The sequence below is a fragment of the Bradyrhizobium sp. GCM10028915 genome, assembly GCF_042666195.1.
Classification (GTDB): Bacteria; Pseudomonadota; Alphaproteobacteria; order Rhizobiales; family Xanthobacteraceae; genus Bradyrhizobium; species Bradyrhizobium canariense_D.
The window spans coordinates 1102826-1159713 of the sequence record NZ_JBHTFN010000044.1; the positions used below are offsets into that span (position 1 = coordinate 1102826).

Annotated in this window: 52 protein-coding genes (2 of these 52 running past the window's edge); 10 read left to right on the forward strand and 42 right to left on the reverse strand. The window is 64.1% G+C overall.

Annotated elements, in window-relative coordinates; genetic code table 11:
• From frr to ACFQX9_RS25530, 9 genes are all read right to left on the reverse strand, one after another.
• Positions 1 to 498, reverse strand: partial view of a ribosome recycling factor gene (frr, locus tag ACFQX9_RS25490; protein WP_007603628.1) — the 5' portion only. 66 nt of this gene lie to the left of the window's left edge; 498 of the gene's 564 nt are visible here — the first part of the coding sequence; it begins with the start codon at positions 496 to 498; the stop codon falls past the left edge of the window.
• 65 nt (positions 499 to 563) lie between these two features.
• A complete protein-coding gene (pyrH, locus tag ACFQX9_RS25495; protein ID WP_018455040.1) occupies positions 564 to 1280 on the reverse strand; it encodes a UMP kinase in 717 nt (238 codons plus the stop codon).
• 60 nt (positions 1281 to 1340) lie between these two features.
• Positions 1341 to 2264, reverse strand: a complete 924-nt coding sequence (gene tsf / locus ACFQX9_RS25500) for a translation elongation factor Ts (RefSeq protein ID WP_018455041.1) — start codon at positions 2262 to 2264, stop codon at positions 1341 to 1343.
• Positions 2265 to 2395: 131 nt separating this feature from the next.
• On the reverse strand, positions 2396 to 3385 hold the full coding sequence (locus tag ACFQX9_RS25505; protein WP_007603625.1) for a 30S ribosomal protein S2: 990 nt from the start codon (positions 3383 to 3385) through the stop codon (positions 2396 to 2398).
• A 219-nt stretch (positions 3386 to 3604) separates the two neighbouring features.
• Positions 3605 to 6100, reverse strand: coding sequence for a caspase family protein (locus tag ACFQX9_RS25510; protein WP_377791000.1), 2496 nt, complete (start codon positions 6098 to 6100; stop codon positions 3605 to 3607).
• A gap of 190 nt (positions 6101 to 6290) precedes the next feature.
• Entirely contained in the window at positions 6291 to 7031 is a 741-nt protein-coding gene (locus tag ACFQX9_RS25515; protein WP_085353578.1) for a carbonic anhydrase, read from the reverse strand.
• A gap of 112 nt (positions 7032 to 7143) precedes the next feature.
• Positions 7144 to 7662 (reverse strand): hypothetical protein, encoded by a 519-nt coding sequence (locus ACFQX9_RS25520; protein WP_027518200.1) that lies wholly within the window; start codon positions 7660 to 7662, stop codon positions 7144 to 7146.
• A gap of 114 nt (positions 7663 to 7776) precedes the next feature.
• The gene (gene dnaE, locus ACFQX9_RS25525) at positions 7777 to 11274 is read right to left on the reverse strand and encodes a DNA polymerase III subunit alpha (RefSeq protein ID WP_377791001.1); all 3498 of its coding nucleotides are present in this window, start codon (positions 11272 to 11274) and stop codon (positions 7777 to 7779) included.
• 455 nt (positions 11275 to 11729) lie between these two features.
• Positions 11730 to 12449 carry an outer membrane protein gene (locus ACFQX9_RS25530; protein ID WP_085353290.1) on the reverse strand — a complete coding sequence of 240 codons (720 nt, stop codon included), beginning with the start codon at positions 12447 to 12449 and terminating at the stop codon, positions 11730 to 11732.
• Between the two features lie 252 nt (positions 12450 to 12701).
• Here ACFQX9_RS25530 and ACFQX9_RS25535 point away from each other — a divergent pair, with 252 nt between their 5' ends.
• Together ACFQX9_RS25535 and ACFQX9_RS25540 are read left to right on the forward strand one after the other, a co-directional pair.
• A complete protein-coding gene (locus ACFQX9_RS25535; RefSeq protein ID WP_018455047.1) occupies positions 12702 to 13022 on the forward strand; it encodes a DUF3551 domain-containing protein in 321 nt (106 codons plus the stop codon).
• A gap of 1 nt (position 13023) precedes the next feature.
• Positions 13024 to 13272 (forward strand): DUF3551 domain-containing protein, encoded by a 249-nt coding sequence (locus ACFQX9_RS25540; protein WP_018455048.1) that lies wholly within the window; start codon positions 13024 to 13026, stop codon positions 13270 to 13272.
• Positions 13273 to 13419: 147 nt separating this feature from the next.
• On the opposite strand, the gene map is transcribed toward ACFQX9_RS25540, so the two are convergent.
• Positions 13420 to 14169, reverse strand: coding sequence for a type I methionyl aminopeptidase (map, locus tag ACFQX9_RS25545; protein WP_377791003.1), 750 nt, complete (start codon positions 14167 to 14169; stop codon positions 13420 to 13422).
• 78 nt (positions 14170 to 14247) lie between these two features.
• The gene (locus ACFQX9_RS25550) at positions 14248 to 17397 is read right to left on the reverse strand and encodes a GAF domain-containing protein (RefSeq protein ID WP_377791004.1); all 3150 of its coding nucleotides are present in this window, start codon (positions 17395 to 17397) and stop codon (positions 14248 to 14250) included.
• 601 nt (positions 17398 to 17998) lie between these two features.
• On the opposite strand from ACFQX9_RS25550, the gene ACFQX9_RS25555 reads away from it, so the two are divergent.
• Positions 17999 to 18985: a hypothetical protein gene (locus tag ACFQX9_RS25555; RefSeq protein ID WP_247395001.1), complete on the forward strand. Its 987-nt coding sequence runs from the start codon at positions 17999 to 18001 to the stop codon at positions 18983 to 18985.
• A gap of 35 nt (positions 18986 to 19020) precedes the next feature.
• On the opposite strand, the gene ACFQX9_RS25560 is transcribed toward ACFQX9_RS25555, so the two are convergent.
• Entirely contained in the window at positions 19021 to 19659 is a 639-nt protein-coding gene (locus tag ACFQX9_RS25560; protein ID WP_085353295.1) for an HD domain-containing protein, read from the reverse strand.
• A 90-nt stretch (positions 19660 to 19749) separates the two neighbouring features.
• Positions 19750 to 20211, reverse strand: coding sequence for a carboxymuconolactone decarboxylase family protein (locus tag ACFQX9_RS25565; protein WP_085353296.1), 462 nt, complete (start codon positions 20209 to 20211; stop codon positions 19750 to 19752).
• 137 nt (positions 20212 to 20348) lie between these two features.
• Between ACFQX9_RS25565 and ACFQX9_RS25570 the strand changes: the two genes are divergently transcribed.
• Positions 20349 to 21767: a PLP-dependent aminotransferase family protein gene (locus ACFQX9_RS25570; protein WP_377791005.1), complete on the forward strand. Its 1419-nt coding sequence runs from the start codon at positions 20349 to 20351 to the stop codon at positions 21765 to 21767.
• A 27-nt stretch (positions 21768 to 21794) separates the two neighbouring features.
• On the opposite strand, the gene ACFQX9_RS25575 is transcribed toward ACFQX9_RS25570, so the two are convergent.
• The gene (locus ACFQX9_RS25575; RefSeq protein WP_018455054.1) at positions 21795 to 22568 is read right to left on the reverse strand and encodes a helix-turn-helix transcriptional regulator; all 774 of its coding nucleotides are present in this window, start codon (positions 22566 to 22568) and stop codon (positions 21795 to 21797) included.
• A 107-nt stretch (positions 22569 to 22675) separates the two neighbouring features.
• Here ACFQX9_RS25575 and ACFQX9_RS25580 point away from each other — a divergent pair, with 107 nt between their 5' ends.
• The gene (locus ACFQX9_RS25580; RefSeq protein WP_377791006.1) at positions 22676 to 23755 is read left to right on the forward strand and encodes a zinc-binding dehydrogenase; all 1080 of its coding nucleotides are present in this window, start codon (positions 22676 to 22678) and stop codon (positions 23753 to 23755) included.
• A 77-nt stretch (positions 23756 to 23832) separates the two neighbouring features.
• Here ACFQX9_RS25580 and ACFQX9_RS25585 read toward each other — a convergent pair whose 3' ends face one another.
• From ACFQX9_RS25585 to ACFQX9_RS25620, 8 genes are all read right to left on the reverse strand, one after another.
• The gene (locus tag ACFQX9_RS25585; RefSeq protein ID WP_018455056.1) at positions 23833 to 24534 is read right to left on the reverse strand and encodes an ABC transporter ATP-binding protein; all 702 of its coding nucleotides are present in this window, start codon (positions 24532 to 24534) and stop codon (positions 23833 to 23835) included.
• A gap of 7 nt (positions 24535 to 24541) precedes the next feature.
• Entirely contained in the window at positions 24542 to 25822 is a 1281-nt protein-coding gene (locus ACFQX9_RS25590; protein ID WP_018455057.1) for a lipoprotein-releasing ABC transporter permease subunit, read from the reverse strand.
• 90 nt (positions 25823 to 25912) lie between these two features.
• Positions 25913 to 27232, reverse strand: coding sequence for a proline--tRNA ligase (gene proS / locus ACFQX9_RS25595; RefSeq protein ID WP_085394834.1), 1320 nt, complete (start codon positions 27230 to 27232; stop codon positions 25913 to 25915).
• Between the two features lie 153 nt (positions 27233 to 27385).
• The gene (locus ACFQX9_RS25600; protein ID WP_377791007.1) at positions 27386 to 28948 is read right to left on the reverse strand and encodes a copper resistance CopC/CopD family protein; all 1563 of its coding nucleotides are present in this window, start codon (positions 28946 to 28948) and stop codon (positions 27386 to 27388) included.
• On the reverse strand, positions 28948 to 29463 hold the full coding sequence (locus ACFQX9_RS25605; RefSeq protein ID WP_231190891.1) for a YcnI family protein: 516 nt from the start codon (positions 29461 to 29463) through the stop codon (positions 28948 to 28950). The genes ACFQX9_RS25600 and ACFQX9_RS25605 overlap by 1 nt, the downstream gene beginning before the upstream one ends.
• Positions 29464 to 29489: 26 nt before the next feature.
• Positions 29490 to 30008, reverse strand: coding sequence for a copper chaperone PCu(A)C (locus tag ACFQX9_RS25610; protein ID WP_085384803.1), 519 nt, complete (start codon positions 30006 to 30008; stop codon positions 29490 to 29492).
• 139 nt (positions 30009 to 30147) lie between these two features.
• On the reverse strand, positions 30148 to 32355 hold the full coding sequence (locus tag ACFQX9_RS25615) for a TonB-dependent receptor family protein (protein ID WP_377791008.1): 2208 nt from the start codon (positions 32353 to 32355) through the stop codon (positions 30148 to 30150).
• Positions 32356 to 32439: 84 nt separating this feature from the next.
• A complete protein-coding gene (locus ACFQX9_RS25620; RefSeq protein ID WP_085353311.1) occupies positions 32440 to 32814 on the reverse strand; it encodes a DUF2946 family protein in 375 nt (124 codons plus the stop codon).
• 476 nt (positions 32815 to 33290) lie between these two features.
• Between ACFQX9_RS25620 and ACFQX9_RS25625 the strand changes: the two genes are divergently transcribed.
• The 4 genes from ACFQX9_RS25625 to ACFQX9_RS25640 all read left to right on the forward strand — a co-directional run bounded on the left by ACFQX9_RS25625 (position 33291) and on the right by ACFQX9_RS25640 (position 37409).
• Positions 33291 to 33695 (forward strand): globin, encoded by a 405-nt coding sequence (locus ACFQX9_RS25625; protein WP_085353314.1) that lies wholly within the window; start codon positions 33291 to 33293, stop codon positions 33693 to 33695.
• A gap of 141 nt (positions 33696 to 33836) precedes the next feature.
• Positions 33837 to 34859: a sugar ABC transporter substrate-binding protein gene (locus ACFQX9_RS25630; protein WP_377791009.1), complete on the forward strand. Its 1023-nt coding sequence runs from the start codon at positions 33837 to 33839 to the stop codon at positions 34857 to 34859.
• 6 nt (positions 34860 to 34865) lie between these two features.
• Positions 34866 to 36368 (forward strand): sugar ABC transporter ATP-binding protein, encoded by a 1503-nt coding sequence (locus ACFQX9_RS25635; RefSeq protein ID WP_377791010.1) that lies wholly within the window; start codon positions 34866 to 34868, stop codon positions 36366 to 36368.
• 12 nt (positions 36369 to 36380) lie between these two features.
• A complete protein-coding gene (locus ACFQX9_RS25640) occupies positions 36381 to 37409 on the forward strand; it encodes an ABC transporter permease (RefSeq protein ID WP_085353317.1) in 1029 nt (342 codons plus the stop codon).
• A 326-nt stretch (positions 37410 to 37735) separates the two neighbouring features.
• On the opposite strand, the gene ACFQX9_RS25645 is transcribed toward ACFQX9_RS25640, so the two are convergent.
• Both ACFQX9_RS25645 and ACFQX9_RS25650 read right to left on the reverse strand, forming a co-directional pair.
• Positions 37736 to 38440 carry an L-2-amino-thiazoline-4-carboxylic acid hydrolase gene (locus ACFQX9_RS25645; protein WP_085394839.1) on the reverse strand — a complete coding sequence of 235 codons (705 nt, stop codon included), beginning with the start codon at positions 38438 to 38440 and terminating at the stop codon, positions 37736 to 37738.
• A gap of 41 nt (positions 38441 to 38481) precedes the next feature.
• On the reverse strand, positions 38482 to 38874 hold the full coding sequence (locus ACFQX9_RS25650; protein WP_026232871.1) for a RidA family protein: 393 nt from the start codon (positions 38872 to 38874) through the stop codon (positions 38482 to 38484).
• A 129-nt stretch (positions 38875 to 39003) separates the two neighbouring features.
• Here ACFQX9_RS25650 and ACFQX9_RS25655 point away from each other — a divergent pair, with 129 nt between their 5' ends.
• A complete protein-coding gene (locus tag ACFQX9_RS25655) occupies positions 39004 to 39627 on the forward strand; it encodes a LysR family transcriptional regulator (RefSeq protein ID WP_377791011.1) in 624 nt (207 codons plus the stop codon).
• Here the strand turns inward: ACFQX9_RS25655 and ACFQX9_RS25660 are convergent.
• From ACFQX9_RS25660 to nuoH, 18 genes are all read right to left on the reverse strand, one after another.
• Positions 39542 to 40681, reverse strand: coding sequence for an ABC transporter ATP-binding protein (locus ACFQX9_RS25660; protein ID WP_377791012.1), 1140 nt, complete (start codon positions 40679 to 40681; stop codon positions 39542 to 39544). The genes ACFQX9_RS25655 and ACFQX9_RS25660 overlap by 86 nt on opposite strands.
• A complete protein-coding gene (locus tag ACFQX9_RS25665) occupies positions 40674 to 41654 on the reverse strand; it encodes an ABC transporter ATP-binding protein (RefSeq protein ID WP_018455073.1) in 981 nt (326 codons plus the stop codon). Before ACFQX9_RS25665 ends, ACFQX9_RS25660 begins: the two co-directional genes overlap by 8 nt.
• Positions 41651 to 42472 carry an ABC transporter permease gene (locus ACFQX9_RS25670; RefSeq protein WP_007603580.1) on the reverse strand — a complete coding sequence of 274 codons (822 nt, stop codon included), beginning with the start codon at positions 42470 to 42472 and terminating at the stop codon, positions 41651 to 41653. Before ACFQX9_RS25670 ends, ACFQX9_RS25665 begins: the two co-directional genes overlap by 4 nt.
• Positions 42469 to 43392, reverse strand: a complete 924-nt coding sequence (locus tag ACFQX9_RS25675) for an ABC transporter permease (RefSeq protein WP_018455074.1) — start codon at positions 43390 to 43392, stop codon at positions 42469 to 42471. The genes ACFQX9_RS25670 and ACFQX9_RS25675 overlap by 4 nt, the downstream gene beginning before the upstream one ends.
• Positions 43393 to 43452: 60 nt before the next feature.
• Positions 43453 to 45042, reverse strand: coding sequence for an ABC transporter substrate-binding protein (locus ACFQX9_RS25680; protein WP_085362137.1), 1590 nt, complete (start codon positions 45040 to 45042; stop codon positions 43453 to 43455).
• Positions 45043 to 45172: 130 nt separating this feature from the next.
• A complete protein-coding gene (gene mtnK / locus ACFQX9_RS25685) occupies positions 45173 to 46453 on the reverse strand; it encodes an S-methyl-5-thioribose kinase (protein WP_377791013.1) in 1281 nt (426 codons plus the stop codon).
• 35 nt (positions 46454 to 46488) lie between these two features.
• Positions 46489 to 46836 carry a hypothetical protein gene (locus ACFQX9_RS25690; protein ID WP_007603574.1) on the reverse strand — a complete coding sequence of 116 codons (348 nt, stop codon included), beginning with the start codon at positions 46834 to 46836 and terminating at the stop codon, positions 46489 to 46491.
• Between the two features lie 30 nt (positions 46837 to 46866).
• Positions 46867 to 47142: a DUF1467 family protein gene (locus ACFQX9_RS25695; protein WP_018455077.1), complete on the reverse strand. Its 276-nt coding sequence runs from the start codon at positions 47140 to 47142 to the stop codon at positions 46867 to 46869.
• 8 nt (positions 47143 to 47150) lie between these two features.
• Positions 47151 to 47555 carry a methylmalonyl-CoA epimerase gene (gene mce / locus ACFQX9_RS25700; RefSeq protein ID WP_018455078.1) on the reverse strand — a complete coding sequence of 135 codons (405 nt, stop codon included), beginning with the start codon at positions 47553 to 47555 and terminating at the stop codon, positions 47151 to 47153.
• Between the two features lie 12 nt (positions 47556 to 47567).
• Positions 47568 to 49238 carry a ribonuclease J gene (locus ACFQX9_RS25705; protein ID WP_018455079.1) on the reverse strand — a complete coding sequence of 557 codons (1671 nt, stop codon included), beginning with the start codon at positions 49236 to 49238 and terminating at the stop codon, positions 47568 to 47570.
• The gene (locus ACFQX9_RS25710; RefSeq protein WP_018455080.1) at positions 49238 to 50044 is read right to left on the reverse strand and encodes a biotin--[acetyl-CoA-carboxylase] ligase; all 807 of its coding nucleotides are present in this window, start codon (positions 50042 to 50044) and stop codon (positions 49238 to 49240) included. Before ACFQX9_RS25710 ends, ACFQX9_RS25705 begins: the two co-directional genes overlap by 1 nt.
• Position 50045: 1 nt before the next feature.
• A complete protein-coding gene (nuoN, locus tag ACFQX9_RS25715) occupies positions 50046 to 51482 on the reverse strand; it encodes an NADH-quinone oxidoreductase subunit NuoN (protein ID WP_018455081.1) in 1437 nt (478 codons plus the stop codon).
• A gap of 22 nt (positions 51483 to 51504) precedes the next feature.
• Positions 51505 to 53013 carry an NADH-quinone oxidoreductase subunit M gene (locus tag ACFQX9_RS25720; RefSeq protein WP_018455082.1) on the reverse strand — a complete coding sequence of 503 codons (1509 nt, stop codon included), beginning with the start codon at positions 53011 to 53013 and terminating at the stop codon, positions 51505 to 51507.
• Positions 53014 to 55113 carry an NADH-quinone oxidoreductase subunit L gene (gene nuoL, locus ACFQX9_RS25725; RefSeq protein ID WP_247298475.1) on the reverse strand — a complete coding sequence of 700 codons (2100 nt, stop codon included), beginning with the start codon at positions 55111 to 55113 and terminating at the stop codon, positions 53014 to 53016.
• A 61-nt stretch (positions 55114 to 55174) separates the two neighbouring features.
• A complete protein-coding gene (gene nuoK / locus ACFQX9_RS25730) occupies positions 55175 to 55483 on the reverse strand; it encodes an NADH-quinone oxidoreductase subunit NuoK (RefSeq protein ID WP_007603558.1) in 309 nt (102 codons plus the stop codon).
• A complete protein-coding gene (locus ACFQX9_RS25735; protein WP_018455084.1) occupies positions 55480 to 56118 on the reverse strand; it encodes an NADH-quinone oxidoreductase subunit J in 639 nt (212 codons plus the stop codon). Before ACFQX9_RS25735 ends, nuoK begins: the two co-directional genes overlap by 4 nt.
• A 9-nt stretch (positions 56119 to 56127) precedes the next feature.
• Entirely contained in the window at positions 56128 to 56616 is a 489-nt protein-coding gene (gene nuoI, locus ACFQX9_RS25740; RefSeq protein WP_026232873.1) for an NADH-quinone oxidoreductase subunit NuoI, read from the reverse strand.
• Positions 56617 to 56630: 14 nt separating this feature from the next.
• Positions 56631 to 56888 carry the 3' portion of an NADH-quinone oxidoreductase subunit NuoH gene (gene nuoH, locus ACFQX9_RS25745; RefSeq protein WP_018455085.1) on the reverse strand. It continues 810 nt past the right edge of the window, so 258 of the gene's 1068 nt are visible here — the last part of the coding sequence; its start codon lies beyond the right edge, outside the window — the gene reads right to left on this strand; the stop codon is at positions 56631 to 56633.

Genomic DNA, 56888 nt, shown 5'->3' on the forward strand with positions numbered 1-56888 from the left:
GGTCGCCTTCTGCACCTCGTCGGCGTGGCGCTTCTGATCGTCCTCGGACATCTCGTGATTCTTCTCGAGCTTCTTGAGAACGTCGAGACCGTCGCGGCGGACGTGGCGCGCGGCGACCTTGGCGGCTTCCGCGTATTTGTGCGCGACCTTGACGAGCTCCTTGCGACGCTCCTCATTGAGTTCGGGGATGCGCAGGCGCAGAACCTGGCCTTCAGTCGCCGGCGACAGGCCGAGATTGGAATCGACGATCGCCTTCTCCACCGCCTTGACCATCGACTTGTCCCAGACCTGCACCGAAATCAGGCGCGGCTCCGGCACGCTGACGGTGGCGAGCTGGTTCAGCGGCATGTGGCTGCCATAGGCGTCGACCTGCACCGGATCGAGCATCGAGGCGGAGGCGCGACCGGTGCGCAGGCCGCCAAGCTCGTGCTTGAGCGACTGGATCGCGCCCTGCATGCGGCGCTTGACTTCGTTGAGATCGAAATTGTCCGTGGCCATCCCGTTTCTCCTTCAAAATCCCGGCGACCTCTCCGCACCTTCTCTCAGGGTGCAACGACAAGCCGTCAGCCGGCGACAATGGTTCCGTGGCCGCCGCCACGCAGTACAGCGCCGATCGAGCCCGGCTCCGCGATCGAGAACACGATGATAGGCAGCGACGTCTCGCGGGCAAGCGCGAAGGCGGTCGCATCCATCACCTTGTAGCCGCCCTCGATCGCCTGCGAATGCGTCAGACGGTCGAATCGCGTCGCCGTCGGGTCTTTCTTCGGGTCGGCCGAGTAGACACCGTCGACATTGGTCGCCTTCAGAACCGCCTGGGCGCCGATCTCGGCTGCGCGCAGCACCGCGGTCGTGTCCGTGGTGAAGAACGGATTACCGGTTCCGCCGCCGAGCAGCACGATCCGGCCCTCGGCGAGGTATTTATGTGCCGCGGTGCGGGTGAAGAGCTCGGAAATCTCGGGCATGACGAAGGCCGACAGCGTGCGCGCAGGCGTGCCCTTGCGCTCGATCGTGGCCTCGAGCGCGAGGCAGTTCATCATCGTCGCGAGCATGCCCATGGTGTCACCGGTCGGGCGCGACACGCCGCGCGAGGAGACCTCGACGCCGCGAAAGAGATTGCCCCCGCCGATGACGACGGCGACTTCGGTGCCGAGGTGGCGAGCGGCGATCAGATCGTCGGCGACCCGGTCGATGGTCGGTTGATCGATGCCAAAACCCTGCGGTCCCGCGAGATATTCGCCGGACAGCTTGATCACGACGCGACGATAGACCGGATCAGTCATGAGCACTTTCCTTGTCCGGGCGCCGCTTCCGGCGGCACGCCGGAAGGAACGTTCCGGCGCTTACTTCTTGCCGCTGGCCGCCGCGACCTCGGCCGCGAAGTCGCTTTCCTGCTTCTCGATTCCCTCACCGAGAGCATAGCGCACAAAGCCCGCGATTTTCACCGCGCCGCCGACCTTGCCTTCGGCTTCCTTCACCGCCTGCGCCACCGACTTCCCGGTGTCGTGGATGAAGGCCTGCTCGAGCAGGCAAACTTCCTTGTAATAGGTCTTCAGGCCGGACTCGACGATCTTCTCGATCACGTTCTCGGGCTTGCCCTGCTGGCGATATTTGTCGGCGAGCACGTCCTTCTCGCGCTTGACGACCGCCGGATCGAGACCGGACGGATCCAGCGCCAGGGGGTTGGCGGCCGCGACATGCATCGCGATCTGGCGGCCAAGCGTTGCGAGCTCGTCGGCCTTGCCGGGGGATTCCAGTGCCACGATCACGCCCATCTTGCCGGCGCCCTCGACCACCGCGCCATGGACGTAGCTCGACACCACGCCCTGGCTGACCTCGAGCGAAGCTGCGCGGCGCAGCGTCATGTTCTCGCCGATGGTGGCGATTGCGTCATTGATCGCAGTTTCGATCGTGACGTCGCCGACCTTGGCGGCCTTGATCTTGTCGACATCGGCGCCGGTGTTGAATGCGACCTGGGCGATCATCTTGACGAGGCCCTGGAACTGGCCGTTGCGCGCGACGAAGTCAGTCTCGGAATTGACTTCGACCACGACGCCCTTGTTGCCCTTGGTGAGCGCGCCGATCAGACCCTCGGCGGCGACGCGGCCCGACTTCTTGGCGGCCTTCGACAGGCCCTTCTTGCGCAGCCAATCCTGCGCCGCTTCCATGTTGCCGTCGTTTTCGGTCAGCGCGGCCTTGCAGTCCATCATGCCTGCGCCGGTCGACTCGCGCAGGTCCTTGACCATCGCAGCTGTGATCGTTGCCATCGTTCAAAATCCTTTTTGCCTGCCGGTTTGCCGCGGCGCGGCCAGATCGCCTCGCCGCGGTCCATCTCAGGAATTCGCGTCAACTGAAATGGTGGCCGGAGCTTGTCCGGCCAACCCATCGCTCTTTTTGACTATTCCGCTTCCGCGGTCAGCGCCTTGGCCTTGGCCACCCAGGCGTCCGCGCGGCTCGGCAGGCCGACTTCTTCGCCGATCTTGTGCGCGGTATCGTGATCGAGCTCAGCCAGCTGCCAGAAGTGGAAGATGCCGAGATCGTTGAACTTCTTCTCGATCGCGCCCGACACGCCCGGGAGCTTCTTGAGGTCGTCGGACGTGCCGCGCGGGCCGGCAAGGCCTTGGAAGCCGCTCGTGGCGGGCAGCTCTTCTGCGACCGGCCGAACCGAAGCACCGACGTCGATTCCGGAATCGCCTTGGGCGCGTGAAATGCCGTCAATCGCTGCGCGCGCGATCAGATCGCAATAGAGCGCAATCGCGCGGCCGGCGTCGTCATTTCCCGGCACCACATAAGTGATGCCCTTCGGATCCGAATTGGTGTCGACGATCGCCGCGACCGGAATGTTGAGCCGCTGGGCTTCCTGGATCGCGATGTCTTCCTTGTTGGTGTCGATCACGAAGATCAGGTCGGGCAGACCGCCCATGTCCTTGATGCCGCCGAGCGAGCGGTCGAGCTTGTCGCGCTCGCGCTGAAGGGTCAGGCGCTCCTTCTTGGTGTAGGAGGAGGCATCGCCGCCGGCGAGCACGTCGTCGAGATGACGCAGGCGCTTGATCGAGCCCGAGATCGTCTTCCAGTTGGTCAGCGTGCCGCCGAGCCAGCGCGAATTGACGAAGTACTGAGCGCAGCGCTTGGCCGCGTCGGCAACGCCGTCCTGCGCCTGGCGCTTGGTGCCGACGAACAGGATGCGGCCGCCCTTGGCGACGGTGTCGCTGACCGCCTGCAAGGCGTTGTGCAGCAACGGCACGGTCTGCGCGAGGTCGACGATGTGGATGTTGTTGCGGGCGCCGAAAATGAACGGCGCCATTTTCGGATTCCAGCGGTGAGACTGGTGACCAAAGTGCACGCCGGCTTCGAGGAGCTGACGCATAGTGAAATCGGGTAGTGCCATCGTTCTAATTCTCCGGTTGGTTCCTCCGGAAGCATGTGAGCAGGACAGAGCGTTGTCGCCCCGGCTGCCACCGGACGGCCTTGTGAGCCATGCTTCCGTGTGAGATGGCGCGGTGTATAGCGCGATTTCGGCCAGAAGCAAGGAAATAAGGGCCTTTCGGGGCGGCTTTCGCCCGCAAGAGGCCCCCTTCCGTAAAGATCGCTCCGGCCTAGCCCCTGCCTAGCATCTGGGCTGGTTCGGCGGGCACTTCTTTGCCGCCGGCGGCGGAGCCGGAGGACGCGGTGGAGGTGCTGCCGGGCGCGGCGGCGGCGGTGGCGCGACGGCCATCCGGGGCGGCGGAGGTGGCGCCGGCCGGGCGACCGGCGGCGCGGGCCGCGCCATTGGCGGCGGCGCCGGTCGAGCAACCGCCACGGGTGGAGCCGCCCGTGGCGGTGGCGGCGGCGCAACACGCGGCGGAGGCGGAGGCGCCGGCCGCGCCACGGCCTGAGGCCGCGGTGGTGGCGCCGACGGCCGGGCAGCCTGGGCGGGAGCTGCGGTCGGCTGATGCTGCGGCCTGATCGGCTCCCGCGCCGCCGAGGGCGGCGGCGTGACCGGTCGTCCAACTGCGCCAGGAGGCGTGCGGGCAGCAGGCGGCGAACCAGCCGGCTCGCGGGTCGCGGACTTGCCATGGTCCCCAGGCCCGGTCCCGGTCCCGGGCGGGGCCTGGGCCACCGGCGGCTTCGGCGGTTGGCCGGGCACAGCGGCCGGGTTTGTCGCCGTGGGCGCAGTCGCCGGCGCGGCGGCGGTCGGCGCACCGGGATGACCCGGCGGCGTGGTGCCGGGAGCAGCAGTCGTCGGCGCTCCCGCAGGCCCTCCCGGATGGGTCGGCGGCGGTGTGCCGGGAGCAGTGGCCGTGGGCAGCCCGGGTCTGCCGCCCGGCAGTGGCCCGGCTCCCGCTGGCGGTACAGGTGGACCGCCATGGGTGCCGGGAACCGGCAGGGTGTTGGCTTGGGGCAGCTTGGCCGGTGGCGTGGCAAGCGGACTGGCAGGTGGAGTCGTAGGTGGCGTACCGGTCGGTGCGGCATTGGCCGGCCTGGCCGGAGGCATTCCTGGCCTCGCCGTCGGCTGCATCGTCGCGCTCGGCGGCATCGGCGCCTTGCCCTGCTGAATCAGGGCGGCGCGCTGCACGACCGCCTGCGGCATGGCGGGACCAGCCGGATTGGTGCGCCCGGCAATGGCTGGCGCGAGATTGCCCGCTCCGGCACCCGCACCCGCCGGCGGTGCCGGCGGCTGGTTGATCACCGTGTTGATGACCGTCCTGTTATGGATGTTCTGATAGATGATGTTGTTCGGGGGCGGTGCGACATAGACCGGCGGCCTGACGAACACAGGAATTGGCACGAACATCGGCTGCGGCAGCACGAACAGGCCGACCACCGGCATCGGCGGCGACAGCACGACGAAATCCGGCGGCGGCGGTGGCAGATAATAGACCGGCGGCGGCGGTGGCGGCGCAAAGCCAAAATCCGGATCGCTGAAATACAGCACGGGACGCTCGACATAGACCACCTCCTCCGGCGGCGGTGGCGGCACGTCGTAGTCGATCATCGCGAAGCTCGGCGGCGGCTCGGCCGGCGCGGTGAGAATCGCCAAGCGCCGGCGCGCATCCGCCGCATGCGGACCGCGCGGATAGCGACGCAGATACGACCAATAGGCCTCCGGCGTGTCGGTCCGATAGGTCCGCCGCCAGGTGATGGCCTCGCGGCGCGCCGCGACGATCACCATCACGCGCTTCGACAGCGGGTCGCCGGGATAGGCGGAGAGAAACTCTTCGTAGGCCGGCAGCGTGTCGCGCGTGAGCGCGGCGGCATAGGCATCCTGCACGCCGAGATCGCGGATCGGCTTGTTGCGCATCGCGGCGACTTGGTCGGGTGCGGCCTCAGGCGGCGGCGCGTCAGGTCCGCGCTCGAAGAACGAGAATTGCGCCGATATCTTCTGCTCGTTCCAGGGCACTTGCGCGCCCTTGCTGGCCTCGTTGACGCGCAGGCGAACGCGGTCGAACACCTCAGGCAGCGGTAGGCCGCCGGTGCGGATCATCTCCGCCAGCGACTGCGCATAGATGCCGTAAGGTCCAGGCTCCTCGGGCGCCACCGTGCCGGGCGCGGCGTTGAACGCGACCAGCATGTTGGCGTCGGGCTCGACCAGCGCAAGTCCGCTCGCGATCTGCTGGCCGCCCTCCACGAAGGGCTGCGCCCGCGCAGCGTCGAGCACGACGATGTTGGCCTTGAGCGGAACGGAGGCGAGCTGGCGGAGATAGTCGCCGATGCGCAGGCCTTCGGTCGGAATGTCGGTGTCGCGGGTGATGTTGGAATCGACCGGGATGAAGTAGTTCTCACCGGCAAGTTGCACGCCATAGCCGGCGAGGTAGACCATCGCGACGGTGCCCGGTCCGGAGGCCTGCGCCTTCTGGATGAAATCGCGAAAGCTCTTGCGCAGCGTGTCGCCGTCGAGATCGCGGGCGCCGACGACGTCGAAGCCCGCCGCCTGCAGCGTCTGCGCGATCAGGCCGGCATCGTTTGCCGTCGTCGCCAGCGGCGACTTGGCATAGGCGCCGTTGCCGACCACGAGCGCCATACGCTTTTCCTGCTGCTGTGCACGCGCCGGATCCGGCGCGCCCGCGGCAAGGACCGCGATTGGCAGGAGAAGGCAAATGAAGGCTCGGAGCGTCCCACGCATGACTTGCTTGCCCGTTTTGTTGTTGAGATGCCGCCACGCATCAGACGCGTGGCGAGCTGAATGACACTTGAACGAAAGGCTTCCAAATAACGAAGGCTTGGATTGAGGCGGCGGCATGGCGCCCGGCACCAACGCCAGGGCGCCTGCGTCAGCCTCGCGACAACGAACCGGCGCGAGCCGGTTCGTCTCGTCAGACCTGCGCGATCAGGTCGACCGTTCCCGTCGTGAGCCGATAGATGCCGCCGACGACCTTCAGCTTGCCCTGCTCCACGGCCGCATTGAGGATCGGCGCTGCCGACTTCAGCTTCGCGACGTTGTCGATGACGTTCTGCCGGATCGCCTTGTCGAGGACGTCCCCACCCTGCTGCATCGCAGCCTTCGCTGCAGGCGTGATCGCATCGACCAGCGATGGAATATGGCCCGGCGGCGGCTTGTTGTCCTTGATCGCCTTCAGCGTCGCATCGACCGCGCCGCAAGCGTCATGGCCGAGCACGAGGATCAGCGGCGCATTCAGCACGGCCACCGCGTATTCCATGCTGGCGATGGTTTCGGTGCCGGCAAAATTTCCGGCGACGCGGCAAACGAACAGATCGCCGCGGCCAGTGTCGAAGGCATATTCCGGCGCGATGCGCGAATCGGCACAGCTCAGTACGGCCGCGAACGGATTCTGTCCGCCGACCAACGCCTCGCGCTCGTGCTTGAAATCGTGCCGCCGCGACACGCCGTCGACATAGCGGGCATTGCCTTCCGTCAGGCGCTTCAATGATGCGTCGGGCGACAGCACGTTCTGCGGCTTGGGCGGCGCCTTGGTCTCTTTGGCGAAGGCTCTGCCGGTCAGGGCGAGGCCGAGCGCCGAGGCACCCAACAACATCGCGGATCGTCGCGACGGCGCGATCCTCTCATGTGGGGATTCATTGCACTTGTCGCACATGTCACGTTCCCTCCCGGCGCGATGGACGAACGGCCTCACGGCGATCATAGCCGCAACGCTGTGACGACACCACAAATGACGGTGCGGGCGGAGCTCGAATTTCGCGCGGAGGCTATTCTGCCAACCGAAGCTCTGCGATCGTCGTCCTGGCGGCCGGTTCATCCAAGGGCAGGAAATCCAGCGGTCCCTGATTTTTATAGCCGGACGTCATCGCAAGCGTGAGACCCCAGCCCAGCACCCCCGTGCTCGCATTCGCGATCATGGCGCTCTTGCGCTGACTGAAGCGCGCTACGAAGAACACGGTCTGGCCGGACTGAGCCGAAAAGTCCACGCGCGTGACGCCGAGCGCCGCCTCCTCTGCTACGAACTGGTGCTGGCCTGCCGGGCGATCGACATAGACATATGTCCCGGTCTTCAGACCCTTGATCGGCGTACCGTCGAGGGAAAATTCCCAGTCCGGATCGCCGATGCCGCCGAAGCCCTTCTCGCGAAACACGACGACGCGGGCCTGCCCGGCTTTCGGCGGACCCAGCTTTCGTACCGTCTCCGAATATCCAAGCCCGCTCCTCGCCGTCTCACAGCCGCACAGCAGTGCCGCAGCCACGAGCAATACCAGCCCACGCAATAGCATCACGCCCCCAAATTTTCCCCGAGTGCATGCTAACCGAAAACAGCGAAAGGTTGCAACAGGGCCGCCGCATGTCCCGCGCAAGACATACAGCCGCCTGCAACACCGTGCGCGTTGCTAGAGCTGCTGCACGTCCACCACACCGGCGACCGCCTTGATGGCGCCGGCGATCTGCGGCGAGACCTTGAAGCGGCCGGGCAGCTTCATCTCGACCTCGGTTTCGAGGTCGAGCATCATGACCAGCGAGACCTCGCCGTCGCCGTTGGAGCGGGGCGCGATGCCCGGACTGCCGACCTTCGGCGCGGCGCCGTTCGCCATGTCGGGGCCGGCGAGACGCTTGGCGATCGATTCCAGCGGCTTGGTGTCGCGCACGAAGATGCGCAGGCCCTTCTGCGTCTTGGCCGCGGCCTCGTCCAGCGGCTCGGCGTGCAGCACGCGCGCGCGGACGTCCTCGCCCTGGAGCTCGGCGCCGAGCTGGAGCAGCACCGCGGCGCCCGGTTCCAGGACGTCGCGATATTGCGCGAGGCCTTCGGAGAACAGCACCGCCTCAAAGTGACCCGTGGGATCAGAGAGCCCCATGATGCCCATCTTGTTGCCGGTCTTGGTCCGCCGCTCCATGCGCGACACCACGGTGGCCGCGACCTTGCCGGCGGTGGCGCCGGTCTTCACCGCGCGGGAGAACTCGGCCCAGGACTGCACGCGCAGCCGCTTCAGCACGGTGGCGTAATCGTCGAGCGGATGTCCCGACAGGAAGAAGCCGATCGCGTCATATTCGCGGCGCAGCCGCTCGGCCGGCAACCAGGGCTCGATCTGCGGCAGCATGATGGTCGGCGCGTCGGCCGAGCTGCCGAACATGTCGTTCTGGCCGATGGTTGCAGCTTCGTTCGCCCGCTGGCATGCGGCGAGAATCGAGTCGGCGCCGGCGAAGACCCGCGCCCTGTTCGGCTCCAGCGTGTCGAAGGCGCCCGCGGCGGCGAGGCTTTCGATGATGCGCTTGTTGATCGCGCGCGGCGACACCCGCGCGGCAAAGTCGGCGAGCGAGGTGAACAAGCCGTTTTTGGTCCGCTCCGCGACGATCTGCTCGACGGCCGCAATACCGACGCCCTTCAGCGCCGCGAGCGCGTAGTAGATGGTCTTGTCGCCGACTTCGAAAGTCGCGCCGGAACGGTTGACGTTGGGCGGTTCGACCTTGATGCCGAGGCGCTGCGCCTCGGCGCGGAATTCGGACAGCTTGTCGGTATTGTTGAGATCAAGCGTCATCGACGCGGCGATGAACTCCACCGGGTAATGCGCCTTCATGTAGGCGGTGTGGTAGGACACCAGCGCATAGGCCGCCGCGTGGCTCTTGTTGAAGCCGTAGTCGGCGAATTTCGCCAGCAGCTCGAAGATGGTATCGGCCTGCTCCTTCGGCACGCCGTTCTTCACTGCGCCTGCGACGAAGATCTCGCGCTGCTTCTCCATCTCGGCGCGGATCTTCTTGCCCATGGCGCGGCGCAGCAGGTCGGCGTCGCCAAGCGAATAGCCCGACATCACCTGCGCGATCTGCATCACCTGTTCCTGGTAGATGATGACGCCGAAGGTCTCCTTGAGAATCGGCTCCAGCACGGGGTGGAGATATTCCGGCTCCTCGTCGCCGTGCTTGCGCGCGCAATAGGTCGGGATGTTCGCCATCGGACCCGGTCGATAGAGCGCGACCAGCGCGATGATGTCCTCGAAACGGTCGGGGCGCATGTCGACCAGCGCGCGCCGCATGCCCTGGCTTTCAACCTGGAACACGCCGACCACCTCGCCGCGCGCCAGCATCTGGTAGCTTTCGGCATCGTCGATCGGCAGCGTCGCGAGATCGACGTGGATGTTGCGCGGCTTGAGCAGTTTGCACGCGACGTCGAGTACGGTCAGCGTTTTCAGGCCGAGGAAGTCGAACTTCACGAGGCCCGCGGGCTCGACCCATTTCATGTTGAACTGGGTCACCGGCATGTCGGATTTGGGATCGCGATACATCGGCACGAGTTCGCTCAGCGGGCGATCGCCGATCACGATGCCGGCCGCGTGCGTCGAGGCGTGACGGGTCAGGCCTTCGAGGCGCTGCGCGATGTCGAAGGCGCGCGCCACCACCGGATCCTCGTCGCGGAACGCCTGGAGTTTTGGCTCGCTCTCGATCGCGGCGGCCAGCGTCACCGGCGCGGCCGGATTCTGCGGCACGAGTTTTGTGAGCTTGTCGACCTGGCCATAGGGCATCTGCAGCACGCGGCCGACGTCGCGCAGCACGCCGCGCGCCTGCAGCGTCCCGAAGGTGATGATCTGCGCGACCTGGTCGCGACCGTAGCGCTCCTGGACGTACCTGATCACCTCGCCGCGGCGATCCTGGCAGAAGTCGATGTCGAAGTCCGGCATCGAGACGCGTTCCGGATTAAGGAAGCGCTCGAACAGCAGGCCGAACTTGATCGGGTCGAGGTCGGTGATGGTCAGCGCCCACGCCACCAGCGAGCCTGCGCCGGAGCCGCGGCCCGGCCCGACCGGGATGCCCTGGCCCTTTGCCCATTTGATGAAGTCGGAGACGATCAGAAAGTAGCCCGCGTATTTCATGCGCATGATGACGTCGAGCTCGAACGCAAGCCGCGCGTTGTAATCTTCTTCCGTCGTGCCTTGCGAGAGGCCGTGCACGCGCAGGCGGTTGGCGAGCCCCTCCTCCGCCTGCCGCTTCAATTCGGCCGCCTCGACTGCGGCGGCATCGGAGCTTGCGGCAGCGCCGACCGTGAAGAACGGCAGGATCGGCTTGCGCGTCATCGGCCGGAACGAGCAGCGCTCGGCGATCTCCACCGTCGAGGCCAGCGCCTCCGGAATGTCGGCGAACAGCACCGCCATCTCGGCGCGGGTCTTGAAGCGGTGATCGGGCGTGAGCTGCTCGCGCTCGGTCTCCGCGATCAGCCGCCCGCCGGCGATGCAGAGCAGCGCGTCATGGGCTTCATAATCGTCGGTCGTGGCGAAATACGGCTCGTTGGTCGCAACCAGCGGCAGGCCCTTGGTGTAGGCGATGTCAATCAGGCTGCTTTCGACCCGCCGCTCCTTCTCGATGTTGTGGCGCTGCAATTCGATGTAGAGACGGTCTCCGAACAGGCTGGCCAGACGCTCGCAGCGCGCCGCCGCGAGCTCGGTATAACCGCCGGCAAGCGCCAGCGAGATCGGTCCGTCCGGACCGCCCGTCAGCGCGATCAGACCTTCGGTCTCGCCTTCGAGCCAGTCGAACTTGATGTGGGGAGCATGAGTGTCGGGCGTCTCCAGGAACGCGCGCGAGTTCAGCCGCATCAGGCTGCGATAGCCGCGCTCCTGCGCGGCCAGCAGCACCACGCGCGAGGGCAGCAGCACGTTGCGCGCATTGGGATCCTGGTCCCCGAACTCGATCGCGATCTCGCAGCCCACGATCGGCTGGATACCGGAGCCCGCCATCTTGTCGGAGAACTCCAGCGCACCGAACATGTTGTCGGTGTCGGTCAACGCCAGCGCCGGCTGATGGTCTTTCTTCGCTAGCTCGGCGAGCTTGGCGATCTTGATCGAGCCCTTGAGCAGCGAATAGGCCGAGTGAACGTGAAGGTGGACAAATCCGGCGCTCGGCATGGTCGCGTGACGGCCTCTTGCAGATGAGATGGAGCGGTCACCGGCACCGGAGGCATCCTGCACTCGCCCGGCCGACTCGCCTCATAATGGTGGGGCGTCATGGTGCCAGAGTCCACGCCGGAGCGGCCGATCGGCCGCGTCGTCCTGCTTTTCCCCAACCTAGGCCCGCGCCTAGAGCTGCGGGAGCACCTGGGCCCAGATCGCAATCATCCCGACAAACAGCGCGATCGACGCCAACGCGGCGGCCTCTTCAACGAAAATCCTGAACATGGCTTACTCCATGGTGAGAACGTATGAAGAACATTGTTCTCATTTCGTTCTCAGGAGTCAAGCCATCTCGACCATCTCCAAACAGAATGGTTAACCCGCTGAATTTAAGCAACAAAAAAGCCCCGGCCGATGGCCGGGGCTTTCGCCAACCGCTCGAAGTCGAGCGATCGATAGCAGTCTTTTACTCAGTAACGGCCGAGGCTCGGGCCGCCGAACTTGTAGTTCAAGCGAACGAGGCCCATGTCGACGTCCTGGCGGATGCGATCGGTGCCAACCAGGCCTGCGAACGTGACGTTCTTGTCCTGCAGGAAGATGTGGTTGTACTCGACGCCAACCGACCAGTTCGGGGCGAAACCGTACTCGAGGCCGGCACCGATCGTGCCACCCCAACGGGTCTGATCGTTCGAGGACAGCAGCGCGCCGCCAAGGGTCGAGACTTCATACTTGCTGCCGGCGACAGCCGCACCGCCCTTGGCGTAAACGAGGACGTTGTTCCAGGCGTAGCCGATCTGACCGGTGATCAGACCGAACGAGTCGATCTTGGAGCGGTTGCGCGTCGCGAACAGCGCGCTGACGTTGTCGCCCGAGAAGTCAGCCCAGTTGCCCTGACCTTCGATGCCGAACACCCACTGGCCCGACTGCATGCGGTAGCCGATCTGGCCGCCGACCGTGCCGCCGGTCGCATCGTGCGAACCCTCGCGGCCACCGCCGACGAGATCCCAAGTCGAATGGGCGGAACCGCCGCCGCCGTTGACGCCGATGTAGAAGCCGCTCCAGTCGTAGATCGCGGCGACCATCGCCGGCGCCTTGGTGTAAGGCCGCGCAGCGAGGTCAGCAGCCACCGCCGGTGCGGTCGCGCCGAGCGCGACAAGGCTCACAGCAGCAAGCAACAGATTCTTGTTCATTTGATTCCCGTTCCAGTTTCGTCGTTAGGCCCCCGGGCCGTAGCGTCGTCATAGCAGCGCTCGACAGAATTGCTGTAACCTCGACGCCACAGTTCGCGCCAAAGGATCGCGCTTCATTAATGAAGATTTACCAGCGCGCGCGGGAAACCCTTTGAAACAAGAGTTTTCATGAGTTCCATTGTCGACTACACGACATACGCAGCATGCGCGCGTAACAACGTCGCGCGCACGTTCGCGTGATTGGAGAATCGAATGCGCAGACGAATTGCTCTCCCCATTGTCGCCACATTTTCGCTCGCCCTCGCCACATTTGGTTTCACGCTTAGCGCAAGCGTGCCTGCGCGCGCGTTCGGGACTCACCATGCCTTCTGCCTCACCGGCGATGAATGGCCGGGGCTGAGCAATTGCACGTTCGACACTTACGCGCAGTGCCAGGCGAGTTCGTCGGGCCGCGCGCTCACCTGCATCGCGAACCCGTATTTCGCAGGCCAGAGCGACGATCCCTACGCGTATCAGAACAGGCCGCGCGCGCAGGTGCCGGGTTATTCGCCCGGTTACTATTTGCCGCGCTGAGATGCGTCGCGCTCGCTTCGCGCTCCTCGCGATCGGCCTGCTGCTCGCCGGCGCGCCTGCGCACGCGCAGACCTACGATCCGAGCTATCCGGTCTGCATGCAGATCTACGGTCCCGTCGGCTATTTCGATTGCCGCTACACCTCTCTCGAGCAGTGCAGATTTTTAGCCCTCGGTCGGTCAGCGACGTGCGTGGCGAACCCGTATTTTGCGCAGAAGAAGCCCCCTCGCCACTCGCGGCGCGTCAATTAAATCGGGACTTCGATATGCGGCCCGCCTTGCGTTGAGCTTCCGACGCCACGCTCGGCAATCTGGTCGGCGAGACCGGCGCCGCCGCTGGCTCTGGATGATCGAACCCGTTCGGATGCTGCCCGAGATCCGGTGGCTTGAGGAGCCTCCTTAACCAGCCATCGTAACGATCAACGGTCCGCTTCGCGTGGCGATCACGGTGTGCTCGTATTGAACGGTCGGCGCCTCGGGGCTGCTGTAGAGCGTCCATGGATCATCGCCATCCTCTGCCCATTCCGCGCCAAGGGACAGGAACGGCTCGACGGTGAACACGAGGCCTTCGCTCATGATGCGGCGTTCGGAGCCGTCGGGCCACGTTGCGATCTCCGTCGGCTCCTCGTGGAGCGACAGGCCGACGCCGTGACTGGCAAGGTTCCTGACCAGGCTGTAACCGTTCTTCCGCGCAAAGGTCCCGATGGCCTGACCGATACCGGCAATCGGTTTGCCGGCTCCGACCTGCTGCAGGCCCGTCCACATCGCCCGCCGGCCGTCCCTGCAAAGACGTTCGACCGCGCGGGTTGCGGGTGGAACGGCGAATGAGGCTCCCGTATCCGCAAAGAAGCCGTTCTTCTCGGCTGACACGTCGATGTTCACGAGGTCCCCGCGCGCGATCCGCCGATCGCCGGGGATGCCATGAGCGATCTCCTCGTTCACGCTGATGCAGGTTGCGCCCGGAAAGTCGTAGGCCAGCTCCGGAGCCGAACGTGCACCGGCGGCCTCCAGCAGCGTTCGCCCGATCTGGTCGAGCTCGGAGGTGGACATGCCCGGCTCGAGCGCCTTTCCCATTGCCTCCAGGGTATTGGCGACAATGCGCCCGATCTCCTTCAGGCGCGCGAGGTCGTTGTCATCCGAGATTGTCATGTCATGCTCTTCCGAAAGCCGGGACATAGCCCTTGTGAAGGCAGCTTGCAAACGGAAGAGATCGTTTCCAAAACGCGTTCAGATCTCGTCGAGCAAGGTGCGGACTTTGGCAGCCAGGTCTTCGATAGCGAAGGGCTTGGGAAGCAGATGCTTGCCGGCATCGAGCACGCCATTGTGAACGATTGCATTGCGCGTGTAGCCGGTGGTGAACAGCACTTTCAGCGCCGGGTATCGTTTCGACAGCTCGGCCGCCAGCTCGGCGCCGGTCATGTCGGGCATGACGACATCCGTGAACAGCAGATCTGGAACGAAACCATTTTCGATCGTCCTGATCGCCTCTTTGGCGCTGGCTGCCTCGATGACGTTGTAGCCAAGTTCGCGCAGGCTTTCGGACGAAATGTTGCGGACGCGCTCGTCGTCTTCCACGACGAGAATGGTTTCGTTCTGATGGCTTGCACCGGCGGGTATTTCTTCCTGCGACAGAGCTGAGCCCGCCTCCTCGCCGGCGAAGCGTGGAAGGTAGATCTTCACGGTCGTGCCAACATCGACTTCCGAGTAAATTTTGACATGGCCGCCCGACTGCCGCACGAAACCGTAGACCTGACTGAGGCCGAGACCGGTGCCCCTGCCCACGACCTTGGTCGTGAAAAACGGATCGAACACCTTGCCCAGCACGTCGGCCGGAATTCCCGTGCCGTTGTCCGTCACGGCCACGAGAACGTACTGCCCGGGTGCGAGTGCATACTCGCGAGCATATTTTCGGTCTATCGAGACGTTGCTGGTTTCTACTGTCAGCCTGCCGCCCTTCGGCATGGCATCGCGCGCATTGACCGCGAGGTTGATCATCGCGCTTTCCAGCTGGGCCGGGTCTGCCTTGACCCGCCAGAGGCCAGCCGCCAGCACCGTCTCGAGGCGGATCAGCTCGCCCAGCGAGCGCTCGAGCAACTCGCTCATCCCGCCGACCATCTTGTTGATGTCCACGACCTCAGGCGCGAGCGGCTGTTGGCGCGAGAACGCGAGCAGCCTCTGCGTCAACGTGGCTGCGCGATTTGCACCGTCGATGGCGCCCTCGATGAAGCGGTCTATGCTGACCTCTCCCCTGCCGAGCCGCCGCTTGGCAAGATTCAGGCTGCCGAGAATCACGGCCAGCATATTGTTGAAGTCGTGGGCAATGCCGCCGGTCAACTGCCCGACGGCTTCCATCTTCTGGGATTGCCGCAATTGCTCTTCGGCCTTCATGCGCTCGGCAATTTCGTCGGCAACACGTTGCTCCAATCCGGCGTTGAGCGCCTCGAGCCGGGTCAAGAGCTGGGCGTTGTCGATAGCGGTGGCGGCATGGCCCGCAATACCAAGCAACGCGGACTCATGCTCGGCTTGGAATTTACCCGTCTCGGCGTGACCGAAGAAAAGTCCGCCGAAAACTTCGCCGGTGCGCGAGATCACAGGGACCGCCAGGTAGGATCGGACCGGAAGATGGCCCTCGGGCATGCCTTTCCGCGGCGCGTTCTTGCCATAGCGGGGGTCCCGCAGGATATCGTCGGACCTCACCACACCGGAGCCCTCGAAGGTCGGGCCAAAGACGGCTGTGTTACGCGGCATCGGAAAGTTTTCAAACGCGGATCGCGGCGCACCAGACAGCGAATACAGCATGTAGCTGCCGCCATCCGGCGCCAGAACGTTGTAGAAAAAGGCGCCGAATTGAGCACCGGTGAGTCCGACGCCGGCATCCGTCACGATCTGGACGATCTTGTCGAGGTCGCGTTCGCGAGAGACCGAGGCCCCGGTATCATTGAGTATTCTGAGATGACGCTCGGTTTTCTTTTGCGCGGTGATATCCAGAACCGTTCCGATGAACCGAACAGCTTGGCCGTTGGCAAAGATGGCTTGACCGGTCGCGGCGATCCAGCGTTCGACCCCATCCTGGATGCCAATGGTCCGGTATTCCATGTTGTAGTTTGCCGGCGCGTGCGGCGTCAGCGCCGCGGAGACGGCCTCGTGGGCGCGCTGCCTGTCCTCGGGATGAAGGCCCTTCAGGAACGCCCCTTCATAGCTGACTTCAGCGTCCGACGATAAACCGAACACCTCCTTGCAGCGGCTATCCCATCGAAGGACGTTGTTGACCGGGTCGTAGTCCCAGGTGCCGATACCAGCCGCCTTGTTTGCAAGCGTCAGTCGTTCGGCGGCCTCCCGCGCCGCCTGTTCCGATCGGACGCGCTCGATGTGGGCCCACGATCGCTCGGTCACTTCGGTGAGCAAGGCGAGTTCGCGCGGCGTCCACTGGTGCGGGCCCCGGTGATGGATCGCCATCAAGGCGGTGAGTTGCCCTTCTTTGACCAAGGGCATGCAAATCGTCGAACCGATCCCGATGTTCTGGAAAGTGGCGGCTTCCTCAGGCGCAAGCTCCTTCAAATTGTCATTGATGATCAGGGGCCTGCCGGCGCCGAGCTCTCGCACCGCCTTCTTCCCGAAGTCAGCCAGGCTGTAGTGACCAAGGATATGCACCGCGCCCGGCGCCGCCCAATCCCCGCGTATGGTGAAGCCGTCCTGGTCGGGATCCATATCGGCATAGGCACAGCTCGATACCTCGAGATGCTCGCCAAGCATCCTGGTCGTCACCGCCATCACGCCGTCGGCATCGCGGGTCCTGGCCGTCTCCTTGTTGAGTGCGTCCAGGAAAAGCAGCCGGGCTTCGTTCTCCCGCACAGCCGTCTCCGCACGCCGGCGCTCGACGGCCGTGCGCGTACGCTCGGCAACATCGCGAATGAGCTCCAGCTCTTCGGGGCTCCATTCGCGCGGCCCGGCATTGTTCAAATACAGCAGCGCCACGACCCCATCGGCCTCCGAGATCGGCATGTTGACGAGCGCACGCGCAGAGATCGCCTCGAGAGCCTCGGCACGATCGCCGACGCGAGGGTCTTTTTCAGCATCGGCACAGATGACGGTCTCGCCCCGCTTGAGATCTTCGATGTAGCTGCCATAGTCGCGGAAGCGCAGCACGCCTGCGAGGCTCAGGATGCCCGGTGCGTTCCAGTCGCGGACAATGGTGATGGTCTCGGCTGAGGTGTCGACCGTGCCATAGCCCGCCCGGCTGACGTTCAGGCTGCGGCCGAGCAGTTCCGCCGCAGCATAGGCGAGATCGTCGGGATTGCTGATCTCTCGGATGAAGTCGCCGAGTGTGGCTAGGACGGAATTGCGATCGGCCGAGCGGATCCCGGTCGCTGTCGTCATTGGTCTTCCCCTGCCACGTTCCTAGCTCCACGAGGAGCTACTGCTTGATCGTCCCGCTGCTGTTCGCTTCGACCACAGGTAGCCCGCCTGACTTTCTGAGTGATGCAGCCGGGTCGCGCAAATTGTCTGCGCGATAACCGCATGATGGCATTTAGGTTCCTGTCGTCACCGTCCCCTTGGGAGATGCTGTTCTGCCTGCTCCCACATCGCCGCCAGATTGCCAATCCAGTCGTCGCGGACAGACCCGTGCGGATGCGCCACCGCAAGTTGTGGCTGCGCGGATCATCGTGTAACATCGATCTCTGCTTTTCACTGCGCGTGGTCACGTCGTTTCATGCTCGCCCGTAGTCTGCTTGTCCTGGCCTCGCTGATTCGTGGCGCATTGCACGCCGAAGGGACGCCGGCCGAGATGACTGGATTTGCATCCAGGCTGACGATCTATCTTGCCAAGGGACCACCAGACGCCTGCGGACCGGGCTGCGACCGCTGGATCGCCATCGAGGGCGATATCGACCAGGACGCTGCGCCGCGCATTCGCCGCTTCCTTGCCGGCGTCAAGGACACGCAGCGTCCGATCTACCTCTATTCACCGGGCGGAAACGTGGAGCAGTCCTATGTCATCGGGCGGTTGTTGCGCAGCCGCAAGGCGATCGCTCGGGTTGGCCGGACCATCGCGACGGCGTGCGCCGCGGGCACGCAGGTGGACGCCGCGTGCCTGAAAATAAAAAATACCGGCGGCGAGGTGGAAGCCGAACTCACCACTTACCATGCGATGTGCAACTCGGCCTGCGGCTACCTGTTTCTCGGAGCGACATCGCGCGAGGTCGCCCCCGACGCCGCGCTGGCGGTCCATAATTCCAGGCTGGTCCTTGCCTTTCACGGGCATCCGCCTCCGGCGGCGGTCGCGGAATACAGGCAGCGCCGGATGGCCAGGGCCGATCGCGATCGCGCTGCGTTCATCGCGGCGATGGGGATCAGCCGCGAGCTAGACGATCTGATCCGGACGGTGAAGTTCGAAAACCTGCACCTGCTGACGCGCGCCGAGCTCTATCGTTTCGGCATCGACACGCGTTCGCTTGCCGAAACGGCGTGGAAACTGGAAAAGGAAGCGCGCCCCTTCGTCCGCAAGATCGCGATGCTGAAGGAGAACGGCGCGTCGTTCCGGCCTATGGAATGGCGTCTGTCCTGCGAAAGCGGAAAGCGCGTGCCGTTGACATTCGCGCGCGAGATCGACGAGACGGCCATCGCCAAGACCACCATCCTGGTGACGGCGGACGCCGCTCCGGACAACGCGGCCGGAGGGTCTGTGTTGCGGGCCGGAAAATACGAAGTCTGGCGCGGCAGCATCGATCCGGACATGCTCAAGGCGATACTGGCGTCCCGCTCCCTCCATGTCCGCGAAACCACGCTGTTACCCGACGACAAGGCGGACATCACGAAATTCGACATCGACTTGACGGGCCTGACGTCAGTGTGGCCGCAGCTTGCGGCGTCATGCGCGGTGGCGACGCCGGCTCCGAAGAGCCCGTGGCCGGCCATTCAGCAGCCGAACGCCAGCGTAACGCCCCCGGCCGCACCGTCGCCATGAGTCAACGTGGCGAAACTCGAACATCGCGCCGAAGGTCAGCTCCGCCAGGGAGTGTTGCGGATGCGCGTGCATGCGTTCGGCTTGTGAAATGTGGGGTCGTGATCTTCGATGTAATCGAAATTGACAGTCCCGAACGTGGTCTGCGGCTTCTTCAAGGCCGAGCAGGTTTGTACCTGAAGGAATTCGTTCTTGAAATCACCGCGCGGAAATGCGGTGGTCACCTGGTCGCGCTGCTCTGGCGAGTACTCGTCATAGCCAATCCCCACGACGTCGACCAACACACCCGCATTCGTGAGAGCGATTTCCGGCCGCATGTATTGTGGAATTCCGGGCGTCGTATGTAACGCGATCGCCTCCCAAACCAGATCGGCTTTTGGCTCGTCGATGCCGTGCCCCCTCAGAAATTCGCGGGCGGCATCGGCGCCATCAACTTCAAATCGCTTGGTCTGTGTATGGTAATGGTCGACAAGCCCGAGATCGTGGAACAGCGCCGCGATGTAGAGCAGCTCGGAATCGAATTTCAGATTTTGCCGATGTCCCTTGATCGCGCCGAACACAAAGACGCGGACCGAGTGGTTGAACAACATGTCGTTTTCGTACTGGCGCACCAGCTCGGCGGCCTCCCGTGCGATCTTGCTGTCGGGAATCTTCACGCCGGAAATTGCGATGGTCATTTCAAGCTCCTGCCTTGAATCGCCGATATCTCAGGACATGCCGTCGCAGTCGATGGCATGTGTTTACCCTCTTGCCGTCCGGCACCGGGGTCAGGCTGCCATCTCTTTCGCGGCCTGTGGCGTATTTCGGAAGCTGATTGCCATGCGATTGTACGCATTCATCAGGCCGATCGCGATGGTGAGATCGACGAGCTCGCGCTCCTCGAAGACGGCGCGGGCAGCCTCGTAAGCTTGATCCGGGATGCCGGTGTCGGCCACACGGGTCACCGTTTCAGCCCATGCGAGGGCGGCACGCTCCCGCTCGTCGAAGAGATGACCGCCTTCCGCCCAGGCCTGCACCAGCGCGATCTTTTCGATCTTCTGTCCGCTCTTCAGCAGATCGCGCGTGTGCATGTCGAGGCAGTAGGCGCAATTGTTGATCTGCGAAATGCGCAGATAAACCAGAGTGACGAGCGTTGCAGGAAGATTGCTCTGCATGACATAGCCGTAAACGCCGCCGAGCGCTTTCATGCCTGCGGGTGCAATGCGGTCGTAGTCGAGACGCTTAGCCATTTTCATACTCCATGATCGGTTCTGTTCGGCGGCTGTCGCCATGTACTTCCGCCATGTACTTCCCTGCCCGATAAATGGCCCCGCCCTGGTCTACAAAAAAGCACCAAGAATGGACGAAAATCGTGTACCACGGGGGCATGGTCAAACCGCTGCAGCTGGAGCTCGATCGATCTGCGAAGACGCCATTGGCGGAACAAATCCGCAGAGGTATCGGAGCTGCCATCGAGAGCGGCGTGCTGGCTCCGGGAGCTCGTCTGCCCTCATGGCAGGATTTGGCGGCTCAGCTGGGCGTGGCGCGCGGCACCGTGCGATCGGCCTACGAAAAACTTTCCTCTGCGCAACTGATCGTCGCGTCGCGCGCGACCGGAACGCGTGTTGCGGATCGACCCGCCTTTACCCCTCGGCAGGAAGCCGCTCCCCACCCCGGCTCGTTCATGGAGATGTACCAGGAGCTCACTGCGGGACCGGCCGTTTTCCAAATGGGTGTGCCCGCTCACGAGACCTTTCCCGCCAAGCTCTTCTCGAGGATGCGCACGCGGGCGGTGCGCGCGGAAACCAGCGCACCGGCCATTTATCGGGATCCCCGCGGCGAGCTGGAATTGAGGCGCGACATTGCGGCATATCTCGCGCTGGCGCGGGGGATCGAATGTGCACCGTCGCAGATCATCATCACCGGCGGCTTCAGCAGCGGCCTCGGACTGGCACTGCGGGTTCTCGGCCTCGAGCAGAAGAAGGTCTGGATGGAGGACCCGGGCTTCCCCTTCACAAGACACGGCCTTGAGCTTGCAAGGTTGTCGATCAGGCCGATCCCGGTTGATGTAGACGGCATTGACGTCCGTTACGGCCTGAAACACGCTCCTGATGCTGCGTTGGTGGTCGTGACGCCAGGACAGCAGGCACCGCTTGGCTCCACCTTGTCGCTGGCAAGACGTTCATGTCTTCTCGACTGGGCAGCCCAGGAAGGGGTGTGGGTGATCGAGGACGACTATCTGAGCGAGCTTCAGCTGAGAGGGCGGGCCACACCGGCGCTCGCCTCTCTCGATCGTTTCGGGCGCGTGATTCACATCGGGTCGTTCAGCAAGACCCTGACTCCTGCCTTGCGGCTGGGCTTCGTCGTTGCACCCGCCTCTCTGGCATCCCGTTTTGCCGAGGTAGCGGCATGCCTCGCTCCGGCGCCCGGGTCCTCCGTACAGCTCGCAACCGCCGAATTCATCCGCGACGGCCACTATCTGCGGCATCTTCGACGCACGAAGCGGGCCTATGCCGCGCAAGGCGATGCGCTGCTGAAATATTTGAAGGCACGCGCCAAGGACGTTGCGAAGGACGTTGCGATCGCCGGATTGGCCGCGGTCCTGAGACTGCCGGACGGAACCTCCGACGTCGCGATCGCGAGGGAAGCAGCATCGTTTGGGTTGGCGCCCACGCCCCTGTCGCTATGGCATGCGTCCGCGGCCTCGGCGCGATCCGGCCTGTTGCTGGGCGTCGCCACATCTCCCCACAAGAGGATCGAGGCGTCCTGCGATCGGCTCCTTCAGATCATCGACCGTCATACGTGACGAGCTTCGACCCCATGTTTCCGCAATCTACACCGGCGTGTAGATCACGAGCTTCAGCGCCGGATCGTCATTGGCCTGAAAGCTCGTGTGCTCGAACCGGAGCACGCCCTTGGTCGGATGGTTCATGATCTTGAGGCCCGCGGCAGTGCTGCGGATCTCGTGCGCCTCCCACCATTTGACGAATTCCGGACTGCCCTGGCGCAGCCGCGTCAGCAATTCCGTAAAGGCGGGATCGCCGGCCCAGACGTCGTGAGTGGCGCGAAACATCGCGACCATGCTCTTGGCGATGTCAGCCCAGCCGGCACCGTAGAATTTTCGCGTCTGCTTGTTCGTCATGACCAGCAGCAGCGTGTTGCGGTCCTGCTCGGGCAATTGTCCGAACCCGAAGATCTCCTCGGCCGCCGCGTTCCAGGCCAGCACGTCCCAGCGCCGCCCCGTGACATAGGCCGGCTGCGCCAGGCTCTCGATCATCCGCCGAACGGGGGGCGGCACGATCTCGCGCGTGAACGCGCGCCTATCGCCGTCGCGCGCAAGTGCCTTGAGATGGGCGTGCTCGGTCTTGCTGAGGCGCAACGCTCGCGCCAGCGCATCCACGGTGGTGACCGAGGGGCTGACGGTGCGGCCCTGCTCGAGGCGGATGTACCAGTCGACGCCGATGCCGGCGAGCTGCGCCACCTCTTCGCGGCGCAGGCCCGCCGTGCGACGCCGCCGGCCCGCGGGAAGCCCGACCGTCTTCGGCGACAGCTTTTCGCGGCGGGACCTGAGGAAGTCGCCGAATTCGACGCGGCGTGGGTCGGCCATGGTGACGTGCCTCGATGGAGGGCTTGGGGAATACTAGGATAATACCAGGCCTTCCTTGGCCTGGAAAGGCGGCGCATATGGGCTTCAACCCACTTTGAGGTGAGATCATGAAAGCTGCCGTATTGAAATCATTTGGATCGCCGCTTGCGATTGAGGAAGCCGCGGACCCTGTGCTCGGCACGGGCGAGGTCATCGTGGACGTCATCGCAACGCGGGTGCTGTCCTACATGAACGAGGTCTTCAGCGGGGCACGCAACTATGCCTTCGACCTGCCGATCATCCCGGGGCCAGGCGGCATCGGCCGGGTGCGCGCCATCGGCCCGGACGCAACCAAGCTCAGCGTTGGCGACTGGGTGTTCTGCGACCCGACGGTGCGCTCGCGCGACGACGCCGCAGCGCCCGACATTGCCCTGCAAGGACTCACTGCCCCCGGTGCCGGCGCCATGCGCCTGCAACAGCATTTTCGCCATGGCTCGTTCGCCGAGCAGATGCGGGTGCCGACGGAGAACGTCAAACGGCTTGGCACGATCGCGTCGGAGGACGCCACGCGATGGTGCGCGCTGGGGACGCTGCTGGTGCCCTATGGCGGCTTTCTCGCCGCCAGCCTTCAGCCCGGCGAGACCGTGCTGGTGAGCGGGGCCACCGGCAATTTCGGCAGCGCAGCCGTCTCCGTCGCGCTCGCGATGGGCGCGGCCTGCGTGGTCGCGCCCGGCCGCAACGACAAGATCTTGGCCGACCTCGTCCGCCGTTTCGGCGATCGCGTGAAGCCGGTCAAACTCTCCGGCAACGAGGATCACGACCGCGAGAGCATGAAGCGTGCGGCGCCCGGGCCGATCGACTGCGTGCTCGACATCATGCCGCCCTCGGTGAGCACGAATGTGGTGCGCGCGGCGATCATGACGGTGCGCCCCAATGGCCGCGTCGTGCTGATGGGTGGCGTCGGCATGGCCGGCGGCGCTGGCCTCGAGCTGCCCTACCCCTGGATCATGCGCAACTGCATCAGCATCCACGGCGTCTGGATGTATCCGCCGGATGCGGCAAGCCGCCTGATCGCGCTGGTGCGCGCGGGACTGCTGAGGCTGGAGGAGTACGAGGCCACGGCCTTCGACCTCGACCACGCCAATGAGGCGGTAGCCCATGCCGCAGCCAATGGCGGGCCGTTCAAATTGACGGTGATCCGGCCTTGAACCTCCCGGGAGCACCATTTTTTTCGTCAGTGCGCCCAAGCACTTGGCTACTGTGCATGGGGTTGTTTTCGCGGTTTTTACTCGAGCTCGACCACCTGGCCGTTCGACAGCGACACGCGGCGGTCCATCCGGCCGGCGAGCTCCATGTTGTGGGTCGCGATCAGCATCGAGACCTTGGTCGCCTTGACGAGCTGCATCAGGGCCTGGAAGACGTGGTCAGCGGTGTGCGGATCGAGATTGCCGGTCGGCTCGTCCGCAAACAGCACCCGCGGAGCATTGGCCACCGCGCGCGCGATTGCAACGCGCTGCTGCTCGCCGCCCGACAGCTCGGACGGACGGTGCGTGATGCGCTCGCCGAGGCCGAGATAGCCAAGGATCTCCTTGGCGCGCTTGACGCTCTCGGATTTCTTGAGGCCGCGGATCATCTGCGGCAGCATGACGTTCTCCAGCGCCGAGAACTCCGGCAACAGCCGGTGGGACTGGTAGACAAAGCCGATGTCGGTGCGGCGAAGCTGGGTGCGCTCGATGTCGGGCAGTTGCGAGGTCGGCGCGCCATTGACGTAGACCTCGCCGGAATCAGGCGCTTCCAACAGACCCGCGATGTGCAGCAGCGTCGACTTGCCCGAGCCTGACGGCGCCACCAGCGCGACGGACTGCCCCGCCCACAGCGCGAGCTTGGCGCCGTCGAGGATCGTCAGCGGCACCTCGCCCTGCAAGTACTGCCGCTTTATCTCGTGGAGATAAATGACCGGTACATCTTCCGCCCCCTGCTGCTCCATCAGCCCCTCACTCGTACCGCAGCGCTTCGACGGGATCGAGGCGCGCGGCGCGCCAGGACGGATACAGCGTCGCCAGGAACGACAGCGTCAGCGCCATGATCACGACGGCCGAGGTCTCGCCGATGTCGATCTCGGCGGGCAGCTTCGACAGGAAATATAGCTCTGGCGAAAACAGTTCGGTGCTGGTCAGCCAGGACAGGAATTGCCTGATCGATTCGATGTTCAGGCAGATCACCAGCCCGACGATGAAGCCGACCATCGTACCGACCACGCCGATCGAGGCGCCCGTGATCAGGAAGATGCGCATGATCGAGCCTTGCGAGGCCCCCATGGTCCGCAGGATCGCGATGTCGCTGCCCTTGTCCTTCACCAGCATGATCAGGCCGGAAACGATGTTGAGCGCGGCGACCAGCACGATCATGGTGAGGATCAGGAACATCACGTTGCGTTCGACCTGGAGCGCGTTGAAGAAGGTCGAGTTGCGCTGCCGCCAGTCCACCAGAAACACCGGCCGGCCCGCCGCCTCCGTCACGGCCTGGCGGAACGCGACGATCTGATCCGGATTGGTGGTGAAGACCTCGATCGAGGTGACGTCGTTGCTGCGGTTGAAATAGGCCTGCGCCTCCGCGAGCGGCATGAACACGAAGCCGAGATCATACTCGGACATGCCGATCTCGAATACCGCGGCGATCTTGTACGGCTTGATGCGCGGTGTCGTGCCCATTGGCGTGACTGCGCCCTTTGGCGCGACCAGCGTGATGCTGTCGCCGGCGTGCAGCGACAGCTGGTCAGCGAGGCGCCGGCCGATCGCGACCCCCTGCCCGTCATCAAAACCCTCGAGCGAGCCCTGCTTGATGTTCTTGGCGATCGAGGTGAGGTTGTTGAGGTCGTCGGAGCGGATGCCGCGCACCAGGACGCCGGAGGCGTTCCACGGCGATGACGCCAGCGCCTGGCCGTCCACCACGGGCGCGGCGAGCCGAATGCCTTGGACCTGACTGAGGCGGTCGGCGACGTCCTTCCAGTCGGTCAGCGGCGATTCCAGCGGCTGGACCAGGATGTGGCCGTTGAGCCCGAGTATCTTGTCGAGCAGCTCCTTGCGGAAGCCGTTCATGACGGCCATGACGATAATCAGTGTCGCCACGCCCAGCATGATGCCGAGGAAGGAGAACCCAGCGATGACCGAGATGAAGCCCTCCTTGCGGCGCGCCCGTAGGTAACGCCCCGACAGCATCCACTCGAATGGCGCAAAAGGCGCGGTTTGAACAGTTTCGGTCATGGTCTCATCCATCGCTCGATAGTCCCATGATTCGGGGTCAAATGTGGCCGGATTGGCGGCCGCGATCTCGGGCGATGAACAATATTCAGCCGACCAGCCTTATCAGCCCACAAGTCTTGCGACCGCGTCCGCAGGCGACATGATCTCGCGGGCGCCGTCACTTCGCCGCTTGAGCTCGACCTTGCCGTCGGCGAGCCCTTTCGGCCCGATCATGATCTGCCACGGAATGCCGATCAGGTCGGCGGCGGCGAATTTGGCTCCGGCGCGCTGGTCGGTGTCGTCGTAGAGCACGTCGACGCACTTGGCGGACAGCTCCGCATAGAGCTTCTCGCAGGCCGCATCGACCGCGGCATCGCCCTGCTTGAGGTTGAGAATCGACACGCGGAACGGGGCAACGGCCTCCGGCCATTTGATGCCGGCATCGTCATGGCAGGCCTCGATAATGGCGCCGAGCAGGCGCGAGACGCCGACGCCGTAGGAGCCGCCGTGGATCGGCACGTCGACACCGTCGGGGCCTGCCACCAGCGCCTTCATCGCCTCGGAATACTTCGTGCCGAAATAGAAGATCTGCCCGACCTCGATACCGCGGGTGTTCACCCGCTTGTCCGCGGGCACTTCCTGCTCGAAGCGCGCGGCGTCGTGAACGTCTTCCGTCGCCGCATAGACCGACGTCCATTGCTTGATGATCGGCGTCAAATCGCTCTCATAGTCGACGTCCTCGCCCGGCACCGGCAGGTCCAGCACGTCGCGATTGATGAACACGCCGGATTCGCCGGTCTCGGCCAGCACAATGAACTCATGACTGAGATCGCCGCCGATCGGGCCGGTCTCGGCGCGCATCGGGATCGCCTTCAGCCCCATCCGCGCGAAGGTGCGCAAATACGCGACGAACATCTTGTTGTAGGCGACGCGCGCCGCGGCCTCGTTGAGGTCGAATGAATAGGCGTCCTTCATCAGGAACTCGCGGCCGCGCATCACGCCGAAGCGCGGACGCTGCTCGTCGCGGAATTTCCATTGAATATGATAGAGATTCAGCGGCAGGCTCTTGTAGGACTTCACATAGGCGCGGAAGATCTCGGTGATCATTTCCTCGTTGGTCGGGCCATACAGCAGCTCACGCTTGTGCCGGTCGGCGATGCGCAGCATCTCGGGGCCATAGGCATCGTAGCGGCCGCTCTCGCGCCAGAGGTCGGCAAGCTGCAGCGTCGGCATCAACAGTTCCAGCGCGCCAGAGCGGTCCTGCTCCTCGCGCACGATCTGCTCGATCTTCTTGAGCACGCGGAAGCCGAGCGGCAGCCAGGCATAGATGCCGGCGGCCTCCTGCCGGATCATGCCGGCACGCAGCATCAGCCGATGCGAGACGATCTCCGCCTCTTTCGGATTTTCCTTCAGAATGGGCAGAAAGAACCGCGACAACCGCATGGCAATACTCGAGGAATCAGTGATGACTTGCAGTGAAACCGGATTGGGAGCCAAAACACAAGACCGGGAATGAGGAAAACCCGCTAACACAGCGGAATTCCTGTCATTTTTCCGTCGACTTCAGATTCGACGTGATGTGCCGAAGAGCCCGATTCAGGGCGCCGCCACCTCAAGCTCGTCCTCCAGCGTGATCTTCTCGAAATCGCTCACCAGCGCGTCGATCCGCACATGCCAGCGGCCCGCAAAGGGCAGCTCGACCTTGCGCACGTGCCAGTAGCTGTCCGGCCCGAGCGAGGCGTTCCGCTCCATCGGCTCGATGCCGCGTTCGGGCAGGCTCAGCGTCAGCGTCACCTCCTTGGCCTCCAGCACCGCCCCCTCGCCAGTCATGAGCTGCAGGACGAAATCGTCGATACCCGCCTTACCCGGCGAGACCAGGATCTGAAACATCGCCCTCTCCGTATGGATGTGGATCGCCAGCGGGGTCTCCGGAACGATCGTCCGCGGCGGCGGCGTGAAGCGCCAGCCGGCGACCACGGCGAAGATGCCGAGCGCGATGGCGCATTCGATCACGATCGAGCGCTTCAGGGCCGGCGCAGCCTTGTGATCTCCCGCCAGCGCCGGGGTCAGGCGGAAGCGGTTGAGCGCGGCAAGCGCCAACAGCACGAGGACCAGCGCGAGCTTGATCGAGAGGATGAGCCCGTAGCGGGTCTCGACCAATGCAGACGGATTCTCAAGCTGGACGATGGCGAGCGCGAGGCCGGTCAATGCGAGAACACCAACGACCGGCGCGGCGAGGCGAGAAAAGCGGTTCACGATAGGCAATGCCACGGCGGGCCGCTTCGATAACAGGGCGACCAGCGGTGCGAGGGCTCCAATCCAGAAGGCAACACCAAGACCATGGAGAAAGATTGCCGGCCGGGTCAACAGTTCGGGCGGTGCCGTAGCGGCGTGCCCGGTCATTGCCAGCGACAAGCCGACGCCGACGAAGGCAATAATGGCCAGAGCGCGCGCGCACCACGCGCTGCCTAGCGCCAGCAATGCGAACAGCATTGCAGCGACGGCCACGAGCAAGGCGGGGCCCGCGCTGGTCCCGAATGCCACTTTCCAGGGAGCCATCGTCGCGAGAGCCGACAACGGTAGCCCGAGGAGATCCAGCCCCAACACACCAAGGGACGCCACCGCGCTCGGGACGCCGATGGCAAGCGCCACGCACGGAATGGTTATGCCGGTCATCGACCACGCAGCCCAGCGTGCAAAGAAAACGCCGCCGACGCCGACGAACAGGCCAAGATAGAGACCGACCCGCGCCAGCCAGATCAGCACGTTCAATCCGCGATCGGCGTTTGCGGGAGGTTGCGTCCCCGTCGGCATGCCGATAGAGAAGATCACCGATCCCGTGACGGGATGGCCGTCCTGCGAGATCACGCGATAGCTGACGACCGCCGTGCCCTGCGGCATGTTCATCGGCATCGCGACCGAGATGGTCTCGCCCGATGCGTTGACGCGCACATCATCCCGCGCCCTGCCCGCGCCGTCGATCATCCGGATCGCGCCCGGCGTGACCGCCTCGTTGAAGTGCAGCTCCACGGCCTTCGGCGCGCTCGCGAGCATGCTGCCGCTCGCCGGCTCGACCGCGACGAGCGCCGCGTGCGCCGAGGCGCCGGTCGCTAAACCGACAAAGAGGAGCAGCGTCGCGAACGCGGCGAGCAGGCGCATCAGGGTTTTGGCAGGAGTTTCAGGCCAGGCGCCGGTGACTTGTCCTCGTGCGAATGCCCGGTCCCATCCGCGGGGATCTCGATCCAGCGGCTGACGCCCGTCTCGCATTCCTGGACGACGGGGAAATACAGCGTCGTATTCGGCTTCAGGCTCGTGGTGAGGAAGCTGCTGATGACGAACTCATCGTAATTGTGGTCCGGCAGCTTGCCGCCGGACCAGGCCACCTCCTTGACGCCGGAGGAAAGCTTGTTGCCGTGGTAGTCGTACTCATTGGCGTATTTGCCCTCGACGATATCGACGGTCCAGCCCGCCTTCGGCATCGGTTTCACCGCGATCACGCCTTCCGGAATCTGCACCCGGATCTTCACCGTGGGCGAGCCCTTGCAGCCGTGCGGCACGGCGAAGACGGCCTTGTAGTAGGAGCCGACCGCCGCCTGTTTGGTCTCTAGCGTGATATGCGCCGCCGCGGGCGACGCTGCGAGCGCGGCGATCAAACTCGCAAGGATTCGATGCATTGTCATGGAAGGCTTGATCTGTTTCATCACATCTTCATTCCCGAATGATCCGGCATTTTCTTCATCATGTGTCCGCTATCGCCGGGCGCCTGGGCGCCGACGCCCTGGACATCGAGGGAGACGACGACCTTGCCGGCCTTCTCGAACTGAAGCGTCACGGGGACCTTGTCGCCCTGCTTGAAGGGGCCCTTCAGCTCCTGGAGCATCAGGTGGTAGCTGCCGGGGGCGAACTTCACCGTCTTGCCGGGATCGATCACCAGGCCCTTGTCGAGCAGGCGCATCTTCATCACGCCGTTCTCCATCGCCATCTCGTGAACCTCGGCCTTCCCCGCGATATCCGCGGAAACGCTGACCAGCTTGTCGGCCACTGTGCCCTTGTTCTCGATGGTGAGATAGCCGCCGGCGACCTTGGCGCCGCCCGGCGTCGCCCGGCTCCACGGTTGCGAGATGACAAGATCGCCCGCCTTGACGTCGTCGGCCCGTGCGACGGCATAGCCGGTCAGCAATAGCGAAATTGTAAGCAGAGCTCGTCCGATAGTCTTCATGTTGATTGCCTCTTTCTCGATTGATCCGGCCACGGATGGCCCTGCATTCTTCCACGACGACCTTCCGCCACCGTCAGCATCGGCATTCGAATGCCGGCCTGCCGCGGGCCGAATATAGACCCAAGCGCCCATTTGCACGTCACCATCGATACCTCATTCCAGCGTACACTGCCCGTCCCGTGCCCGGCTCAAACAATGCTGACGTCGCCGTCGCTCGATCGATGATGCTCGCGCTGGCTGTGTAGGTCTTGTTGGTGAGATTACGCCCCTCGATGTAGGCAGACATCGGGCCACCATTGTCGAAGCCGGCTTTCAATCCCAACAGGGCGTAAGGCTCTGTCGTCAGCGTGTTCATGCTGTCGACGAAGTAGGCCTGTGGCACCCATTCGACGTTGGGTCCAACATAGAACCCGGAAGGGTGCTTGTAGAGAAGCTCCGCCCGCAGGTAGTGAGTTGGAGCTCCCGGCAATCGATTGTTTCCGAAGGTCGGATCTTTGTCGAAGCGGAAGTCGTTGAAGGAATAGGCGACATTCAGCCAGACCTTGTCCGGCGCCGGGCCATTGACGAAGATGTCACGAAGGATTGCTGCGCTCGCGCCGGCCTCGATGCCTTGATGAAAGGTGCGGTCGGCATTGGTCACATTGCAATTGCCGAAAGTACTATAGAGGCATTGCAATTCGTCGCGAATGTTGGCCCGGTAGGCCGTCAGTTCCCAGGCATAATCAGATCGCTTCATGCGAGTCCCGATTTCGTACGTGGTCGCAATCTGCGGGCGGATGCTGGTGAACGGGATCGTCGGAATGCCGAGACCAATCGCGCTTTCGCCGAAGCTCGGCACCTCGGCACTCCGCGAGACATTGGCGAAGGCTTGCCAGGCCGGATCAATTTGCCACAACACACCGCCTTTCGGCGACCAGAGATTAAAGCGCGTTGCCCCCGATTGATCCCCGTCGCTGATGAAGCGATCCTGCCGATTGCGGGTCGCGTACAGAAATTGCGTGCCGCCGATCAGCGCAAGATTTGGAAGGACGTAGAAGCTGTCCTCGACATAGGCGGAAATATTCTCCGACCGATCGATCGAGGAAGAAAGCAGTGCGCCCTTCTGCCCGACAATGTTGGCGAACTGCTGGTTGTCAATGCTGCCGTTCAGCACATTGACGCCTGCGACCAACTTGTTGCGGAAGCCGCCAATGGTGCGGTCATCCGTGATCTTCGCGAATCCGCCGTAGTCCTTGTAACGGTAGTCCAGCCACTGGAAGATCGGATGCATCAAATGGCGATCGACGCCAAAGGCGCCGAATTCGACTTTGGTGTCATCGAAACGAACGGTGGTTTTGTTGGCGAGCCTGACAGTATCGATATTGCGCTGCTGATCCATCGCAACATTCGCGGGTGCAGCAGCTTCCGGATCGGTCAAAGCGGACGTCTTGGTCACGGTACCCGGAATTCGCTGCCGCACCTCGTTGGCATTGAGGTAGAACCGTGTCTCGACATCCGGCGAGAACTGATAGCCTACATTACCGCTCAAGCGGTTGCTCGAGCCGAAGCTGTGATCGCGAAATCCGTCTGCGGCCTGCGTGGAAGCGGTCACGAAGCCGTCCCACGGACCGTTGACGCCTCCTGCGTTCGCCTGAAGTCGTTTGTAGCCGAATCCTCCGACATCGAAGGACACACCATTCGGAAACGAGTCGCGGCCGGTCGGGGTCACGAAGTTGATCGCGCCTCCCAGCGAATTGGCGCCGAACTGAAGCGCGTTGCCGCCCTTGAAGACTTCAACATATTTGTAGGCGCTCGGATCGATCTCCTGGAAATCGCCATAGCCATCCGCAGTGTTGATCGGAATGCCGTCCATATAGAGCTGCACACCGCGCAGATGAAAATTGCGCGACAGGCCGGACCCACGAATCGAAAGGCGGGTGTCGTCGCCCCATTTGGGCTGGGCGTACACGCCGGGCACGTAATCCAGAACATCCTTGATCGTGTTGGACGGCGTCGAGTTCCTGTACGCCTCGGCCGACACGAGCGCCACGCCGCCCGGCGTCTGGTTAATCTCTGCCAGCGCTTGTTGCGCCGTCAGAACCGTCAGGGCACCCGGAGCCCCTGTACTCTGTTCGCTCGCGGTTTGCTGCGGTGATGGGGTCGTTCGCAGGCTTCGCGTGACGCGCGCCGATCGCGCAGAATTGCGTGGCGGTCGGACCGCCGACGCACGCTTCTGCTGAGGCGCCTCAACGGTGATCGGCGGCAGCACTGCGCTGCTGTCTTGGGCAAAGGCTCCGCTCGACGACGCAAGCAGCGCGGCCTGAATGGCAACGACGCTCACGCCACGGCGGGCATGACAACGTAACATGGGGCATTCCTGACGCCGGGCTTTCTCTCCGGCCATTCGACAGCATCAATCGCCTGCGGCGGACCGCGGCGATCACGAGAGTCGTCAGGAAAATTGAGGCGGGGCGCGCGCCTGGGCGTTTGTGCCCTTATGGGCCGCGCCGGCGAATGCCTCCGCCGCGCGCCACACCACGCGCTGGGCGTGGCGCAAGGGAACGAAGAGTGCGGCGTGCGGCGGCGAATCGAGCGACGCGCCTACCTGCGCCAGGCAACAGAGGGCACACGCACCGGCATGTGCGACCGGCGTACCCGCCGGATCGTTCAGCCCGCCTTGCTCGCCTGCGCTGTGGCAGATGACGGCGGCGGACAGCGGATCGGCCACGGCCCGGCCGGCCGCCAGACAGGCGGCAATCGGCGCCAGCACCTGCATCACTAGGGCAAGCAGGACCAGAGGTAGGAATTTTTGCAGCCGTGCGCGCATCCACTGAACCGTTTGTTCGTCTACTAACTAAACACCGGTGGATGGCCAAGTCGAGCCCGGTTCCGCCGCCTTCTTGGTCCAGCGCAGATTCCCCGGAAACTGTGGTCCGGCCGGCCCAAGGGAGGGGACCTCCGGAATTTGAGGCAGTCGAGCCCTGGCCCATCCACAGATTTCTTATATTTGTCATACACTTACGCGGCCGGCCGCCCGATCATTTCGTCAATTGCTCGAATTTTGAACATTCGTTGCCGAAAATGATGACAAGTGAGAAAAGTTGATCTAGCATCCTTTTGCTCAGGCTGGCCGCGAGGTCGAAGTCTGGTGGTCCAAGTCTCGGGAGGAGCCCCTGACGCGCAAAATGCAGCGTCGCCCCGCCAATCAAGATCAAATCTTAGAATCGGGGATAATAGGGTCGACACAATTTTCGAGCGGGGCTAGGGCCCCGCTCTTTTTTTGTCTGCGGGGCTAAAGCACCGATGAATCCTTCTCCCAATCCGATCGAACAGAGCTTTGAACTTGCAGCCTCGCGCTGCATCGATCTCACGCCACTCGTCTATCAGCGGCTGTTCGAGCAGCATCCCGAAACCCGGGCGATGTTCCGCACGCTAGGCAGCGAGATCGTGATGGGATCGATGCTCGCACTCACGATCGAGGCGATTCTCGACTTCGCCGGTGATCGCCGCGGGCAATTCCGGCTGATCACATGCGAGGTCGTATCGCACGATGGCTACGGCACGCCGCGCGAGCTGTTCATCGCCTTCTTCGCCGTCATCAGGGATACGCTGCGCGATCTTCTCCGCGATGAATGGTCGCCGGGCATGGCGCAGGCATGGGACCGATTGCTCATCGAGATCGACGCGTTCGCCGCCGTACAGGCCTGACGCTTTGCGCTGCACCAACACGAGCTCGCGGCGACCCCGCCGTTGATTGCGGATTGAGTGGCACCAACTCTTGTGAGACACTTTCGAACATCGGTCGCGCAATCAATGACGCGCCGAGATAGAATTGTATGGGAGCGAGCGATGTCCGGGACGAAAGATTTCTCGACGACGAGGCGCGATCTTCTTCAGGCGGCAGCAACCGCCGGCGCCGCGACTGCCATCCTCGGCAGCATAGGCATAAACCCCGCCCTTGCAGCCGAAGTCGGACGAAGCGAGAAGCCGCTGAAGGCGGCGTTCTCCAACGCGGGCCTCCAGGCGACCTGGTGCGCGCAGGGCAAGCAGGCCGCGGAATTCTGGGGCAAGCTGTTCAATGTCGAGGTCACCTGGTTCGACGGCCAGCTCGATGCCGTGAAGCAACGCGCGGCGATCGACAACATGGCCTCGCAGAAATGGGACTTCGTCGCGATCCAGGCTTTTGGCATCGGCACGCTCACCCAGCCGGTGCAGAAGATGATCGACGCCGGCACGCCCGTGATCGACATGGACACGCTGATTGCGCCGCTCGACCAGATCAACGTCCACTCCTTCCTCGCCCCCGATAACGAGTTCATGGGCGCCTCCGTGACGCAGGCGCTGTGCAACGCCATGGGCGGCAAGGGCAAGATCATCATGACGCAAGGAGCCCTCGGCCACACCGGCGCGCAGGGCCGCGCCAAGGGCTTCAACAATGTCGTGAAGCAATTCCCTGGGATCGAGGTGCTCGACACCCAGCCGGCCGACTGGGATGTGTCGAAGACCGCGCGTCTCTGGGAAACCTACCTGACGAAGTATCCGCAGATCGACGCGGCGTTCTTCCACAATGACGACATGGCGCTCGCCGCCGCCAACATCATGAAGGCGCGGGGCCGCACCAACATCCTGATCGGCGGCGTGGATGCGATGCCGCCGGCGATCCAGGCGGTCAGCGAAGGCCGCATGTTCGCCACCGTGCGCAATCCGTCCTGCCGCATTCATGGCGGCGCCATCATCGCGGGCGTTTCCGCCGTGGTCGGCGGCGAAAAGAGCGGACAGGGCATTCCCAAGAACGTCGTCACCGACGGTCCGGTCGTCACCAAGGCCAACGCCGCCGGCATGCAATGGATGCAGGATCACTTCCTGATCTGAGCCTCCATGCGAGAGGATCGTTCGCCCATCCTGGAACTGCAGGGCATCACGAAGAGCTTCGGCGGCGTCGAGGCGCTTCGTGGTGTCGAATTCGCGCTTTCACCCGGCGAGATCCATGGTCTCGTCGGCGAGAACGGCGCGGGAAAAAGCACGCTGATGAAGATCATCGCCGGCGTGCACACCGAATTCTCCGGCCGCTTCCTGATCGACGGACAGGAGATGCATTTCCGGTCGGCCCGCGATGCCCACAGCGCCGGCATCGCCATGGTGCACCAGGAGCTCTCCGTCGCGCCCGACCTCACGGTTGCGGAGAACGTGTTTCTGGGCAACCAGCCGACCAACGCCCTCGGCCTCGTGCAATGGCGGCGGATGGCGCGGGAGGCCGGCGAGCAGCTCGCCCGCTTCGGCATCGACGTCGATCCGATGAGCAGGCTCGGCGATCTCCCGATCGGGCTGCAGCAGCTGATCGAGATCGCGCGCGTGCTGTTCTCCGGCGCCCGCATCGTCATCCTGGACGAGCCGACGTCCGCCCTCTCTCCGCCCGAGGTCGAGCGATTGTTCGCGACGCTGCGGCGCCTGCGCGAGGAAGGCACGGCGATCGTCTTCATCTCGCATTTCATCGAGGACATCTTGCGCGTGTCCGACACGGTCACCGTGTTCCGCAACGGGCGGAAGGTCGCGGAGACGGCAAGTGCCGCGACCAACAAGGGCGCGCTGATCGAGGCCATGATCGGCCGCGGCGGCGAAGCGCTCGAGCACAGCTACAGCGACGATTTGATGCTGCCCCAACCGAGCGACAGCTCGGTTGTCCTAAGGGTCGACCAGCTGTCGCTGGCCCGCAGCCTGAAGGACATCTCCTTCGAGGCGCGCGCCGGCGAAGTGCTCGGCATCTACGGCTTCATGGGCTGCGGCCAGCAGGAGCTGTCGCGCATCTTGTTCGGCAAGCTGAAGCCGGACGGCGGCACGCTCGCTGTCGAGGGCAAGCCCAAGACCTTCGCGAGCACGGCGGCGGCACGGCGCGCCGGGGTGGCGCTGGTGCCGGAGAGCCGGCGCGCGATGCTGTTTCACCAGGAGCCGGTTTACAAGAACATCTCGATCAGCATCCTCGATCGCATCTCGGCGTTGCTGCTCAAGCCGGCGCAGGAGCGCGACATCGCAAAGCGCCAGGTCGAGCAGCTCCAGATCAGGCCACCCGTGGTCGGCCTCGATCTCGGCATGCTCTCCGGCGGCAACCAACAGAAAGTCGCGCTGGCGAAATGGCTGACCTATCCGCCAAAACTGCTGGTGCTCTGCGAGCCCACTCGCGGCATGGATGTCGGCGCCAAGAACGACGTCATCAACATCGTCCGTGATCTCCGCGCCAGGGGGCTCGCGATCATCGTGCTGTCGACCGAGCCGGAAACGGTGCTGTCGCTGGCCGACCGCATCCTGGTGCTCAAGCGCGGCGCATTGGTGCGCGAATTCAAGAACGAGCCGGTCAGCAAGGACCGCCTGCTGGAAGCGGCGTGACGGAGAAGCACCATGGCAAGCAGTGACACGGCTTTGGCGGCGGGGCAGCGGACGCGAGGGCTTGCGCCCTTCCTGCGCTCGCAGATGCGCAACATCGCCCCGTTCCTGACGCTGATCTTCCTGTCCGGCTTCTTCGCGCTGGCCAGTCCGTCGTTCGCGACGCTGGACAATCTCGGCAACATCCTGACGCAGGTCTCCGTCACAGGCATCATCGCCGTCGGCCTCACCTTCGTGATCCTCTGCGCGGAGATCGACCTCTCGATCGCCAGCATCGCCAACGTCACCGGAATCGCGGTCGCCTACTTCACGCTCCAGGAATCCTACGTCAACATTCCCAACATTCCCCTGCCCGGGGCCGCAGCGATCCTGCTGGCCATTTTGCTGTGCGCGTTTCTCGGCCTCGTCAATGCGCTGGGACTGACCGTGATCGGCATCCCCTCCTTCATCATGACCTTGGCGATGATGCAGATCGCGGCCGGCATCTCGGCGCTGCTGGTGCGGGGCCAGATCGCCTACAAGGTGCCCGGCGTGATCACCACGCTCGGCTCCGGATCGATCGGCGGCATCCCATGGATCGTCATCGTCGCCGCGATCATGCTCCTCTTGGGACATCTGGTGCTGACCTACACGCGCTTCGGCCGCTACGTCTACATGGTCGGCGGCAACCGCGAGGCGGCCGAATATTCCGGCCTTAACGTCAAGCTCATCCTCGGCGCGGTGATGGTCATTTCGGCGGTGTGCTCCGGTATCGGCGGCATGCTCGGTGTCGCTCATTTCGGCAGCGCGCAGCAGAACGAGTTCGACACCTATCTGCTCGACTCCATCGCTGCCGTCGTCGTCGGCGGCACCAGCCTGTTCGGCGGCCGCGGCGGCATCGGCAACACCATCGTCGGTCTCTTCGTTCTCGGTGTTCTGAACAACGGCCTCGACCACGTCAACATCGACAGCTTCCTGAAAATCCTGATCCGCGGCCTGATCCTGCTGGCAGCGCTGGTGATCAATGTTTATGCGCAGCGGCTGAGGGAGAAAGCGGTGGAATAGCCGCCCCTCAAAACAAAAAGCGCGAAAACAACCTCATGCACAGTAGAGACTGTGAGGGAATTCAACGACTTACAAAAATCCGAAATTGTGTAGCTGCGACCGTGGCGGCATTTGACTCGTCGGGCAAAACAGGAGCAGGATGTCATCGTGGCAGCGGGCGCGGATGGGCTCAGGGTCGCTCCCCAAACTCCGTCATTGCGAGCGCAGCGAAGCAATCCAGGCTGCCGCCGCGGAAAGATTCTGGATTGCTTCGCTGCGCTCGCAATGACGACGTGACAGCAGGGGCAATCCAGCCTCACCTCGATCGCGGAGCATGAGAACGCGGCTTAGCTCTCCGCTTTCTCATCCGGCGCAAGCCGCGAGAACCGGAAATTGCAGTGGCTCGCACCGCCCGCTAACGTCTGTGTCCTTTCCAGCCGGATGCCTCGCGCTGCGTAGGCAACGAAATCGAGCCCGCAGATGTTCGGCAAAATGTCCTTGTCGCCATGGCGCGCCGCGAGTTTGCAGAAGCCGCAAGCCTTGTAGTTGATGCCGAACTCAAAACTGTCACCCGTATCAGGCTCGACGAAATCGTAGACGAAATCTTCCGGAAATTCGGTCTGATGGCTTTCAGTCGCGATTCTTGCCGCCTGCTCGCGCAGCAAGGCCTGGTTCTCCGGCGACATGAATTGGCGCCCTGAGTCGAGACGCTCCGCTTCAGGCGCGGTGAGCAATTGCGCCTTGTAGGTTTCCCGCTCGATCTCGCCGATCACAGGCACCGGCACGCCGTGGCGCCGCAGCACCCGGCTGATGGCCATAAAACCCATCAGACGCATGAAGAAATCGCTCATGCGGCTTGCCGCGCCGCCGACATAGGGCATTTGGGTGAGCACGATTTCGAACTCGTCCATCACCTCGCGCCTGATCTCGTCGATCTCGGAAAGTTGCGCGCACTCACGCAACATCGCTTCGGCCAAATCGAGCCGATCGCGCATGGCGGCCTCCATTGCACCGCGATGCGCTTCGTAAAACGGATGGATGATCTCAGCCATGGGACACCCGATATGATTGGCTCATTGCAAAGTCGGCTGGTTCACTCCGCGGCGATCGCCTCGATCTCCAGCAGCCATTTGCTGTCGACGGTCTCGACGATCACGACCGTCAGCGCAGGCTGGTGTTCGCCCAGCATCGCGCGACGAATGGAGCGGTTGGTCACGAGTTGATTGCGGTCAGTCAGGAACGTGGTGACCTTGACCAGATGCGCGATGCCAAGGCCGGCGGCAGCAAGCACCTCGATCAAATTGCGCCAGGCCTGCTCGCACTGCGCCTCGAAACCTTCGGGCACGGTGCCGTCGAGTCTCTCCGGCACCTGGCCGCTGATGAACAACAGGCGGCGATACTGCGTCAATTCAAGTCCCATGCAGTAGCCGCCGGCAGGCGCATGGACTGTTGCGGGATTGTGGCTGACGAGGTGAGCTGGGGGCACGAGGTTTCTCCGGATTGCGGGTCGGACCGTATCCGGCGCCATCACCGCTCCGCAAAGCATCATTGCTGCGGTTCAGCGCAAGAAAATCTATTGCAAGGCCACAGCCCATCAGTGTCAAAATGGAGCCCGATGACCTACGCCCTTCCCCCACTCAACGCGCTGCGCGCCTTCGAGGCCGCCGCGCGGCATCTCAGCTTCAAACTGGCCGCGCACGAGCTGCACGTGACGCCCGCCGCCGTGGGGCAGCAGGTGAAGGCGCTGGAGGCGCGCCTCGGCGTGCAGCTCTTCGAGCGGCTGCATAAGCAGCTCGTCCTCACCGTCGCCGGTCAGACCTATCTGCCTGGCGTCTCCGAAGGCTTTCGCCACATTGCGGAGGCGACCTCGCAACTGAAACCGGCAGGTGCGGTGCTGCTGCAATTGGGCGTCCATGGCGGCTTCGACCTCCGCCGCCTCGACCTCGCGGCGTTTCGCAGCACGGATGCGGAGATCGGCTTGCGGGTGCTGCATCCGGCCGGCCTGCACGAATTGATCGAGGGCAAGGTCGACCTGCTGCTCGCCCGCGGCCTCGGCCACCATCCCGGCTATCGCTGCGACCGGATCGATGAGGGATCGGGTTTGGGCGATTGGCTGGTTGCGCCTGAAGGCACCGCGGATTGCCCGGAGATCGTCAGTTTTCGCGCGTGGCTGCGTGCGCTGCCGGCGGAGAACTCGATAGCGAATCGCCGCCCTCGTCTGGTTGGTGGCAGACGATAGGCTCGACCGGCACGGAGGGTAACGGAGATAGAGCGACGCTCGCTGCACCAATCTCTTCACTCCGCCAACACCTCACCGCGTGCCCGTCGGCTCGCGTCTCCAGCACAGGCCCCGGCTCGCTCCGACACTCAGCTTCCGCATAACGGCACCGCGGGCTGAAGGCGCATCCGTTCGGCGGATTGAGCGGATTGGGAAGGTCGCCTGTCGTTGCCAGCGGTGCATGGCGCAAGGGATCGGGGATGGCGGCGATCAGGGCTTGCGTATAGGGGTGCGCGGGCCGTTCGAAGATCTCGCGCCAGTGGCCGTTCTCGACGATGCGGCCGAGATACATCACGGCGACCTTGTCGCTCATGTGTTCGACGACGCCGAGATCGTGGCTGATCATGATGTAGGAGAGGCCGAGCGTTTCCTTCAATTCCAGCAGCAGATTGATGATCTGGGCGCGGATCGAGACGTCGAGCGCCGAGACCGGTTCATCGCAGATGACGATCTTCGGATTGAGGATCAGCGCACGCGCAATGCCGATGCGCTGGCGCTGGCCGCCTGAGAATTCATGCGGGTAGCGGTCGGCCTGCTCCGGCCGCAGGCCCACATGCCGCAGCATCTTCGCGACGCGGTCCTCGATCTCGCTCTTGGCCGTGACGCCATGCACGCGCAGGGGATCTTCCAGCGTGCGGCGAACGGTCTGGCGCGGATTGAGCGAGGCGTAGGGATCCTGAAACACGATCTGCACGATGCGGGCCAGCGCCTTCCGATCGCCGGATGGTCGGTTGGTCACGTCCTGTCCGTCCAGCACGATGCGGCCGCGCGTCGGGGTCACGAGGCCAAGGATCGACAATGCGACCGTCGACTTGCCGGAGCCGGACTCGCCGACGAGGCCGAGGCATTCGCCCCGCTTCAGGGTGAGATCGACGCCGTCGACGGCACGGAGCAGCCGCCGGCCGCGCCCGAGCAGGCCGCCTCCGAGCGGAAAATGGACCGCGAGATCTCTGACGCTGAGAATGACATCGTCGTCCGGCCGTGTTTCAACCAAACTAGCTTGCGGCTCATGCATGGTGGTGACACCTGACCAGGCCGCCGGCGTCCAGCAAATCCGCTTCCGGCGGGGTGGTCCGGCAAATATCGGTCGCCTGCGCGCAACGCGGATTGAACCGGCAGCCGTTGGGGAAATTCGTGATGGCCGGGACCACACCCGCGATCTCCGTCAGGCGGGTGCGGCCAAGCGCTGCGCGACTGCCGAGCCGCGGCAGCGAGGCAACCAGGCCTCGCGTATAGGGGTGCGAGGGTGCCCGGAAAATATCGGCCGAGCCGCGCTCCTCGACGATGCGGCCGGCATACATCACGGCCACGCGGCGGCAGACATTGGCGACCAGCCCCAGATCGTGGCTGATCATCAGGATTGCGGTTCCCCGCTCGGCACACAGATTCCGCATCAGCTCGATGATTTCGGCTTGCACGGTCACGTCGAGCGCCGTGGTCGGCTCGTCGGCGATCAGGAGATCCGGACCGCAAGCGAGCGCGATGGCGATCATCACGCGCTGGCGCATGCCGCCGGACAGCTGGTGCGGGTAATCCTTCACGCGCCGCTCCGGGGCGGGAACGCGCACGCTCGCCAGCGCCTCGACCGCCAGTCTATCGGCTTCCCGCCAGCTCTTGCCCTTGTGCAGCACGAACATCTCGGCGATCTGCCGGCCCACCGGCGAGACCGGGTTGAGCGCCGTCATCGGCTCCTGGAAGATCATGGCGATGCGATTGCCGCGCAGATCCCGTTGCCTGGCGGCTGAAAGGTGCTGGATCTCCCGTCCCTCAAACCGGATGACACCGCCGCCGATCGACAACGGCTGCCGCAACAGGCCGATCAAGGCCAGCGCCGTGATGCTTTTGCCGCAGCCGGATTCGCCGACAAGGCCGAACGTCTCGCCGCGATCGATGCGGAATGAAATGCCCTCGGCCGCCGCAACGCGCCGCGATCCATCGTCGAGATCGATACGCAAATCCTCGACTTCGATCAGCGGCGTGCGGGTCATGTGCGCCGGCTCCGCGATTGCGGATCGAGAATGTCGCGCAGGCCGTCGCCGAGCAGATTGAGGCCGAGCACCGTCAGGAAGATCGCAAGACCGGGAAACACCGAGAGCCACGGCGCCGTCGTGATCTGGTCGCGGGCATCCGACAACATGCTGCCCCAGCTCGGAAACGGCGGGCGGACGCCGAGGCCGAGGAACGACAATGCGGCTTCCGACAGCACAGCGCTGCCCATGCCGAGCGTGCCGATGACGACGATCGGCCCCAGCATGTTCGGCAGTAGCTGCGTGATCATGATGCGCAGATCGCCGTAGCCGAGCACGGTCGCGGCCTGCACATAGCCCTGGCTCCTCAGCGACAGCGCCGAGGCCCGCGCGATCCGGCACGTGAAGGACCAGTTGGTCAAGCCGAGTGCGATCAGCAGGCTGGTCAGGCCGGGACCAAGCACCGCCATGATGGCCAGCGCGAAGATCAGCGAGGGGATCGCGAGCATGAGATTGGTCAGGCCGTTGACGACGTCGTCCCACCAGCCGCCCCAATAGCCGGCGCTCAGGCCCAACGCGACGCCGATGACGCTGTTGATGAGCTGCGAGACGATGCCGACCGTCAGCGAAACCCGCGCGCCATAGACGACGCGGGAATAGATGTCGCGGCCCTGGTCGTCGGTGCCGAACCACCAGGTCCAGCTCGGAGGCTCTTCGGCGTTGAGCAGATTGGCGTCCAGGACAGGATCGGTATGCGCCAGCCATGGCGCGAGCAGGCCGACCAGGATCGCAAGCGCGAACAGCGCGCCACCGATGATGAGATTGGCGCGGAGCTTCATGCGTATCTGATCCTGGGATCGATCACGCCGTAGAGCACGTCGATCAGCAGATTGATAGCGAGAAAGGACAGCACCACGACAAGAATGGAGCCCTGGACGGCCGGAATGTCGCGCTGCAGGACACTGTCGACCAGCAGCGAGCCGATGCCCGGCCAGGAGTACAGTTTCTCGACCACGACCGCCTGCCCCATCAGCCCGCCGAACTGCAGGCCGACGGTGGTGAGAATGATGACAAGCGCGTTGCGCATCACATGCCACTTCACGACTCGGGTCTCGCTCATGCCCTTGGAGCGCGCGGTGCGGACGAAATCCGCGGTCATGATCTCGAGGACCGCGGCGCGTGTCGTCCGCGCGAACAGCGCCATCGGCGAGACGCCGAGCGTCACGGCCGGGAGGATCAGATATTTCAGTCCGCCATCGCCATAGCCGAAACTCGGCAGCCAGCCGAGCTTCAACGCGAACAAGTACATCAGCACCAGTCCGAGCCAGAATTTGGCGATCGAAAGGCCTGATACCGCCACGACCATGGCCAGCGTGTCGACGATACCCCCCGGCTTCAGCGCGGCGATGAAACCCAGGGGAACACCGATCACGACGGAAAACGCCATGGCGGTGAAGATGAGCTGGAGCGTCGGCCATATCCGCTTGGCGATCATGAACGTCACAGGCTCGCGCGTCCGGAACGACGTTCCGAAATCACCCGTCGCAAGCTTGGCGATGTAGGCTCCGAAGCGGACATAGACGGGATCGTCGAGCCCGAGCTGCTTCTTCATGCGCAGCTCGACCTGCGGATCGGCATCGTCGCTCATCGACGAGACGATGCTGCCGGGAACGACGCTGAACAGCACGAACACCAGAGCCACCACTGCGAGCACGGTCGGAATGGTCTGCAGCAGGCGGCGGAACAGGAAGGAGAGCATCGGCACTTTTCCTCTCTCCCTCCGTCGTTCATGGCGACGGAGGGAGCGCGAGAGCGCGTGTCACTTCGCGGGCGAGGTCTCGTCGACCCAGAGGTCTTCGACGTTCTGATGGGTCAGTTCGGTCGCATTCAGCTGAACCCCCTTGAGCCACGGCTGCACGGCCATGACCGCCTTGTTGTAGTTGAAGAACCAGACCGGCGCCTCTTCGTAGAGAACAGCATTGGCCTTCTGCAGCAGCTGGGTACGCTTTGCAGCGTCATCGGACTGCCCGGCCTCGTCGATCAGCTTGTCGAACTCGGCATTCTTGAAGTTCATGTAGTTGCAGGCCGACTGCGGTGTCGATGAGTGGAAGCATTTGAGGGCGGCCTGCGGATCGGGTCCGGTCGCCTGCGAATAGACAAAGGCCTGGTAGTCGCCGCTGCGAACCACCTCCGCCAGCACCGCGGTCTCGACCTGCTTGACCTTGGCCTTGATGCCCACCCTGTCCAGCATCGGGATCACGGCCGAGACGATCGGCAGACCCCAGCTCTCGTTCTGGCTGGTGGTCCATTCGAATTCGAAGCCTGAGGGATAGCCGGCGTCGGCGAGCAGCTGCTTGGCCTTGGCGGGATCGAAGGCGTAGGGCTTCATGGCCTTGTCGTAGGCGGTAGAGGTGAGCGGCAGCCAGCTGGTGGCCCGGTAGGCCTTGCCCTTGACCAGCTTGTTGATGATCAGGTCGGTGTCGATCGCGTAGTTGATCGCCTGCCGGACCCGCTTGTCGGCGAACGGCTTGAACGCGGGATTCATCCCCATGTAGCGGGTAAAGACCTCGGCGACTTCCACGACCGTGCCCTTGAGGTCGGCGTCGTTCTGATAGGCGACATATTGCGCCGGTCCCAGCACCGAGGTGTCGATCTCCTTGTTGCGGAAGGCGACATCGCGTGCCGCGGCCTCGCCCATGACCGACACGATGATCTTGTCAGCGTAGGGCTTGCCGGGCTTGTAGAACCGGTCCCATCGCTCCAGCACGATGCGCGATCCCGGCACGTGCTCGACGAATTTGAAGGGCCCAAGGCCGATCGGCTTCTGGAGAAAGCTCTCCTTGGCGGCCTCGTCGGCGGGATAGATCGACGTGATCGCGTTCCAGAAGTAGAAACCTGGATCGACCTTCTCGGTCAGCTTCATCTCGATGGTAAAGTCGTCGACTTTCTTCAGGCCGGAGATCTCCTTGGCCTGGCCCTTCTCGACCGCCGCCGCGCCCTCGATCACGCGGACATAGCGCGCACCGGGATAAGCCTTGGTCCCGTCCATGATGCGGTTGTAGGTCCAGATGATGTCGTCGGCCGTCATCTTGCGGCCGTTGTGGAAATAGGCGTCGTCGCGCAGCTTGAAGGTGTGGACGAGACCTCCGCCCGAGACGACGTCCTCCTTGGCGAGCTCCAGAACAGGCTTGCCTTCCGTGGAATTCCAGATGTAGAGCGACCGGTGCAGGGCCTTGGCGTAGATCTCGTCCTGGGCGCGTTGCGTGGTAAGAATGTCCAGGCTGGTGAAGCTCGAGCCATAAGGCGCGGTCATGCGGATGGTTCCGCCCTTGCGCGGCGTCTGGGCCTCCGCCGAGGCCGCCAGCGCCAGCCCCAAACCCGCGACGATCGCCACTATCCTGAACATCATGGTCCCTCCGACAAGCAGCGTGCTCTGGTCCGAGAGTTGACCATCCACGGCACGTCGAGCGCAAGCGTCTTGAAGGGGTTGACGTATGCGAGCGTCGCGCGCGGGCCCGACCGATTTGCGCAGAAGCTCGCTAGAACTCCGGCTGCCAGTCGCGCAATTTTCGCGCTGCAGCGGTGACATCCGCGATGGTCGGAAACGCCCCCACCTCGAGCATGATCGCCCTTGCCAGCCTGACGGCGCGTGCTTCGCTGATCGCGCGCCGGCGCGGATCCTCGATCAGCTCGAAGTCGATATTGTGGGCGAGGCCGAAGATGCGGCGGATGGTTTTGGCCGCGGCGAAGCCGACCGTGTCCGCGAACAGCCGCTGCATGTAGGCTTGCCGCTCGGCTTCCAGCCGTGCCGCGCCTGTCTCGCCGGCGAACAGTGAGGCGGGATAGGCATCGCCTGCGGCGCTAGCGCGCCAGAGCTCGAGGAACTTTCGCGCAAAATCGTTCCAGACCGTTTCCACCGTCTCCAGCACCCAGGCCTCGAAAGCACGCCGTTCGCCCGGCGTGCGCTCATGCCCGGCGGAGGCAAAATAGGCCATCAGGAGGTTGGCCAGCACGGCGCCGACATCGAAACCCATCGGGCCGTAGAACGTGAATTCGGGGTCGATCACCCGCGTCTCGCCGCCCGTGACCATGATCGAGCCGGTGTGCAGGTCGCCGTGGAGCAGCGCCTCGGGGCTCGCCATGAACTTCAGCTTCAACCGGGAGATCGCGACGTGGAGGTCCATATCCTCGCGAAGCTCTGCGGCGAGCGCATCGAGATACGGCGCAGTCCAGCGGTTCTGCTCGGCGACGCGGTAAGGATCGGTGAAGATCAGATCCTCGGTGATCTTGCACAGCGCATGGTTGCCAGCGAAAGCTGCGATGGCCTGCTTCTTCTCGGCCGCCGACACCGCGAGGTCGGAGGTGAAGAACAATGTCCGCGCCATGAAGGTGGTGATGTCATCGACAAAGCGCGGATACTGCGAGCCCGCAACCATCCCCTTGCGCATGATGATGTGGGGCTCGAGCAGCTCCATCACCGTCAGCGCCAGGGCCTCGTTGTGATGCAGCAGCGCCGGCACGAGGCCGGGCGCGAGCTCGGCCTGCCGCGACAAAGCGAGATATTCGAAATGAGCCCGGGACAGCGGCAGCGGCCAGCTCTCGCCGACGAGGCGGACATAGGGCAGCGCCTGCTTCACGGCGATGCCGCCGCGGCCGCCCTTGACGATGAAAACGAGATTGAGATTGCCGTCGCCGACTTCGGTGATCGACCAGGAGGCCGGCTCGCCGCCGAGGGTCGCGGCGAGATCCGCAACGCCCGCGAGATAGTCCCGCAACGCCGCCTCATGCAAAATCCGGTAGTCCCCCTGCCCCTGCGCCATGACGATCCCATCCCATGCTTGGCATGGCCGAATCGTTACTCCCGCTCCAGGAAGCTCGAGCCGATCTCGGCCTTTCTTTTGATCGGATCGTAATCACAATAGACGCTGTCCGCCACCAGCGTGTAGCTGGCGCTGACGGTGTATTTGTCTGTTTTGACCGAGTTCAGGCCGATCACCGCGGTGCTCTTGCCGCCGTTCCATTTGAACGGTGTCGAGCTCTTGGCCTGCTCGCAGGCGATCACGGCCTCATTGAAGACATAGCCCTCGACGAACGCCTTCAGGGTGCGCACCTGCACGGCCATCTTCCACTCGAAATAGCCGATGGCACCGAGACCGGCGACGATCAGCACCAGAAGCGCGACGACGATCCGCTGAAAAGTCATTCTTCCCCCAACCAAGCCAACCACGAAATCCTAAAACGGCATGCCCATCAATTTCGACAGGCGCTCGATCGACAAATAGCCGGCGTGATAGGCGACCATGGCGATCCCGTAGATGACCGCCGAGATGATGGTGGTCCAGATCAGCTTGCCCCCCATCCGCGTCAGGATCGGCGCACCGGGGTCGCTGCCCGGCACTCCGACGCCGTCCTCGTGCTGGCTGCGCACGCCAAACGGCAGCGTCAGGAACAGCGCGACCCACCAGATGACGAAGTAGATCGCGATTGCGGTTGAGATCTGGATGGCCATGGGGCGGCCTATGCCTGCTCGATTTCGACCAGCGCGCCGGAAAAGTCCTTCGGGTGCAGGAACAGCACCGGCTTGCCGTGGGCGCCGATCTTCGGCACGCCGTCGCCGAGCACCCTTGCCCCCTCCTTCACCAGCGTGTCGCGCGAGGCGATGATGTCGACCACCTCGTAGCAGACGTGGTGGATGCCGCCGTCGGCGTTGCGGTCCAGGAACTTTGCGATCGGCGAGGCCTCGCCGAGCGGCTCGATGAACTCGATCTTGGTGTTGGGCAGCGTCGCGAACACCGTGGTGACGCCATGCTCGGGCAGCGCGACGGCCTCCGAGATCTGGGCCCCGAATGCGGTGCCATAGATTTTGGCGGCCTTGACGGCGTCCTTGGTCGCGATCGCGACATGGTTGAGCCGGCCCAGCATGTTTCTCTCCCGTTACACTGTCAGCACATGTACCAGACAGGGGGGCTTTTTGCCCCAATGTTCGTTGATCACGGAGCGGACAGCGCGTCGCACCGACTCCGCCAGCGCATCCGGGTCGCGACGGCGCGCCTTCGGCAGGCCCTCGACGGTGGAGACCACGGCGTCGAAGACGAGGTCGTCGAAGGGCTCGCCCGCTTTGTTCTTCTCGGGGATACCGACGAGTTCGACCGCGGGATCGTCGGCAAGCTCGCCCTGCTCCGTCATGGCGATGGCGACAAAGGCGCAGCCGGAGAAGGCCATGCGGCGCCGCTCGCCCACCGCGCGGGACTTGGAGTCCTCCAGAATCGTGCCGTCCTTGTAGAGACGGCCCGCAGGCACTTGCCCAATGATGCCGGGATCGCCGGGGCCGAGCTTGACGAGATCGCCGTTGCGGCAGACCAGCACGCGCGGCACGCCGGCGGCACGCGCGAGCTTGGCGTGCTCGTTCAGGTGCAGGGCCTCGCCATGGACGGGGATCAGGAGCTGCGGCCTGGTCCAGGCGATCATGTCGCGCAATTCGTCGCGGCGGGGATGACCGGAGACATGGACCAGCTGGTCGCGGTCGGTGATGACCTCCACGCCCTGCAAGACCAGGCCATTGATGATGGCCCCGACCGCCTTCTCGTTGCCGGGAATGGTGCGCGAGGAGAAGATGACGCTGTCGCCACGGTTGAGCGTGATCTCGGGATGGTCGTCATTGGCGATGCGCGCCAGCGCGGCACGCGGCTCGCCCTGGCTGCCGGTGCAGAGCGCCAGCACCTTGTCCTGCGGCAGATGACCGTAGACCTCGGCGGAGCGGAAACTCTGCACGCCGTCGAGATAGCCGGTCTCGCGCGCGACCTGCACCACGCGTTCCATGGCGCGGCCGACCACGACGACCTCACGGTCGGCGGCCTTCGCAGCGATGGCGACGGCCTTGAGGCGCGCGACATTGGAGGCAAAGGTCGTGACCGCGACGCGGCCCTTGGCGGCCTTGACGAGCTCGGTGATGGAGCTCGCAACCTCGGCTTCCGAGGGTGAGCGGCCGTCGCGCACGGCGTTGGTGGAATCACCGATCAGGGCGAGCAGGCCCGCATCGCCGAGCTCCCGCAGCCGCTTTTCGTCGGTCGGGCGGCCGATGATCGGGGTCGGATCGATCTTCCAGTCGCCGGTGTGCAGCACCGTGCCGACTTCGGTGTGAATCGCCAGCGCATGCGACTCCGGAATCGAATGCGCGACCGGGATGAACTCGACGTTGAACGGACCGATATCGACGCGCCCGCCCGACGGCACCACCGTCACCGGGATCTTGGGCGCATTGCGCTCGGCGGCGCACTTGGCCTCGAACAGCGCGGCGCTGAACTGCGTCGCGTAGATCGGACATTTCAGCTTCGGCCAAAGGTCGATGATGGCGCCGAAATGATCCTCATGGGCGTGGGTCAGCACCAGCCCCATCAGATTCTTGCGTTCCTTCTCCAGGAAGCTGACGTCGGGCATGATCAGGTCGATGCCCGGCAGATGCTCCTCGTCGCCGAAGGAGACGCCGAGATCGATCGCCAGCCAGGCGCGCTGCTGGCGGTTGCCGAGGCCGTAGATCGACAAATTCATGCCGATCTCGCCGACCCCGCCGAGCGGTGCAAATACCAGTTCTTCAGGCTTCGCCATCACGCAGCTCCCACGGAGGCGGCCGTGCCGAAGAACACCTCGCCCGCGGCGACCGGCACGCGCCGGCCCTCCGCCGTGCGGACGATCAGGCAGCCGGTGTCGTCGATCGTGTCAAAAATGCCGTCCAGCGTCATCACTCCCGTGTGGATCGCGACCCGCTCGCCGAGGCCGGCGGCGCGCTCCAGCCACAATTTGCGAATTTCGGCAAAGCCACGGCCATTGTCCCAGATACCGCGGAATTCCACCCAGGCATCGGAGAGCGCCGAGAACAGCTCCTCCGCGCTGATCTGGACGCCGAGCGCGGCCAGCGACACCGCAGGCGTCGGCGTACCCTCGGGCGCGGCGACGACGTTGGTGCCGATGCCGACGACGATGGCAAGACGGTCGCCGATGGCTTCGGCCTCCAGGCCGATGCCGACCAGCTTCTTGCCGCCGGCCAGCACGTCGTTCGGCCATTTCAGGGCGTAGCGGGGACGGCCCTCGCCGAGGCGCAGTGCAGCCTCCAGGCTGACCTTCTCCAGGGCGGCCTCCTCGGCCAGCCCGGCCGCAAAGCCGATCGTCGCGGCGACGGAAGGGGCAACGTCCAGGACTTCGAGGACGCTGGCTGCAAGGTTGCCCTTTGGTGCGATCCAGGGGCGCTGGCGGCGGCCGCGGCCGGCGGTCTGCTCCGACGTCACGAACCACATCGGGCCGCGTTCGCCGCCCCTCGCGTGCTCGATCGCCTCGGTATTGGTCGAGCCGGTCCGTTCGAAAGCTGCGAGCTTGTAGCCCGCCGACGCCGCACGAGGACCGAGCGCGAATGCCATCCTAGAACAGCGACTTGGCGGCGGCGGAGGCGACGCTCACCACCGGGCCCGCGAACAGGGCGAACAGAATGTTGAACAGGCCCGCGACCGCCAGCACCGTCTTGACTTCGACGCGCACCGGATCGACCTGCCCGGCCGGCTCGTCGAAATACATCGTCTTGACGATGCTGAGATAGTAGTAGGCGCCGACCACGCTGGAGAGCACGCCGATCACGGCGAGCGTGAACAGGTTCGCCTTGATGGCGGCGACGAAGACGTACCATTTGGCGAAGAAGCCGGCGAGCGGCGGGATGCCGGCGAGCGAGAACAGCAGCATCGCGAACATGAAGGCGAGCAGCGGATTGGTCCGAGAGAGACCTGCGAAATCGCTGATCTGCTCCACCGGCTGGCCGTTCCGCTTCATCGCCAGGATGATGGCGAAGGAGCCCAGCGTCATCGCGACATAGATCACGATGTACATCAAGACGCCCTGCGCGCCCTCGACCGTGCCTGCGGCAAGTCCGACCAGGGCAAAGCCCATATGGCCGATCGAGGAATAGGCCATCAGGCGCTTGATGTTGCTCTGGCCGATCGCGGCGAACGAGCCCAGCGCCATCGAGGCGATCGACACGAACACCAGGATCTGCTGCCACTGCGAGACGATGCCCGGAAATGCGGTCAGCGTGACGCGGGTGAAGACCGCGAGCGCGGCCACTTTCGGGGCCGAGGCGAAGAAGGCTGTCACAGGCGTCGGTGCGCCCTCGTAGACGTCGGGTGTCCACATGTGGAACGGCACCGCCGAGACCTTGAAGCAGAGGCCGGCGAGCAGGAACACCAGGCCGAACAACAGGCCGACATTCGAGATCGTCGCGGCCGCCGCGATGCCGGTGAAGGCCACCGTGCCCGTGAAGCCGTAGATCAGCGAGGAGCCGTAGAGCAGCATGCCCGAGGACAGCGCGCCGAGCACGAAGTACTTCAGGCCGGCTTCGGTCGACTTGGCGTTGTCGCGGTTCGAGGCCGCGACGACGTAGAGCGCCAGCGACATCAATTCGAGGCCGAGATAAAGCGAGATCAGATCGCCGGCCGAGATCAGCACCATCATGCCGAGAGTCGAGAGCAGCACCAGGATCGCATATTCGAAGATGCGGCGCGACGGATCCGACAGGAACTCGGTCGACAGCACCAGCGTCACCGCCGAGCCGATCAGGGCCAGGATCTTCATGAAGCGGGCAAAATCATCGACGATGAAGCTGCCGCCGAAGGTCACGTGCTTGCCCGCGGGCAGCATGTATTCGAGCACGCCGACAACGATCAGGAGCAGCACCGCAAGCGTCGTGACCGTCTTGGTGGTCTCCTGCCCGCGATAGGCGCCGAGCATCAGGAGTGCCATCGCCCCGACCGCGAGCACGAGCTCGGGCAGCACCGGCGCCAGTTGATAACCTGCAGTCTCAAAGCTCATGGCGATATCCTGACCTGCCCGCTCACTGGAGCAGTGCGGCGGCCTTCACGGCCGTCACAGCGGTGTTGTAATTGTTGACGAGTTGCTGGACCGAGGCCGCCGACATGTCGAGCACCGGCTTCGGATAGATGCCGAACAGGATCGTCAGCGCGATCAGCGGGAACAGCGTCAAGCCCTCCCGGAAGGTGAGATCCTTCATGCTCGCCAGCGACGGCTTGACCAGCGCCCCGAACACGACCTTGCGGTAGAGCCACAGCGCGTAGCAGGCCGACAGGATCACGCCGAAGGTGGCGAAGAACGCGGTCGGGATCGAGACCTTGAAGGTACCGAGCAGCGTCATGAACTCGCCGACGAAGCCGGAGGTGCCGGGCAGGCCGACATTGGCCATGGTGAAGACCATGAAGGTCAGCGCGTAGAGCGGCATCCGGTTGACGAGGCCGCCATAGGCCGCGATCTCACGGGTGTGCATGCGGTCGTAGACGATGCCGACGCAGAGGAACAGCGCGCCGGAGACGATGCCGTGCGAGATCATCTGGAACACGCCGCCGGCGACACCCTGCATGGTACCGGCGAAAATGCCCATGGTGACGAAGCCCATATGCGCCACCGAGGAGTACGCAATCAGCTTCTTCATGTCCTCCTGCATCAGCGCCACCAACGAGGTGTAGATGATGGCGATGGCCGAAAGCGTGAAGACCAGCGGCGCGAAGTCGTGCGAAGCCAGCGGGAACATCGGCAGCGAGAAGCGCAGGAAGCCGTAGCCGCCCATCTTCAGAAGGATCGCGGCCAGGACCACCGAGCCTGCGGTCGGCGCCTCGACGTGGGCGTCGGGGAGCCAGGTGTGCACCGGCCACATCGGCATCTTCACCGCGAACGAGGCGAAGAAGGCGAGCCACGCCCAGGTCTGCAGCGAGCGCGGCACGGCGGTGTGCATCAGGGTCGGGATGTCGGTGGTGCCGCCGTTCCAGTACAGCGCCATGATCGCGAGCAGCATCAGCACCGAGCCGAGCAGCGTGTAGAGGAAGAACTTGAAAGATGCATAGACCCGGCGCGGACCGCCCCAGACGCCGATGATCAGGAACATCGGGATCAGGCCGCCTTCGAAGAACAGGTAGAACAGCACGAGATCGAGCGCCGAGAAGGTGCCGATCATCAGCGTTTCCAGGATCAGGAACGCCATCATGTATTCGCGGACGCGGTTGGTAATCGCCTTCCAGCTCGCGATGATGCAAAACGGCATGATGGCGGTGGTCAGGATCACCAGCGGCAACGAGATGCCGTCCACGCCCATGTGGTAGGTGATGCCGGTGGCAAGCCAGTTCGCCTTCTCGACGAACTGGAAGTCGGCGCTCGACGCATCGAACCGCATGACCAGGATCACCGACACAGCGAAGGTGATCAGCGTGGTCCACAGCGCGATCCAGCGCGAGTTGCGCCGGGCCGCCTCGTCGTCGCCACGGCTGAGATAGACGATCAGCGCGCCGACCAGCGGCAGGAACGTCGTGACGGATAGAATTGGCCAGGTCGTCATTTACTGGCCTCCAAAGCCGAACATGAACCAGGTGATCAGGCCGGCGGCACCGATCAGCATGGCGAACGCGTAGTGGTAGAGATAGCCGGTCTGGATTTTCACGACGTTGCGGGTGACGTCCAGCACGCGGGCTGAGACGCCATCGGGGCCGAGACCGTCGATGATGAAGCCGTCACCCTTCTTCCAGAGCTGATAGCCAATCCACTTCGCCGGACGGACGAAGATGATGTCGTAGAGCTCGTCGAAGTACCATTTGTTGAGCAGGAACTTGTACAGCATTGGCTGCGTGTTCGCGAGCTCGACCGGCAGATAAGGCCGGCGGATGTAGAACAGGTATGACACCAGGAAGCCCAGCACCATCATCACCGTCGGCAGGAAGGCGATGGTCTCGGGAATGTGGTGCATCTCCTCGATGATATGCGGGTTCATCTTCACGGACTCGCGGAAGAACTCCTCGATGCCGTGACCGGCGAACAGCTCCTTGAACGGGAAGCCGGCCAGGATGGAGCCGACCGCAAGCACACCGATCGGGATCAGCATCCAGATCGGCGCTTCATGCGCGGCCTCGTAGTGGTGCTCGTCATGCGGCTCGCCGTGGAAGGTCTTGAAGATGAGGCGCCACGAGTAGAACGAGGTCAGGCCGGCCGCGACGACCGTCATCAGGAAGCCGTACATCGCGAACGGATTGTGCGAGGCGTAGGCGGACTCGATGATCGCGTCCTTGGAGAAATAGCCCGCGGTCAGCGGGAATCCCGTGAGCGCGAGCGTGCCGACCACCATCACCGCGTAGGTGTAGGGGATCTTGCGCCACAGGCCGCCCATGTTGCGGATGTCCTGCTCGTGATGCATCGCGTAGATCACCGAGCCGGAGCCCAAGAACAACAGCGCCTTGAAGAAGGCGTGCGTGAACAAATGGAACATGCCTACCGAATAGGCCCCTGCTCCCATCGCCACGAACATGTAGCCGAGCTGCGAACAGGTCGAGTAAGCGACGATGCGCTTGATGTCGTTCTGGACCAGGCCAATGGTCGCCGCGAAGAACGCCGTAGTGGCGCCGAAGAACATCACGACGGCCTGCGCGTTCGGCGCGAGTTCGAACAGCGGCGACAGGCGCGCCACCATGAAGACGCCGGCGGTGACCATGGTCGCGGCGTGGATCAGCGCCGACACCGGGGTCGGGCCTTCCATCGCGTCCGGCAGCCAGGTGTGCAGCAGGAACTGCGCCGATTTGCCCATCGCGCCCATGAACAGCAGCAGGCAGGTCAGGGTCAGCGCGTCGGCGTGCCAGCCGAGGAAGTCGATGGTCTTGCCGGTCAACCCGGGCGCAGCGTGGAAGATGGTCTCGAAATCGGTCGAGCCGGCCAGCAGGAAGATCGCGAAGATGCCGAGCGCGAAGCCGAAATCGCCGACACGGTTGACCACGAAGGCCTTGATGGCGGCGGCGTTCGCCGACGGCTTCTGGTACCAGAAACCGATCAGGAGGTAGCTTGCCAGACCCACGCCTTCCCAGCCGAAGAACAGCTGCACGAGGTTGTCGGCGGTCACCAGCATCAGCATGGCGAAGGTGAACAGCGAGAGATAGCCGAAGAAGCGCGGCCGGTTCGGATCCTCGTCCATGTAGCCGATGGAATAGAGGTGCACGAGCGAGGACACGGTGGTCACGACCACCAGCATCACGGCGGTGAGCGTGTCGACCCGCAGCGTCCAGTAGACCTGGAGATCGCCGGAGAGGATCCACGGCAGCAGCGGAATGCGCATGTCGTGGTGCATGAAGCCGACATCGACCAGCGTCATCCAGGACAGCGCCGCCGACACGAACAGCAACGCCGTGGTGATCAGCTCGGCAGCGCGCGAGCCCGCCGCGGGCGGCTCGGAGACGTGGTGGTCGTCGTGGCCATCTCCGGGTTCGTGATGAGTCTCGTGGACGACCGACGCATCCTCGTTGATCGTGTCCGACGCATGGGCGTGCGCGCCATGACCGTGATCATCGTGATGCTCGACCGTGTCGCCCGAGGGGTTGCGGGCATGCGCGCCGAACAGCGCGATCAGGCCAGCCAGAATGGCGCCCAGCAGAGGCAGGAAGACGATTGCCTGGACCATGATTTACTCTTTCCGCATGATCTGGTCGGAAAACCGGTGTCCACTTTTCCGGATCATGCGATCAGCCCTTCATCAGATTGACGTCCTCAACCGCGATCGAGCCGCGGTTGCGGAAATAGACCACCAGGATGGCGAGACCGATCGCGGCTTCAGCGGCCGCGACGGTGAGCACCAGGAGCGCGAAGACCTGCCCGACGATGTCGCCGAGGAAGGTCGAGAACGCCACGAGGTTGACGTTGACCGCGAGCAGGATCAGCTCGATCGACATCAGGATGACGATGATGTTCTTGCGGTTCAGGAAGATGCCGAGGATCCCGAGCGTGAACAGGATCGCGCCGACCGCAAGATAGTGTCCGAGCCCGATCGTCATTTCACCCACTCCGCCGCGTCAGAGTCCTGGAGCCCCTGCCCCGGCGCCACCTTGCGTATCGCCATCGCTATTTCGGGCGTGCGCGCGTTCTGAATGTTGATGTCCTGCCGCTTGACGCTCGCCTTGTGCCGCAGCGTCAGCACGATGGCGCCGATCATCGCGACCAGCAGCACCATGCCCGAGAGCTGGAAGTAGTGGATGTACTTGGTATAGAGCACCAGGCCGAGCGCCTCGGTATTGGAGACGTTGGTCGGGATCGCCGCCGTGATCGTCTTGGCGACGCCGGGGTTGATGACCCAGAAGCCGACCGTGAGCAGCAGCTCGAACAGGAAGATGCCGCCGATCACGAGGCCGACCGGCAGGTATTCGATGAAGCCCTCGCGCAGCTCGAGGAAGTCGACGTCGAGCATCATGATCACGAACAGGAACAGGACCGCGACCGCACCGACATAGACGACGATCAGGATCATCGCGAGGAATTCGGCGCCCATCAACACGAACAGACCGGAGGCGTTGACGAAGGCCAGGATCAGGTACAGCACCGAGTGCACGGGATTGCGCGAGACAATCACCATCACCGCCGAGGCGACACAGACGCCGGCGAACAGATAGAAGAACAGCGCGGGAAGGATCATGCTCTCATCTCACCGGTACGGCGCGTCGAGTTCGATCGCTTTCGCGATCTCGCGTTCCCAGCGGTCGCCATTGGCGAGCAGCTTGGCCTTGTCATAGAACAGTTCCTCGCGGGTCTCGGTCGCGAACTCGAAGTTCGGACCTTCGACGATGGCGTCGACCGGACAGGCTTCCTGGCAGAGGCCGCAATAGATGCACTTCACCATGTCGATGTCGTAGCGCACGGTGCGGCGGGTGCCGTCGTTGCGGCGCGGACCGGCCTCGATGGTGATGGCCTGGGCCGGGCAAACCGCTTCGCACAGCTTGCAGGCGATGCAGCGCTCTTCTCCGTTCGGATAGCGGCGCAGCGCATGCTCGCCGCGGAAGCGCGGGGAGATCGGGCCCTTCTCGAAGGGATAGTTCAGCGTCGGCTTCGGCTGGAAGAAATAGCGCATGGCGAGGAAGAACGCCGAGACGAATTCCGACAGCAGAAGCGAGCGTGCAGTGGCGTTGATGTTGATACCCATGACGGCCCTCACTTCGGCGCGATGTCGGCGAAGTGCAGCACACCGGCCACCACGATCACCATCGCCAGCGACAACGGCAGGAACACTTTCCAGCCGAGGCGCATCAGTTGATCGTAGCGGTAGCGCGGCACGATCGCCTTGGCCATCGCGAACAGGAAGAACATGAAGAACAGTTTCAGCGAGAACCAGATGATCCCCGGCACCCAGTTGAAGGGCGGCAGGTCCACCGGCGGCAGCCAGCCTCCGAGAAACAAGATCGTCGCCAT

Coding starts and splice junctions, on each gene's coding strand:
- pyrH (WP_018455040.1), bottom strand. CDS start 1,280: ATGACTGATCCGGTCTATCGTCGCGTCGTGATCAAGCTGTCCGGCGAA.
- tsf (WP_018455041.1), bottom strand. CDS start 2,264: ATGGCAACGATCACAGCTGCGATGGTCAAGGACCTGCGCGAGTCGACC.
- ACFQX9_RS25505 (WP_007603625.1), bottom strand. CDS start 3,385: ATGGCACTACCCGATTTCACTATGCGTCAGCTCCTCGAAGCCGGCGTG.
- ACFQX9_RS25510 (WP_377791000.1), bottom strand. CDS start 6,100: ATGCGTGGGACGCTCCGAGCCTTCATTTGCCTTCTCCTGCCAATCGCG.
- ACFQX9_RS25515 (WP_085353578.1), bottom strand. CDS start 7,031: ATGTGCGACAAGTGCAATGAATCCCCACATGAGAGGATCGCGCCGTCG.
- ACFQX9_RS25520 (WP_027518200.1), bottom strand. CDS start 7,662: ATGCTATTGCGTGGGCTGGTATTGCTCGTGGCTGCGGCACTGCTGTGC.
- dnaE (WP_377791001.1), bottom strand. CDS start 11,274: ATGCCGAGCGCCGGATTTGTCCACCTTCACGTTCACTCGGCCTATTCG.
- ACFQX9_RS25530 (WP_085353290.1), bottom strand. CDS start 12,449: ATGAACAAGAATCTGTTGCTTGCTGCTGTGAGCCTTGTCGCGCTCGGC.
- ACFQX9_RS25535 (WP_018455047.1), top strand. CDS start 12,702: ATGCGCAGACGAATTGCTCTCCCCATTGTCGCCACATTTTCGCTCGCC.
- ACFQX9_RS25540 (WP_018455048.1), top strand. CDS start 13,024: ATGCGTCGCGCTCGCTTCGCGCTCCTCGCGATCGGCCTGCTGCTCGCC.
- map (WP_377791003.1), bottom strand. CDS start 14,169: ATGACAATCTCGGATGACAACGACCTCGCGCGCCTGAAGGAGATCGGG.
- ACFQX9_RS25550 (WP_377791004.1), bottom strand. CDS start 17,397: ATGACGACAGCGACCGGGATCCGCTCGGCCGATCGCAATTCCGTCCTA.
- ACFQX9_RS25560 (WP_085353295.1), bottom strand. CDS start 19,659: ATGACCATCGCAATTTCCGGCGTGAAGATTCCCGACAGCAAGATCGCA.
- ACFQX9_RS25565 (WP_085353296.1), bottom strand. CDS start 20,211: ATGGCTAAGCGTCTCGACTACGACCGCATTGCACCCGCAGGCATGAAA.
- ACFQX9_RS25570 (WP_377791005.1), top strand. CDS start 20,349: ATGGTCAAACCGCTGCAGCTGGAGCTCGATCGATCTGCGAAGACGCCA.
- ACFQX9_RS25575 (WP_018455054.1), bottom strand. CDS start 22,568: ATGGCCGACCCACGCCGCGTCGAATTCGGCGACTTCCTCAGGTCCCGC.
- ACFQX9_RS25580 (WP_377791006.1), top strand. CDS start 22,676: ATGAAAGCTGCCGTATTGAAATCATTTGGATCGCCGCTTGCGATTGAG.
- ACFQX9_RS25585 (WP_018455056.1), bottom strand. CDS start 24,534: ATGGAGCAGCAGGGGGCGGAAGATGTACCGGTCATTTATCTCCACGAG.
- ACFQX9_RS25590 (WP_018455057.1), bottom strand. CDS start 25,822: ATGGATGAGACCATGACCGAAACTGTTCAAACCGCGCCTTTTGCGCCA.
- proS (WP_085394834.1), bottom strand. CDS start 27,232: ATGCGGTTGTCGCGGTTCTTTCTGCCCATTCTGAAGGAAAATCCGAAA.
- ACFQX9_RS25600 (WP_377791007.1), bottom strand. CDS start 28,948: ATGCGCCTGCTCGCCGCGTTCGCGACGCTGCTCCTCTTTGTCGGTTTA.
- ACFQX9_RS25605 (WP_231190891.1), bottom strand. CDS start 29,463: ATGCATCGAATCCTTGCGAGTTTGATCGCCGCGCTCGCAGCGTCGCCC.
- ACFQX9_RS25610 (WP_085384803.1), bottom strand. CDS start 30,008: ATGAAGACTATCGGACGAGCTCTGCTTACAATTTCGCTATTGCTGACC.
- ACFQX9_RS25615 (WP_377791008.1), bottom strand. CDS start 32,355: ATGTTACGTTGTCATGCCCGCCGTGGCGTGAGCGTCGTTGCCATTCAG.
- ACFQX9_RS25620 (WP_085353311.1), bottom strand. CDS start 32,814: ATGCGCGCACGGCTGCAAAAATTCCTACCTCTGGTCCTGCTTGCCCTA.
- ACFQX9_RS25625 (WP_085353314.1), top strand. CDS start 33,291: ATGAATCCTTCTCCCAATCCGATCGAACAGAGCTTTGAACTTGCAGCC.
- ACFQX9_RS25630 (WP_377791009.1), top strand. CDS start 33,837: ATGTCCGGGACGAAAGATTTCTCGACGACGAGGCGCGATCTTCTTCAG.
- ACFQX9_RS25635 (WP_377791010.1), top strand. CDS start 34,866: ATGCGAGAGGATCGTTCGCCCATCCTGGAACTGCAGGGCATCACGAAG.
- ACFQX9_RS25640 (WP_085353317.1), top strand. CDS start 36,381: ATGGCAAGCAGTGACACGGCTTTGGCGGCGGGGCAGCGGACGCGAGGG.
- ACFQX9_RS25645 (WP_085394839.1), bottom strand. CDS start 38,440: ATGGCTGAGATCATCCATCCGTTTTACGAAGCGCATCGCGGTGCAATG.
- ACFQX9_RS25655 (WP_377791011.1), top strand. CDS start 39,004: ATGACCTACGCCCTTCCCCCACTCAACGCGCTGCGCGCCTTCGAGGCC.
- ACFQX9_RS25660 (WP_377791012.1), bottom strand. CDS start 40,681: ATGCATGAGCCGCAAGCTAGTTTGGTTGAAACACGGCCGGACGACGAT.
- ACFQX9_RS25665 (WP_018455073.1), bottom strand. CDS start 41,654: ATGACCCGCACGCCGCTGATCGAAGTCGAGGATTTGCGTATCGATCTC.
- ACFQX9_RS25670 (WP_007603580.1), bottom strand. CDS start 42,472: ATGAAGCTCCGCGCCAATCTCATCATCGGTGGCGCGCTGTTCGCGCTT.
- ACFQX9_RS25675 (WP_018455074.1), bottom strand. CDS start 43,392: ATGCTCTCCTTCCTGTTCCGCCGCCTGCTGCAGACCATTCCGACCGTG.
- ACFQX9_RS25680 (WP_085362137.1), bottom strand. CDS start 45,042: ATGATGTTCAGGATAGTGGCGATCGTCGCGGGTTTGGGGCTGGCGCTG.
- mtnK (WP_377791013.1), bottom strand. CDS start 46,453: ATGGCGCAGGGGCAGGGGGACTACCGGATTTTGCATGAGGCGGCGTTG.
- ACFQX9_RS25690 (WP_007603574.1), bottom strand. CDS start 46,836: ATGACTTTTCAGCGGATCGTCGTCGCGCTTCTGGTGCTGATCGTCGCC.
- ACFQX9_RS25695 (WP_018455077.1), bottom strand. CDS start 47,142: ATGGCCATCCAGATCTCAACCGCAATCGCGATCTACTTCGTCATCTGG.
- mce (WP_018455078.1), bottom strand. CDS start 47,555: ATGCTGGGCCGGCTCAACCATGTCGCGATCGCGACCAAGGACGCCGTC.
- ACFQX9_RS25705 (WP_018455079.1), bottom strand. CDS start 49,238: ATGGCGAAGCCTGAAGAACTGGTATTTGCACCGCTCGGCGGGGTCGGC.
- ACFQX9_RS25710 (WP_018455080.1), bottom strand. CDS start 50,044: ATGGCATTCGCGCTCGGTCCTCGTGCGGCGTCGGCGGGCTACAAGCTC.
- nuoN (WP_018455081.1), bottom strand. CDS start 51,482: ATGAGCTTTGAGACTGCAGGTTATCAACTGGCGCCGGTGCTGCCCGAG.
- ACFQX9_RS25720 (WP_018455082.1), bottom strand. CDS start 53,013: ATGACGACCTGGCCAATTCTATCCGTCACGACGTTCCTGCCGCTGGTC.
- nuoL (WP_247298475.1), bottom strand. CDS start 55,113: ATGGTCCAGGCAATCGTCTTCCTGCCTCTGCTGGGCGCCATTCTGGCT.
- nuoK (WP_007603558.1), bottom strand. CDS start 55,483: ATGACGATCGGGCTCGGACACTATCTTGCGGTCGGCGCGATCCTGTTC.
- ACFQX9_RS25735 (WP_018455084.1), bottom strand. CDS start 56,118: ATGATCCTTCCCGCGCTGTTCTTCTATCTGTTCGCCGGCGTCTGTGTC.